This is a genomic window from Streptomyces sp. SAI-135 (genome assembly GCF_029893805.1).
Classification (GTDB): domain Bacteria; phylum Actinomycetota; class Actinomycetes; order Streptomycetales; family Streptomycetaceae; genus Streptomyces.
Genome location: NZ_JARXYP010000002.1, coordinates 2003811 through 2061481, shown reverse-complemented (window position 1 = coordinate 2061481; position 57671 = coordinate 2003811). Strand labels below are relative to the sequence as shown.

The window sequence follows — 57671 nt, the reverse complement described above, 5'->3', positions numbered from 1 at the left end:
GTGGTCCCGCTGATCGGCACCGGACGGGTGTGCGGGGTGTCACCGAGCAGAGCGCCCAGGATCACCACCAGTTCCACGCCCAGTTCGTGGGCGAAGCCCAGCAACTCGTTGCAGAACGAGCGCCATCGCATCGACGGTTCGATACCCCGGACGAGCACGAGATCGCGCGGCTTGTCACCGCCGACGCGGACCACCGACAACCTTGTCGTCGGCCACGTGATCTTGCGCACTCCGCCGTCCAGCCACACCGTGGGGCGGTTCACCTGGAAGTCGTAGTAGTCCTCGGCGTCCAGCGCCGCGAACACCTCGCCCTTCCACTCCTTGTCCAGATGCGCGACCGCGGTGGAGGCGGCGTCGCCGGCGTCGTTCCAGCCCTCGAACGCGGCCACCATGACCGGGTCGATCAGCTCGGGAACCCCCTCGAGCTCGATCACCCAGCGCCTCCTTCCGACGTGCCCTCGCTTAACGCACCAACCTTACGGCGTCCGGCGGGGGGGCGCCCGCAGCCCCCTTGCACGGGGGAGTGAACGATCACTGCCCCGTTCGCCACCCCTGAACACCCCGGCGTCCGGGCTCGCCGGCACCGCCGCCGAACCCCTCGTACCGGACGCCGTTCCCCCGCCCCCGCACGACAGAGCTCCGATGTCCCCCTGACCACACCGTTTCACCCACTCGTGTGGAGCGGCGCCCAACCGGCGTCCGCCGCCGCTGCCGTACGGAACTCTTCGTCGGGTGAGCCGAGTTGTCCCCAGGTCGCGCGTGCGGCGCGCCGGAATCGTCTATCTGACCCTGCTGACCGCGGGCACGCTGGGCGCGCTGCTGCTCGCCCCGCGTCTCGACGACCCGGCGACCGTGCTCGCCGCGCTGCTGCCGACCTGGGGCGGGGCCTATCTGGCGTGGAGCAGTTACCGGGCCGAGCGGACCGAGGCGGCCGCGGGACAGAGCCCGCACGACCTCGCCGACCGGCTCGCCGTCGCCGTACGGCACGAGTGGGAGCGGGAGGCGGAGGTACGCAGGCTGGCGGACCCGTATCCACTGCCCGTGGGCTGGCGGGACGCCGACCCCGACCTCGCCGAGGCCCCCGGGCCCGACGCGCACGGCGGCCGGGGTGACGTCGACGGAGTCCTCACCGGGGGAGCGCCCACCCGGCTGCTGGTGCTCGGCGACCCGGGCGCGGGCAAGACCCTGTTCCTCGTACGGCTCCTGCTCGCGCTGATCGAACGGCGGCGGGCCGGCGAGCCGGTGCCCGTGCTGTTCCCGCTCGCCTCCTGGGACCCGGCCGCGCTGGACCTGCGGGACTGGATGGAGCACCGGCTCGTGCAGGACCACGCGGACCTGGCCGGACCCGCCCCCGAACCGCACCGACGGCTCACCCTCGCCCGCCTGCTGCTGGACCGGCGGCTGATCCTGCCGGTGCTCGACGGCTTCGACGAGCTGCCCGCGGACCTCGCGGCCACGGCACTGCACCGCATCGCCCAGGCGCTGCCGCCGGGGTGCGGGGTGGTCCTGTCGAGCCGTCCCGCCGAGTACCGGGCGGCGCTGCGGCCGCGCACCGGCGTCCCCGCGCGGCTCGCGGGGCTGGCCGGCATCCACCTCGAACCCCTGGACCGCGCCGACGTCGCCGCCTACCTCCTGCACGACGCCGGCGGCCCGCACGCGCCTGCCGCGCGACGCTGGGCCCCGGTGGTGCGGGCGCTGCGGACGGACACCCCGGTGGCCCGGGCGCTCAGCAGCCCGCTGATGGTGTCCCTGGCACGCACCGCGTACAACCCACGGCCGGACGAGGGCCACGCCGTGCTGCCCGACCCGGCCGGACTGGTGTGGCTGCGCGACCGGACCGCCGTGGAGCACCACCTCCTGGACGCCTTCCTCGACGCCGCCTACCGTCCGCACCCGCGCCGGAGCGACCACTGGCCGACGGCGCGGGCCCGCCGCGCGCTCGTGTTCCTCGCCCGGCACCTGGAACGAGGGCTCGACGGCGCCGCGGAGGTCGCCTGGTGGAAGCTGCGCCACACCGTGCCGGCCATGCTGCCCAAGGCCCTGGCCGGTGTCCTGCTCGGCGTGGTGGCCTGGCTGTTCGAGGGCACGGTCATGGCGCTGACCCAGCAGTTCACCGGGCAGGGCGGGCCGGCCGACTGGGAGCAGCGCGGCGGCCTCGGCATCGTGGCGGCGGGCATCTGCGGCGGTCTGGTGTGCGGCCTCGCGGCCGGGGCGGCGATCACGCTGCTGTGCCTGCTCGCCGCCCCGCCGGGGGGCCTTGCCGAAGTCCTGTTCAGCCGGCTGGCGGACACCGGGGCCCTCGCCCTGGTCGGCCTGATCATCTCCGGGTTCGCCTTCGGTGTCCGGCCGCGGCTGCGACGCCCCTCGTGCTGGGACCGCCGCGCCCTGCTGACCGGCGCGCTCGCCGCGCTCTGTTACGTGGCCGCCTTCGGCAACGCGTGCGGCATCGCCGGCGCCCTCCTCTACGGCGTGACGGCCGCGGCGATGGGCACCGACGGGGTGCCCGCGGACGCGGCCCGCCCCGTCGCCCGGCTGCGCTGGCACTGGAGCCCCGCGGGGGTCGGCCGGGGGCTCCTCGTCGGGACCCTGCTGGGTGCGAGCATCGTCCTGGAGGGCCTGGTCGCGTACGCCCTCCTGGGGCCCGGGAGCGCGGAGAACATCGCGCCCGCCGACCCGGTCGCGGCCTGCTGGGCCGGCGCCCAGCTCGCGGCCGTGTTCGCCGTGTCCTGTCTGCTCGTGCACGGCCTGCGGGCCGTCCCCGTCGACCTCGCCGCCAGCACCGACGAACGCGCCCTGCTCGCCAACGACCGGCGCACCCTCGGCGTCTGCGTCCTCACCTCGGCTGTCGTCGGCGCCGTGGTGATCGGCGCCCAGGGCTGGTGCGCGGTGCTGTGGGGCTCGACCCGGGTGTGGGGCGCGCAGCCGACCGGCGGCTACCTGTGGATGTTCGTCGTGGGACTGATCCCCGCCCTGCTGACGGGGCTGGCGGTCGGCATCCGGCAGTCCGCCTGGGGCCACTACGCGGTCGCCCGCTGCTACCTGGCCCTGCGCCGGGGACTGCCGTACGACCTCATGGGCTTCCTCGCCGACGCGCACCACCGGGGCGTGCTGCGCCGGGTGGGCGCCGTCCACCAGTTCCGGCACGTCGCCCTGCAGCGGCGGCTGGCGGAGTCCGGGCCCGAGTGACTCACAGCGTGGAGCGCAGCCACTGCTCGACGCTCGCGATGTGCACCGTGGCCCAGGAGCGGGCCGCCTCGCCGTCCCGGTCCCGCAGGGCCGCCAGGATCGCGCGGTGCTCGTGCAGGGTGCGGCTGACCGCGTCCTCCTGGGTCAGGCCGCGCCAGATCCGGGCCCGGGTGGTGGGCCCGGACAGGCCGTCCAGGAGGGAGCAGAGCACGGAGTTGCCGGAGCTCTGCACGATCCCGCGGTGGAAGTCGAGATCGCAGGCGACCAGTTCCTCCACCGACGGGCTGTCGCCCAGCTTGTCCAACTGGGCGGTCAGCGCGTTCAGTTGCTGCTCGCTGATCCGGGAGGCGGCCATCGCGGTGGCGGCCGGCTCCAGGATGCGGCGCACCGCCAGGAACTCCAGGACCGTGTCGTCGCGGTGGAAGTCCACGACGAAGCTCAGCGCCTCCAGCAGGAGTTGGGGGTCCAGACTGGTGACGTACGTGCCGTCGCCCTGGCGCACGTCCAGGATGCGGATCAGGGACAGCGCCCGCACGGCCTCGCGCAGCGAGTTGCGGGACAGCCCCAGTTCGGAGGCGAGTTCGCTCTCCTTGGGGAGCCGGTCGCCGGGGCGCAGCGCGCCGGAGACGATCATGCCCTTGATCTTCTCGATCGCCTCGTCGGTGACAGCCATGTCCGGCCTCCTTCTCGCCCGCCCCGCGCTGAGACGTCGGATGTCTCAGCCACATTATGGAGGCTGCCCGGCACCGGCGATTCCCGCGCGGAACGCGGCATGCGCAAGGGGGCGGCTCCGTCGGCGGGGGCCGCCCCCTTGCGCAGGCCGGCCCCTCACAGGGGAGGAGAGGGGCCGTTCCCGGGACGCTGGTGCCGGTCGGGGAGGGACCGGGCCCGGGGCTACTTCTTGTCGAGGAGGTCCTGGACCTTGGCGCGGACCTCGTCGGTGGCCAGACCCCGGATCGTCAGCGTCGTACGGCGGCGCAGCACGTCGTCCGGCGTCTCGGCCCACTCGTGGTCCCGGGCGTACACGACCTGCGCCCAGATCTCCGGGGCGTCGGGGTGCACCCGCTCGCCCAGCTCCGGGTTGTCGTTCGCCAGGCGGGCGATGTCGAAGGCGAGGGAGCCGTAGTGGGTCGCCAGGTGCTTGGCGGTGTCGGCGGCCATGCGCGGGCCGGGCGCCGGGTTGTCCACCAGCAGGCGGTGCGCGACCGCGCGCGGGTTGGCGACACCGGGCAGCGGGAGCCGCTTCGGCAGGGAGGAGATGGGCTCGAAGTCGTCCCCGAGCGGGGCGCCCGGCAGCGACTCCAGCTTCTGCATGACCGTACGGCCGATGTGCCGGAAGGTCGTCCACTTGCCGCCCGCGACGGACAGCATGCCGCCCCGGCCCTCGGTGACCACGGTCTCCCGCTTGGCCTTGGCGGTGTCACCGGGGCCGCCCGGCAGCACCCGCAGTCCCGCGAAGGCGTAGGTGATCAGGTCGCGGGAGAGCTGCTGGTCGCGGACGGAGAACGCGGCCTCGTCGAGTATCTGGGCCGTGTCCTTCTCGGTGACCGTGACGTCCGCCGGGTCGCCCTCGAACTCCTCGTCCGTGGTGCCGAGGAGCAGCATGTCCTCCCACGGCAGCGCGAAGGTGATCCGGTACTTGTCGATCGGGGTCGCCAGGGCCGCCCGCCACGGCGCGGTCCGCTTCAGGACCAGGTGCGCGCCCTTGGACAGCCGGATGGACGGAGCCGCGTTCGGGTCCTCCATCCTGCGCAGGTGGTCGACCCACGGCCCGGTCGCGTTCAGCACGAGCCGGGCGTTGACGCCGAACTCGTCGCCGGACTGCCGGTCGCGCAGATCCGCACCGGTCACCCGGCCCCGGGTGAAGCGGAGCCCGGTCACCTCGGCGTGGTTGAGCACGACCGCGCCCGCCTCGACGGCCGCGCGGACCGTCATCAGCGCCATGCGCGCGTCGTTCATCTGGTCGTCGCCGTACACGGCCACGGCCTTGAGGTTGTCGGTGCGCAGCTCGGGCACGTCCTGCGCCGCCCTCGCGGGTGACAAGAGGTGGCCGACGCCGTCGCCGAACGCCGAGAGCGCGGAGTAGGCGAAGACGCCCGCCCCGAGCTTCGCGGCGCCGTGCGGGCCGCCCTTGTACACGGGGAGGTAGAAGGTGAGCGGGTTCGCCAGGTGGGGGGCCACCTGGCGGGAGACCGCACGGCGCTCGAAGTGGTTCTCCGCCACCAGCTTCACCGCGCCGGTCTGCAGGTAGCGCAGACCGCCGTGGAGCAGCTTGGAGGAGGCGGAGGAGGTGGCGCCGGCGAAGTCGCCGGCGTCGACCAGAGCCACCCTGAGGCCGGACTGCGCGGCGTGCCAGGCGGTGGAGATGCCCAGGATGCCGCCGCCGATCACGAGAAGGTCGTACGACGCCTTGGAGAGCTGCTCCCGGGTCTCGGCGCGGCTCGGAAGGGAGCCGGAGGCCGGGTGCGTACCGAGGGCAGGCACGGACTGCAGGGTGGTCTGACTGGTCATGTGGGGTTCTTACTCCTCATCAGAGCTGTTGAGGGGGTGTCTCTCAGCTCTCGTCCTCGAGCCAGCCCATGGTCCGCTCGACGGCCTTGAGCCAGCTCTTGTACTCACGGTCGCGGGTCTCCGCGTCCATGCGGGGGGTCCACTCGGCGGCCCGGCGCCAGTTGGCGCGCAGGTCGTCGGTGCTGGTCCAGAAGCCGACGGCGAGACCGGCGGCGTAGGCGGCGCCGAGGCAGGTGGTCTCGGCGACCATCGGGCGCACCACGGGGGCGTCCAGGAAGTCCGAGAGCGTCTGCATCAGCAGGTTGTTGGAGGTCATGCCGCCGTCGACCTTCAGGGCCGCGAGCTCGACGCCCGAGTCCTTGGTCATGGCGTCGGTGATCTCACGGGTCTGCCAGGCGGTGGCCTCCAGGACGGCACGCGCCAGGTGCGCCTTGGTGACGTACCGGGTCAGACCGGCGATCACACCACGGGCGTCGGAGCGCCAGTACGGGGCGAACAGACCGGAGAAGGCGGGCACGAAGTAGGCGCCGCCGTTGTCCTCGACGGAGAGCGCGAGCGTCTCGATCTCGGCGGCGGTGGAGATCAGGCCCATCTGGTCGCGCATCCACTGCACCAGCGAACCGGTGACCGCGATCGAGCCCTCGAGGGCGTAGACCGGCTTGTCGTCACCGATGCGGTAGCCGACGGTGGTGAGCAGACCGGAGTACGAGTTGATGATCTTCTCGCCGGTGTTCATCAGCATGAAGGTGCCGGTGCCGTACGTCGACTTGGCCTCGCCCTCGGCGAAACAGGTCTGCCCGAACAGCGCCGCCTGCTGGTCGCCGAGCGCCGAGGCGACCGGGATGCCGCCGAGCAGGTCGCCCAGCTTGCCGCCGCTGACCTCGCCGTAGACCTCGGCGGAGGAACGGATCTCCGGGAGCATGGAGAGCGGCACGCCGATGGACTCGGCGATCTTCTCGTCCCACTCCAGCGTGTGGAGGTTCATCAGCATGGTGCGGGAGGCGTTGGTGACGTCGGTGTAGTGCTTGCCGCCGTCGACACCACCGGTCAGGTTCCAGATGACCCAGGTGTCCATGGTGCCGAAGAGGATGTCGCCGCGCTCGGCGCGCTCGCGCAGGCCCTCGACGTTGTCGAGCAGCCAGCGGGCCTTGGGGCCGGCGAAGTAGGAGGCGAGGGGGAGACCCGTCTCGCGGCGGAAGCGGTCCTGGCCGACGTTGCGGCCGAGCTCCTTGCACAGGGCGTCGGTGCGGGTGTCCTGCCACACGATGGCGTTGTGGACGGGCTCACCGGTGTTCTTGTCCCACAGCAGCGTGGTCTCGCGCTGGTTGGTGATGCCGATGGCCTTGATGTCGTCGCGGGTGATGCCGGCCTTCTGGATGGCTCCGGCGACGACTTCCTGGACGTTGGTCCAGATCTCGTTGGCGTTGTGCTCGACCCAGCCCGGCTTCGGGAAGATCTGCTCGTGCTCCTTCTGGTCGACCGAGACGATACGGCCGTCACGGTCGAAGACGATGCAGCGGCTGGAGGTGGTGCCCTGGTCGATGGCGGCGATGAAGGGGCCGGCGGTGTGGGCGTCGGTCACTGTGTGCTCCTGGGGTTCCGTGAGTGAGGGACTGTCTACGACTGCTGCGCTCTGTGCCTGCTTGGATGTTCTAAGCGAAAGCGATGTTGTAGATGCCTGCGGCGATCGCGCCGCCGATCAGCGGACCGGCGATCGGGACCCAGGCGTAGCCCCAGTCGGAGCCGCCCTTGTTGGGCAGGGGCAGGAGGGCGTGCACGATACGCGGACCGAGGTCACGGGCCGGGTTGATCGCGTAGCCGGTCGGGCCGCCGAGGGACAGACCGATGGAGACGACGACGAGTGCGGTGATCAGGGCGCCCAGGGTGCCCAGGCCCTTGCCGTCGCCGTTAAGACCCTGCGTGAGGACGGCCAGCACCAGCACGATGGTGCCGATGACCTCCGTGGCGACGTTCTGCCAGGCGACCCGGACCTCGGGGCCGGTGGAGAAGACGCCGAGGACCGGTCCCGCGCCCTTCTCCTGCGCCTCGACGGCCTTGGCGGCCGTGGCCTGGGCGCCGGGAGCACCGACGATCTCCTTGTCGGTGAGGTGCGCGTGGAACTGCCCGTAGTAGGCGACCCAGACCAGCGCCGCGCCGATCATGGCGCCGAGCAGCTGCCCGCCCCAGTAGACCGGGACGTCGCCCCAGGAGATGCCGTCCTTCTTGAGCGCGAGCGCCAGTGTCACGGCCGGGTTGAGGTGGGCGCCGGAGAGCGGCGCCGAGGTGTAGACGGCCGTCAGCACGGCGAAGCCCCACCCGAAGGTGATGGCGAGCCAGCCGGCGTTACGGGCCTTGGAGGCCTTCAGCGTCACGGCGGCGCACACGCCACCGCCGAGCAGGATGAGTATGGCGGTACCGATGGTCTCGCCGATGAAGATGTCGGAGCTGGACACCCGCGACTCCTTTGTCCTTCGTCCAGGGGACCGAACCCCGGGTCCCTCCGGTGGTTCGAGCTGCTCTCGGGGGTGAGAGCGATGTCGGCCCTTGGCGTTGTCACACTCTAACGCGTATTGCCGGTAGGTGTTCGACAATGCCGACCGATGGACGGGAGTCTTGCTGCGGGGTTACATGCACGTCAAGAGTTCTGGAGTCGAAAATACGATCGTTATTGCTGACTGTGAGTCAACGATCTTGTTCTGGCGATTTGGGCGGTTGTGTCAGCGTACGACCGAGGGCCGGCACGTCACCGACGTACCGGCCCTCTTCCCGCGGACCTCAGAACCGGCCGGCGCCCAGATCCCGCGAGACCGCGCGGGCGCAGTCCCGCACCGCCGCGATCAGCTCGGGACGCAGCGCGCCCTCCTCGTCGGACCGGCACAGCCGCTCCACGGCGCCCGTGATGCCGACCGCGCCGACGGGCATGCGCCGCCGGTCATGGATGGGCGCGGCGATGGACGCGACGCCCTCCCAGGTCTCCTCCACGTCCGCCGCGTACCCACGCGCGCGTGTGACGTCGAGGATCTGCTCGAAGTCCTCCAGCTCGCACACGGTCCGGTCAGTGAACGGTTTGCGGTCGCTCTCCAGCGCCTCGCTGTGCGCCACCGGGTCGTAGGCCGAGAGCACCTTGCCGAGCGCCGTGCAGTGCAGGGGCTGCATGGCGCCGATCTCCAGCACCTGCCGGCTGTCGTCGGGCCGGAAGACGTGGTGCACGATCAGCACGCCCTGCTGGTGCAGCACGCCCAGATGGACGCTCTCGCCGCTGGAGCGGGCCAGGTCGTCCGTCCACACGAGCGCACGCGCGCGCAGCTCGTGCACGTCCAGGTAGGTGGTGCCCAGACGCAACAGCTCGGCGCCCAGCTGGTACCGCCCCGAGGCCTCGTCCTGCTCCACGAACCCCTCCGCCTGGAGGGTGCGCAGGATGCCGTGCGCGGTGCCCTTGGCCAGGTCCAGGGACGAGGCGATGTCCGACAGGCCGAGTCTCCGCTCGCCGCCCGCGAGGAGCCGCAGCATCGCGGCCGCCCGTTCGAGCGACTGGATGTTCCGTGCCATCGCCGTTCTGCCTCCGTCCCCTTCGACAGCCGAGAGTCACGGCGTCGCTGCCGCTGTTCGGCAATGTCGAACACTACCGGTCGATGTCGACCTCCCGCCAATGGTCGGACGGCATCTGTTGTGTCACTGGTATCCCGGCGGTGACCTGCCCGCCATCCTCGTCCGTCCCGTGGACGTGCCCACCATGCTCGCGGTGACCCGGCTACCCTGGCGTGGTGCGCCCGGCGTGGGACGACTCACGGGCGCCTGAAGCCGACAGCCGTCGCAACTGAGGGAGCCCCTTCATGGCCTCGTCGCCACAGTCCCCTTCCGCCGACAGCCGGACCCGTGTGTCCGCGCTCCGCGAGGCGCTCGCCACCAGAGTGGTGGTCGCCGACGGAGCGATGGGCACCATGCTGCAGGCCCAGGACCCCACGCTCGAGGACTTCGAGAACCTCGAAGGCTGCAACGAGATCCTCAACGTGACCCGCCCGGACATCGTCCGCTCGGTCCACGACGCCTACTTCGCGGTGGGCGTCGACTGCGTCGAGACCAACACGTTCGGGTCCAACCACACGGCCGCCTCCGAGTACGACATCGCCGACCGCGTGCACGAGCTGTCCGAGGCCGGTGCCCGGATCGCCCGCGAGGCGGCCGACGAGCACACCGCCCGCGACGGCCGCCAGCGCTGGGTCCTGGGCTCCGTCGGCCCCGGCACCAAGCTGCCCACCCTCGGCCACATCGACTACGCCACGATCCGCGACGGCTACCAGGCCAACGTCGAGGGACTGCTCGCCGGCGGCGCCGACGCCCTGATCGTCGAGACCACCCAGGACCTGCTCCAGACCAAGGCCTCCGTACTGGGCGCCCGCCGCGCGCTGGAGGCCACCGGCGCCGACGTGCCCCTCGTGGTCTCGATGGCGTTCGAGACCACCGGCACGATGCTGCTCGGCTCCGAGATCGGCGCCGCGCTGACCGCGCTGGAGCCGCTCGGCATCGACATGATCGGCCTGAACTGCTCGACCGGCCCGGCCGAGATGAGCGAGCACCTGCGCTACCTCGCCCGGCACTCCCGCATCCCGCTGCTGTGCATGCCGAACGCCGGCCTGCCCATCCTCACCAAGGACGGCGCGCACTTCCCGCTCGACCCCGAGGGCCTGGCCGACGCCCAGGAGAACTTCGTCCGCGACTACGGCCTCTCCCTGATCGGCGGCTGCTGCGGCACCACCCCCGAGCACCTGCGCCAGGTCGTCGAACGGGTCCGCGACCTCACGCCCACCGAGCGCCACCCGCAGCCCGAGCCCGGCGCCGCCTCCCTCTACCAGACGGTCCCCTTCCGCCAGGACACCTCCTACCTGGCGATCGGCGAGCGCACCAACGCCAACGGCTCGAAGAAGTTCCGCGAGGCCATGCTGGAGGCCCGCTGGGACGACTGCGTGGAGATGGCCCGCGAACAGATCCGCGAGGGCGCCCACATGCTGGACCTCTGCGTGGACTACGTGGGCCGGGACGGCGTCGCCGACATGAAGGAGCTCGCCGGCCGCTTCGCCACCGCCTCCACCCTGCCGATCGTCCTGGACTCCACCGAGGTCCCCGTCATCGAGGCCGGCCTGGAGAAGCTCGGCGGCCGCGCGGTCATCAACTCCGTCAACTACGAGGACGGCGACGGCCCCGAGTCCCGCTTCGCGAAGGTCACCAAGCTCGCCCAGGAGCACGGCGCCGCGCTGATCGCGCTGACCATCGACGAGGAGGGCCAGGCCCGCACCCCCGAGAAGAAGGTCGAGATCGCCGAACGGCTCATCGACGACCTGACCGGCAACTGGGGCATCCACGAGTCGGACATCCTCATCGACACCCTGACCTTCACCATCTGCACCGGTCAGGAGGAGTCCCGCAAGGACGGCCTCGCCACCATCGAGGCCATCCGCGAACTCAAGCGCCGCCACCCGGACGTCCAGACCACCCTGGGCCTGTCCAACATCTCCTTCGGCCTCAACCCGGCCGCCCGCATCCTGCTCAACTCCGTCTTCCTCGACGAGTGCGTCAAGGCGGGCCTGGACTCGGCGATCGTCCACGCGTCGAAGATCCTCCCCATCGCCCGCTTCAGCGAGGAAGAGGTGCAGACCGCCCTCGACCTGATCTACGACCGCCGTGCCGAGGGCTACGACCCCCTCCAGAAGCTGATGGCCCTGTTCGAGGGTGCCACCGCCAAGTCCCTCAAGGCCGGCAAGGCCGAGGAGCTGGCCGCGCTCCCGCTGGAGGAGCGCCTCAAGCGCCGGATCATCGACGGCGAGAAGAACGGCCTGGAGGCCGACCTGGACGCGGCCCTGACGGACCGCCCCGCCCTCGACATCGTCAACGACACCCTCCTGGACGGCATGAAGGTCGTCGGCGAGCTCTTCGGCTCCGGCCAGATGCAGCTGCCGTTCGTCCTCCAGTCCGCCGAGGTCATGAAGACCGCCGTCGCCTACCTCGAACCGCACATGGAGAAGGTCGAGGGCGACGAGGCCGGCAAGGGCACCATCGTGCTGGCCACCGTCCGCGGAGACGTCCACGACATCGGCAAGAACCTCGTCGACATCATCCTGTCCAACAACGGCTACAACGTGGTCAACCTCGGCATCAAGCAGCCGGTCTCCGCGATCCTGGAAGCCGCCGAGGAGCACCGCGCCGACGTCATCGGCATGTCGGGCCTCCTGGTCAAGTCCACGGTGATCATGAAGGAGAACCTGGAGGAGCTCAACCAGCGCGGACTTGCCGCCGACTTCCCGGTCATCCTCGGCGGAGCCGCGCTGACCAGGGCGTACGTCGAACAGGATCTGCACGAGATCTACGAGGGCGAAGTTCGCTACGCCCGCGACGCGTTCGAAGGACTGCGCCTCATGGACGCCCTCATCGGCGTCAAGCGCGGGGTGCCCGGCGCCAAGCTGCCCGAGCTCAAGCAGCGCCGGGTGCGCGCCAGTGCCGCGGTGGTGGAGGAGGAGCGGCCCGAGGAGGGGCACGTCCGCTCCGACGTGGCCACCGACAACCCGGTGCCCACCCCGCCGTTCTGGGACACCCGCGTCATCAAGGGCATCCAGCTCAAGGAGTACGCCTCCTGGCTCGACGAGGGGGCCCTCTTCAAGGGCCAGTGGGGGCTCAAGCAGGCCCGCACCGGTGAGGGACCGACCTACGAGGAGCTCGTCGAGACCGAGGGCCGGCCCCGGCTGCGTGGCCTCCTCGACCAGCTCCAGACCGAGAACCTCCTGGAAGCCGCCGTCGTCTACGGCTACTTCCCGTGCGTGTCCAAGGACGACGACCTGATCATCCTCGACGAGGAGGGCAACGAGCGCACCCGCTTCACCTTCCCGCGCCAGCGCCGCGGCCGCCGCCTGTGCCTCGCCGACTTCTTCCGCCCCGAGGAGTCGGGGGAGACCGACGTGGTCGGCCTCCAGGTCGTCACCGTCGGCTCGCGGATCGGCGAGCGGACCGCCCAGCTCTTCGAGTCCAACGCCTACCGCGACTACCTCGAACTGCACGGCCTGTCCGTCCAGCTGGCCGAGGCGCTCGCCGAGTACTGGCACGCGCGCGTGCGCTCCGAGCTCGGCTTCTCCGGCGAGGACCCGGCCGACGTCGAGGACATGTTCGCCCTGAAGTACCGGGGCGCCCGCTTCTCCCTCGGCTACGGAGCCTGCCCGAACCTGGAGGACCGCGCCAAGATCGCCGACCTGCTCCGGCCCGAGCGCATCGGCGTCCAGCTCAGCGAGGAGTTCCAGCTGCACCCCGAGCAGTCCACCGACGCGATCGTCATCCACCACCCGGAGGCGAAGTACTTCAATGCCCGCTGAGGTCTCTCACTCAGCACACTGATCGGATAAGTCGTACACTGGTCGGTCCACCGCAGGCCGGTTCCCCTCGTGGGAACCGGCCTGCTCGTCCCTCAAGGAGGTACGTGGATGACCAGCACGGTCCCCGCGCCATTGACCCGTACGGCAGACGGCTCCGCCCTCCAGGCCGTCCTCCTCGACATGGACGGCACCCTGGTGGACACCGAGGGCTTCTGGTGGGACGTCGAGGTCGAGGTCTTCGCCCGGCTCGGCCACACCCTCGACGACTCCTGGCGCCATGTCGTGGTCGGTGGCCCCATGACCCGCAGCGCGGGCTTCCTGATCGAGGCCACCGGCGCCGACATCACCCTCCCCGAGCTCACCGTCCTGCTCAACCAGGGCTTCGAGGACCGCATCGGCCACTCCCTGCCGCTGATGCCCGGCGCCACCCGGCTGCTGGCCGAACTGTCCGCGCACCGGATCCCCACCGCCCTGGTCTCCGCCTCGCACCGGCGCATCATCGACCGGGTCCTCGACACCCTCGGCCCCGCGCACTTCGGCCTGACGGTCGCAGGCGACGAGGTGCCGCGCACCAAGCCGCACCCCGACCCGTACCTGTTCGCGGCCGCCGGACTCGGCGCGGACCCGGTCAGATGCGCGGTGATCGAGGACACCGCGACCGGTGTCGCCGCCGCCGAGGCCGCAGGCTGCCAGGTCGTGGCCGTGCCCTCCGTCGCCCCCATCGCCCCGGCCCCCGGACGGACCGTCGTCGGCTCCCTCGAAGACGTCGACCTGCCATTCCTGCGCGGCCTGATCACCGTTCGATGACGAGAATGCGACGGGTGTTCACCCAGCGTGCAGCACGCATAACGCGGTAATTCCCCAGGGCCCTGTCGCAGGAATTCGCAGCGCGCCGGACGGCCGAATTCCACTCCGTGGGCGCCATCGCGCGGGTGTGACGTTCCCCCACTCGACGAACCCTCGACAGACGGCCCGAGCTGTGCCGGACACCCCGCTTCGGGGGGTGCGCACGCGCCCATGTGTCCCGATTGGTGAAACCCTGCACCAAAACTTCCCCCGGCGGCCTTTCGGTGCGTCCGCGCCCGGTTTCACTGCGTGATGGAAGCCCAACTCCGGTGACTGCGAACCCTCCTGCGGGTCCGGACTAATCTCCTGCTGAGAACATCGCCCTAACCCCGTGATCCGCCGCGCCACCCCTGCATGCCGGATACACGGACTGAACAGCTGTGGAGAAACTCGAGCATGAACCGCAAGACTTTGGTGCTGCCGGCCGTCATAGGTCTGCTCGCGCCGGTGCTCGCCGCCTGCGGCGGGTCCGACAGCGGCAGCGGCGGGGGCGATGCGATCGGCGTCGGCACCACGGACCGGTTCACCGCCACGAAGGAAGCTCCCGCCCCGCTCGACCCCGCCTACGCCTACGACGTCGGCACCTGGAACGTCCTGCGTCAGACCGTGCAGACCCTGATGATCCAGCCCAAGGGCGAGGGCGACCCCGTGCCCGAGGCCGCCCAGTCCTGCGGCTTCAGCGACAGCGGCAACGAACGCTACGTCTGCACCCTGCGCGACGGCCTGAAGTTCGCGAACGGCGACGCCATCACCGCGGCCGACGTGAAGTACTCCATCGACCGCGCCCGCGCCCTCAAGGCCGACTCCGGCGTCTTCGCCCTGCTGTCCACCATCGACACCGTCGAGACCAAGGGCGACCGCGAGGTCATCTTCCACCTCAAGACCGCCGACGCCACCTTCCCGTACAAGCTGTCGACCCCGGTCGCCGGCATCGTCAACCCCGACGACTACGAGAAGAACAAGCTCCGCGACGGCTTCGACGTCGACGGCTCCGGGCCGTACACCATGAAGGCCGACGTCAAGGACGACGAGCTCGTCGACGCCGTGTTCACCAAGAACCCCAACTACAAGGGGTCGTTGACGGTGAACAACGACAAGGTCGAGCTGCGCTCCTTCGAGGACGCCGACGCCATGGGCACCGCCCTCGAGAAGGGCGACATCGACCTCATCACCCGCACCATGTCGCCCCAGCAGATCCAGAAGCTGTCGAACGAGTCCGGCGGCGACGTCGACCTCGTCGAGATGGCCGGCCTGGAGATCCGCTACCTCGCCTTCAACACCGACGCCCCGACCGTGAAGTCCCGTGCGGTACGCCAGGCGATGGCCCAGCTCATCAACCGCAGCGAACTCGTCTCCAAGGTCTACGGCACCCAGGCCGAGCCGCTGTTCTCGCTGGTCCCGGCCACCATCACCGGCCACTCCAACTCGTTCTTCAACAAGTACGGCGACCCGAGCGTCTCCAAGGCCAAGTCCCGGCTGACCCAGGCCGGCATCACCACCCCGGTGAAGCTGACCCTCCACTACACGACCGACCACTACGGTCCGGCCACCAAGGAGGAGTTCGAGGACCTGCAGAAGCAGCTCAACGACAGCGGGCTCTTCGACGTCAGCATCCAGGGCACCCCCTGGGACACCTTCCGCCCGGCCGAGCAGAAGGGCAAGTACGACGTCTACGGCATGGGCTGGTTCCCGGACTTCCCCGACGCCGACAACTACCTCGCGCCCTTCCTCGACAAGGACAACTTCCTCGGCTCGCCCTACGCCAACAGCGAGATCCGCAACACCCTGATCCCCGACTCCCGCCGAGAGGCCGACCGTCTCTCCGCGGCCGGAAGCCTGACCGAGATCCAGGACATCGTCGCCAAGGACGTCCCCGTGCTGCCGCTGTGGCAGGGCAAGCAGTACGTCGCCGCACGCGACGACGTCACGGGCACCGCCTACGCGCTCAACTCCTCGTCGACGCTGCAGCTCTGGGAACTCGGCAAGGGCGTGGGCGGCTGACCTGCCGTCCGACGCGGACGTCAGCGGCTGACCACCGTCCGACGCCTCCTTCACCCGGGCCCAGGCGGACGGGCCCGGGATTCCACAAGAATCGACGACAAGGCACTCGCACGTGAACAAGCGCATCCAGTGGCAGGTCCTGCCGATCGTGGCAGGGCTGGCCTCCGGTCTGCTGACCGGCTGCGGCACGGAGTCGGGGGGCTCCGGTGCCGAAGGCTCCTCCGTGGTCATGGGGATGTCCGACGACGTCCTCGCCACCGACCCGGCCTCCGGCTACGACCCCGGCTCCTGGCTGTTGTTCAACAATGTCTTCCAGTCGCTGCTCAGCTTCCCCAAGGGCGGCACGGACCCGGAGCCGGACGCCGCCCAGAGCTGCGAGTTCACGGACACCAGGACGCAGGTGTACGAGTGCACCCTCAAGGACGGCCTCAAGTTCAGCAACGGTGACCCGCTCACCTCCGAGGACGTCAAGTTCTCCTTCGACCGCATGCTGAAGATCAACGACGACGCCGGTCCCGCGATCATGTTCCCGATGCTCGACAAGGTCGAGACGCCGGACGAGAAGACCGTCGTGTTCCGGCTCAACACCGCCGACGCGACCTTCCCGAGCAAGCTCGCCTCCGGCGCCGGATCCATCGTCGACCACACGCAGTACGACGCCGACGGCCTCCGCGAGGACGGCAAGGCGGTCGGCTCCGGCCCCTACCAGCTCGACTCCTTCGGCGACGACGAAGCCGTGTTCTCCGTCAACGAGAACTACCAGGGCACCGCCGACCCCCAGAACTCCGGCGTCACGCTGAAGTTCTTCCACGGCGACCAGGCCGCCCTGAAGACCGCCCTGACCGAGGACAAGGTCGACCTCGCCTACCGCGGACTGAGCGCGGGCGACATCGCCGACATCGAGAAGGCCTCGCCCGACTCCGGCGTCGAGGTCGTCGAGGGCACCAGCGCCGAGGTCCAGCACCTCGTCTTCAACATGGACGACCCGGTCGCCGGACAGCTCGGCGTCCGCAAGGCGATCGCCTACCTGCTCGACCGCGAAGCCCTCATCCACGACGTCTACCAGGGCACCGCGACCCCGCTCTACTCGATCGTCCCGGCCGGCATCGCGGGCCACAACACGGCCTTCTTCGACACCTACGGCGCCCAGCCCTCCAGGACCAAGGCCGCCGCCGCCCTCGCCGACGAGGGCATCACCGGCAAGGTGAAGCTGACCCTGTGGTCGACGCCGTCCCGCTACGGCCCGGCCACCGACCAGGAACTCAAGACGATCGCCCGGCAGCTCAACGCCAGCGGGCTGTTCGACGCCGACGTGAAGTCGGTGGCCTTCGACCAGTACGAGAAGGACATCGCGGCCGGCAAGTACGGCGTGTACGTCAAGGGCTGGGTGCCCGACTACCCGGACGCCGACAACTTCACGGCCCCCTTCTTCGGCAAGGGCAACGTGCTGGACAACAACTACAGCAACACCAAGATCACCGGCTCGCTCATCCCCCAGACCGCCGCCCAGCCCGACCGCTCCGCGACGGACGACCCCTACGGCACGCTCCAGGACCTCGTCGCCGAGGACGTCCCCGTCCTGCCGGTCTGGCAGGCCAAGCAGTACGCCGTCGTGCGCGACAACGTCTACGGCCTGGAGTACTGCCTCGACGCCTCCACGGTGTTCCGCTTCTGGGAGCTCAGCAAGGGCTGATCACCCCACGGACACGAAGAGGGCGCCCCCGGTCAGGAAAGGGGCGCCCTCTTCGTCCTGCCACCGTCCGCTACTGCGCGCCCGGACGGACCAGACCGCTCTCGTACGCGTACACCGCGGCCTGCACCCGGTCCCGCAGCCCCAGCTTGGTCAGCACATGGCCCACATGCGTCTTCACGGTGGTCTCGCTGACGAACAGGTCCGCGGCGATCTCCGCGTTGGACAGCCCGCGCGCCACCAGCTTGAGCACCTCGACCTCGCGGTCGGTGAGCGTGTGCAGGGTGTCCGGCACCGGCTCGTCACCCGAGGGCAGATGCGTGGCGTACTTGTCGAGCAGCCGGCGCGTGATGCTCGGCGCGAGCATCGCCTCGCCCGCGGCCACCACCCGGATTGCCTGCACCAGTTCGTTGGCCGGGGCGTCCTTGAGTAGGAAGCCGCTGGCCCCCGCCCGCAGCGCCTCCACCACGTACTCGTCGAGGTCGAAGGTGGTCAGCACCAGCACCTTGGCCGGGCCGTCCCGCCCGGGACCGGTGATCTGCCGGGTCGCCTCCACACCGTCCATCCGCGGCATACGGATGTCCATCAGGACCACGTCGGGCTGCAGCGCCCGCACCTGGTCGAGGGCCTGAAGACCGTCTCCGGCCTCGCCCACGACCGCGATGTCCTGCTCGGCCTCCAGAATCATCCGGAACCCGGTACGCAGCAGCGGCTGGTCGTCGACCAGTAGGACGCGGATGGCCACGTGTGTCTCCTTCGCTAGTCCGGCCCCATTCTGCCCTGCTCGCCGGGCGCGGCCTCCACCGGCAGCGGGTAGGGCGGGGGAGTGCCGCCGAACTCCGGGCAGTGCTCCTGGTGATCGCACCAGCCGCACAGCTTCGTGGGACGCGGCCGCCAGTCGCCCGTCCGCGTGGCCTGCCGGATCGCCTCCCACAGCGCCAGCAGCTTGCGCTCGACCCGCTCCAGGTCGGCGAGGACCGGGTCGTAGGTCAACACGTCACCGCTGCCGAGGTAGACGAGCTGGAGGCGGCGCGGGATCACCTTCTTCAGCCGCCACACCACCAGCGCGTAGAACTTCATCTGGAACAGCGCGCCCTCGGCGTACTCGGGCCGGGGCGCCTTGCCGGTCTTGTAGTCGACGATCCGCACCTCACCGGTCGGCGCCACGTCGACCCGGTCGATGATCCCGCGCAGCCGCAGTCCCGAGTCCAGCTCCGCCTCGACGAACAACTCCCGCTCGGCGGGCTCCAGTCGCGTCGGGTCCTCCAGCGTGAACCACCGCTCGACCAGTCGCTCCGCCTCGGAGAGCCACGTCGCCAGCCGCTCGCCGTCCGGATCGTCGGCGAACAGCTCCAGCACCTCCGGCCGGCTCTCCCGGAGCCGGTCCCACTGGCCCGGGATCAGCGACTTGGCCGCGGGCGCGGTCCGCTCCCCGGCCGGGGCGTCGAACAGCCGCTCCAGCACCGAGTGCACCAGGGTCCCCCGGGTCGCCGCCGCGCTCGGCTTCTCCGGCAGCCGGTCGATCACCCGGAACCGGTACAGCAGCGGGCACTGCATGAAGTCATTGGCCCGAGAGGGAGACAGAGAAGCAGGCGCGGCAGAACCCACACGGCCCGCCCGAGCCACCGCAACACCCGCGTCCGGTCCCTCCTGCCCGACGGCGACCGCTCCAGGCCCACCCTCGTCCGCCGCCCCGGGGACATCGGCGGTGGTGCCCCCACCCTGCCGACCAGCCGCCGGTGCGAGGCCGGTCGCCTCCGGTCCCTCGACCGTCCCGCCCCGGACCGCGTCCGCCGCCCGTGCGTCGTCCACGGCCGTGTCCCCGCCCAGGGGGCCGCCGGTCCCGGGGCTGGTCGCGGCCGGTGCCTCATTCGTCCGGGGCTTGGCCGCGTCAGCCGCCCTCAGGCCCTCCACGGCGTCCCCCCTATGTCGACCAGCCGCCGGTGCGGAGCCGGTCGTGTCCGTCGCCCGTGCGCCGTCCACGGCCGTGTCCCCGCCCAGAGGGCCGCCGGTCCCGGGACCAGGCGTGTCCCGTTCCTCGGCCTTGCCCGTCGGGGCCGTGTCCGCCGCCCCAGGGGCATCGACGGCCGTGTCCCCGTGCCGTCGGGTGCCCTCGGCAGCCGACGGCGTGACCTCGGCGTCGGCCGGTGCCCCTCCCGGCTGCGCCGTCACCGACTCGTCCGCTGCTCGCGGGGTGTCGGCGGTGGCCTCCGTGCTCGTCTCCATGACCACAGACCATACGGCCCGCCACTGACAGTGACCCATTCCCGGCCGTGACCACTGTGGCTCCTGAGGAAACACGGGGGGTGCCGGGGCGGAACGCGGCGCGACCGCCGCATACCATCGACCCGAGACCCTTCCGCACGGCAGCGCGGAAGACGCTTCGAACGAGGGGACATCGTGGACGAGAGCGGCGGGAGCGGGAGCGGGCAGCCGCGGTCCGGCACGGACCGGCCGGCCGAGCCCCACGCAGGGCCCACGGCCCCGACCACCGACCCCACGGCCCCCGACCCGCACGAGCACGGGACCCGGGCCGTCGCCCCGTCCACCGAGCGCGAGTCCCCGCACGCCGACGCCGCGCCCGAGGACTCCGACGCCGCACGGCAGCCCGCCACGGACGGCCACGCCGACGCCCCGGCCGCGGAGAGCGAGACCGGCCCCGGGGACGCCGAGCACCCGCCCACCCCCGGTGAAACCGCCGACCTGCGGAAACCCACCGTGCCCCGCGACCCCCGCACCGCCGACGACCACCGCACCCTGGCCCACTCCGGCGCCCCCAGGAACCCCCCGCCCCCGTCCCCCCAGCCGCGCGGCGGCCTGCTGATGGGCCGCCCCTTCGGCGTGCCCGTCTACGTCGCCCCCAGCTGGTTCCTCGTCGCCGCGCTCATCACCTGGGTGTTCGGCGGCCAACTGGAGCGCGTGCTGCCCGAACTCGGCGCCGCCCGCTACCTCGTCTCCCTCTTCTTCGCGGTCGCCTTCTACGCCTCCGTCCTCGTCCACGAACTGGCCCACACCGTCGCGGCCCTGCGCTTCAAACTCCCCGTACGCCGCATCCAGCTCCAGTTCTTCGGCGGCGTCTCCGAGATCGAGAAGGAAGCCGAGACCCCCGGCCGGGAGTTCGTGCTGGCCTTCGTCGGCCCGCTGCTCTCCCTGGTCCTCGCCGGCCTCTTCTACCTCGCCATGCAACCCGTGGAACCCGGCACCGTCCCCGGCGTCCTGCTCGCCGGCCTGATGGTCTCCAACCTCATCGTGGCCGCCTTCAACCTCCTGCCGGGCCTCCCGCTCGACGGCGGCCGCATGCTCCGCGCCGTCGTCTGGAAGATCACCGGCAAGCCCATGAGCGGCACCATCGCCGCCGCCTGGGTCGGCCGCGCCCTCGCCGTCTGCGTCCTCATCGGCCTCCCGCTGCTCACCCAGTCCGGCGCCCTCGGCTCCTCCGCAGAGGACAACGTCGGCATGGACACCGTGATGGACGCCCTGCTCGCCGCCATCCTCGCCGCGATCATCTGGACCGGCGCCGGCAACAGCCTCCGCATGGCCCGGCTCAGGGAACACCTCCCCGAACTGCGCGCCCGCACCCTCACCCGCCGCGCGGTCCCCGTCGAGACCGACACCCCCCTCTCCGAGGCCCTGCGCCGCGCCAACGACGCCGGCGCCCGCGCCCTGGTCGTCGTCGACGCCGAGGGCACCCCGCTCTCCCTCGTCCGCGAGGCCGCCATCGTCGGCGTACCGGAACACCGCCGCCCCTGGGTCGCCGTCAGCGGCCTCGCCCAGGACCTCACCGACGGCATGCGGGTCTCCGCCGAGCTCGCGGGCGAGGACCTGCTGGACACCCTCCGCGCCACCCCCGCCACCGAATACCTCGTCGTAGAAGAGACCGGGGAGATCTACGGCGTCCTGTCCGCCGCCGACGTCGAGCGCGCCTTCGTGAAGGCCATGGCCAGACCCTCCTAGTGGTCGGCGGCCCCTCCGCGGACCGGTAGGCTGTTCACATGTCCGAACCGACCGGTGCCGCCCGCAGGCGCGGGCCCTTCAAGGTCGGGGACCAGGTTCAGCTGACCGACCCCAAGGGCCGCCACTACACGTTCACGCTCGAAGAGGGAAAGAACTTCCACACCCACAAGGGTTCCTTCCCGCACGACGAGCTGATCGGCGCACCCGAGGGCAGCGTTGTCCGCACCACCGGTAACGTCGCCTACCTCGCGCTGCGCCCCCTGCTCCCCGACTACGTCCTGTCCATGCCCCGCGGCGCCGCCGTGGTTTACCCCAAGGACGCGGGGCAGATCCTCGCCTTCGCCGACATCTTCCCCGGCGCCCGCGTCGTCGAGGCAGGCGTCGGCTCCGGCTCCCTCAGCAGCTTCCTGCTGCGCGCCATCGGCGACCAGGGCATGCTGCACAGCTACGAGCGCCGCGAGGACTTCGCCGACATCGCGAAGCAGAACGTGGAGCGCTACTTCGGCGGCCCGCACCCCGCCTGGCAGCTCACCGTCGGCGACCTCCAGGACAACCTGTCCGACGCCGACGTCGACCGCGTCATCCTCGACATGCTCGCCCCCTGGGAATGCCTGGAGGCCGTCTCCAAGGCCCTCGTCCCCGGCGGCATCCTGTGCTGCTACGTCGCCACCACCACCCAGCTCGCCCGGACCGTGGAGTCCATCCGCGAGATCGGCTGCTTCAACGAGCCGACCGCCTGGGAGACGATGATCCGCAACTGGCACATCGAGGGCCTGGCCGTCCGCCCCGACCACCGGATGATCGGCCACACCGGCTTCCTCCTCACCGCCCGCCGCCTCGCCGACGGCGTCGAGCCCCCCATGCGCCGCCGCCGCCCCGCCAAGGGCGCCTACGGCGAGGACTACGCCGGCCCCAACGCCGACGGAGGCTCCGGCCGCTGAGGCGGCCCCGTGCCGCAGTCAACGTACAGCCGCCGGGGTGGAGTTCCCGCAGACCACGGGAACTCCACCCCGGCGCCGCCATGTTGGGGGAGCGGCAGAGACCGCCGCGGGAAAACCTGCACGAGTACCCACCCCGCCGTTCCCCCCATCTGTGACGTGTGGCACCATGCTGGCCACCCCCCCACCGGCACAGCCCTCACAGGAGACGCTCCTAGTGCAGCAATCCGCCGTCCCGGAACTGGCACACACGCACACCCGCCCGATCCACTGGGTCGCCACCGCCACGGCCGTGGCGGGAGTCGTGGCCCTCTCCTCGGTCCTGCAGCCCAACCCCGCCACCGCGGCCCAGGCGGCCGGCCCCAAGGGCAGAACCGCCCCGGTGGTCACGACGGCCCCCGACCCCGCCGACGTCCACTTCCCGATCGACTGCGGCCCGGTCAAGGCGAAGGTGCAGAAACGGGTCTCCGGAGACCTCGACGGCGACGGACGGCCGGAAACAGTCGTCGTGGTGCACTGCGACGCCCCCATGGGCACCCCGCCCGACGCCGTCTACGTCATCACACACGCGAAGGACACCGGCGAACCCCGCGTCGTCGCCACCCTGCTGAGCCCGAAGACCCGCAACACCGTCACCGACTTCACGCTGCGCGACGGCGCCGTCCTCGCGACCCTGCTCGGCTACTCCACGTCCGGCGTACCCAGTTGCTGCCCGGACGTGAAGGACGAGGCGAAATGGCAGTGGAAGGACGGCGCGTTCGTCCGCTCGACCCCCGCGGGCACGCACAGCGTCTGACCGAAGCGATCACATCTGTGAGAAATCAGACAGTGGTCACGCAGGGTGCCTTTCCGGTCACTCTGCGTCCGGTCCGTAGATCTCGACGCTGTCCGAAACCCGACGTACATGAATGCACTCGCCCGGACACTCCTTCGCCGAGTCCACCACATCGGTGAGAAGCGGCAGCGGCACGGGCGTTGTGGCGCCCTTGTCCTGCAGCAGCTCGTCGTTGGCACCCTTGACGTAGGCCAGACCGTCGATGTCCAGCTCGAACACCTCCGGCGCGTACTGCGCGCAGATGCCGTCACCGGTACAGAGGTCCTGATCGATCCAGACCTCCAGGGTCTCGCCGCCGGCCCCGACCTCCTGCTGCACTCTCATCTCTCCTGCCGTTTATGCGTCGAGCCGAACGGGAATCCGGCCAGCTCTGACGGGTGTTGAACACTTCGACCCTACCTTCGGCAGCTTTCCAATCTTGTTCGGTGGGTATTCCCCTGGCGTGAGGGAGAGCGCAAGGGTGAAGATCGGACACACCTCGACAGTCTTTGTGATCTAGGGGTTTCAATCGACACCCACCCAGGTAGGGTCTGGAAGCGTCCAGCTCCCCTTGGAGGAGGTGAGGACCGTGGCAGCCCACGACGACGACATGAACCGCGGCATCCGCCCGGGACGAGGGTCCGACGACCCGTCCGGGCAGATTGCCTACCTTGAGCAGGAGATCGCCGTCCTGCGACGCAAGCTCGCCGACTCTCCGCGACACACGAGGATTCTCGAAGAGCGGATCGTCGAGCTGCAGACCAACCTGGCCGGCGTGTCCGCCCAGAACGAGCGACTCGCCAACACGCTCCGTGAGGCCCGCGACCAGATCGTGGCCCTCAAGGAGGAGGTCGACCGGCTCGCACAGCCCCCGGCCGGCTTCGGCGTCTTCCTCGAAGCCAACGAGGACGGCACCGCCGACATCTTCACCGGCGGCCGCAAACTGCGGGTGAACGTCAGCCCCAGCGTCGAACTCGAAGAGCTCCGGCGTGGCCAGGAAGTGATGCTCAACGAAGCGCTCAACGTGGTCGAAGCCATGGAGTTCGAGCGCGTCGGGGACATCGTCACCCTCAAGGAGATCCTCGAGGACGGCGAACGCGCCCTGGTGCTCGGGCACACCGACGAGGAACGGGTGGTACGGCTCGCCGAGCCGCTGCTGGACGTCACCATCCGCCCCGGCGACGCCCTGCTGCTCGAACCCCGATCCGGCTACGTCTACGAGATCGTTCCCAAGAGCGAGGTCGAGGAACTCGTCCTCGAAGAGGTCCCCGACATCGGCTACGAGCAGATCGGCGGACTCGGAGGCCAGATCGAGGCCATCCGGGACGCCGTCGAGCTCCCGTACCTCTACCCCGACCTGTTCAAGGAGCACGAACTGCGCCCGCCCAAGGGCGTCCTGCTCTACGGACCCCCCGGATGCGGAAAGACGCTCATCGCCAAGGCCGTCGCCAACTCGCTGGCCAAGAAGGTCGCCGAGGTCACCGGCCAGGCCACCGGCAAGAGCTTCTTCCTCAACATCAAGGGCCCCGAGCTCCTCAACAAGTACGTCGGCGAGACCGAGCGGCAGATCCGCCTCGTCTTCCAGCGTGCCCGTGAGAAGGCCAGCGAGGGCACCCCCGTCATCGTCTTCTTCGACGAGATGGAATCCCTCTTCCGCACCCGCGGCTCCGGCGTCAGCTCGGACGTGGAGAACACCATCGTCCCGCAGCTCCTCGCCGAGATCGACGGCGTCGAAGGCCTGCAGAACGTGGTCGTCATCGGCGCCTCCAACCGCGAGGACATGATCGACCCCGCCATCCTGCGCCCCGGCCGACTCGACGTGAAGATCAAGATCGAGCGTCCCGACGCCGAGGCCGCCAAGGACATCTTCGGCAAGTACCTCACCGAGCGCCTCCCCCTGCACTCCGACGACCTCGGAGAGCACGGCGGCAGCAAGGCCACCACCGTCGCCAGCATGATCCAGACGGCCGTGGAACACATGTACGCCGAATCCGAGGAAAACCGCTTCCTGGAAGTCACCTACGCCAACGGAGACAAGGAAGTCCTCTATTTCAAGGACTTCAACTCCGGCGCCATGATCGAGAACATCGTCGGCCGCGCCAAGAAAATGGCGATCAAGGACTTCCTCGACCACAACCAGAAGGGCCTCCGCGTCTCCCACCTCCTCCAGGCATGCGTGGACGAGTTCAAGGAGAACGAGGACCTGCCCAACACCACCAACCCGGACGACTGGGCCCGCATCTCCGGAAAGAAGGGCGAGCGGATCGTCTACATCCGCACCCTCATCACCGGAAAGCAGGGCGCCGACACCGGACGCTCCATCGACACGGTGGCGAACACCGGTCAGTACCTGTAAACACAGGGCGGCTGCGGGTGCCCGAACCGGGGTACCCGCAGCCGACTGTTTTCCAGGCAACGAACCGGACCAAAGGCGAGCAAGGCAATGACGCAAATGATCTCCCCACCAGCGCAGAGCCGTTCTAGGCTCTTCGGTACCGCCGAGTCGCGCAGTGCGGGGACGGGCACCGCACACGCACCGGAGCGCCAGCGGTACTTGAGCGCCGCCCCCGACCGAGGGCGCCGCCGGGCAAGGAGGGCCGCATGACCGTACGGCGAGTAATGGGCATCGAGACGGAGTACGGGATCTCCGTCCCCGGCCACCCCAACGCCAATGCCATGCTCACCTCATCCCAGATCGTCAACGCCTACGCGGCGGCGATGCACCGGGCCCGCCGGGCCCGCTGGGACTTCGAGGAGGAGAATCCGCTGCGCGACGCGCGGGGCTTCGACCTCGCCCGCGAAGCCGCCGACTCCAGCCAGCTCACCGACGAGGACATCGGCCTCGCCAACGTCATCCTCACCAACGGCGCCAGGCTCTACGTCGACCACGCACACCCCGAATACAGCGCCCCCGAGGTCACCAACCCCCGCGACGCCGTCCTCTGGGACAAAGCCGGCGAACGCATCATGGCCGAGGCCGCGGAACGCGCCGCCCAGCTCCCCGGCGCCCAGCCCATCCACCTCTACAAGAACAACACCGACAACAAGGGCGCCTCCTACGGCACACACGAGAACTACCTGATGAAGCGGGAAACCGCCTTCTCGGACATCGTGCGCCACCTCACGCCCTTCTTCGTCTCCCGCCAGGTCGTCACCGGCGCCGGCCGCGTCGGCATCGGCCAGGACGGCCACGAACACGGCTTCCAGCTCAGCCAGCGCGCCGACTACTTCGAGGTCGAGGTAGGCCTCGAGACCACCCTCAAGCGCCCCATCATCAACACCCGCGACGAACCCCACGCCGACGCCGAGAAGTACCGCCGCCTCCACGTGATCATCGGCGACGCCAACCTCTCCGAGATCTCCACCTACCTCAAGCTCGGCACCACGGCCCTCGTCCTCTCGATGATCGAGGACGGCTTCATCGCCGTCGACCTCGCCGTGGACCAACCCGTCCGCACCCTCCACCAGGTCTCCCACGACCCGACCCTCCAACGCCTGGTCACCCTCCGCAGCGGCCGCACACTCACCGCGGTCCAGCTCCAGATGGAGTACTACGAACTCGCCCGCAAGTACGTCGAGGAGCGGTACGGCGCGGACGCCGACGACCAGACCAAGGACGTCCTCACCCGCTGGGAGGACACCCTCAACCGCCTGGAGCACGACCCCATGAGCCTCGCCGGCGAACTCGACTGGGTCGCCAAGCGAGAGCTCATGGAGGGCTACCGGCGCCGTGACGGCCTCGACTGGGACGCAGCCAAGCTGCACCTCCTCGACCTCCAGTACGCGGACGTACGGGCCGACAAGGGCCTCTACAACCGCCTCGCGGCCCGCGGCCGCATCAAGCGGCTCCTCGACGAGAACGAGGTCGAGCGGGCCCGCACCAAGCCCCCGGAGGACACCCGCGCCTACTTCCGCGGCCGCTGCCTGGAGCAGTACGCCGACGACGTCGCCGCGGCCTCCTGGGACTCGGTGATCTTCGACCTCCCGGGCCGGGACTCCCTCCAGCGGGTCCCAACCCTCGAACCGCTTCGCGGAACGCGAAATCACGTCAAGGAGCTCCTGGACCGCTGCCGCACGGCAGAAGACCTGGTCAGGGTGTTGTCGGGCAACTGAACGGATACCCGGGCCGGGTCCTGCCGCAGGGTGGAAAACCCGGCCAGAGGGAATCATCGAGATGGCCCCCGTACGTTGTAGGAACTGCGGGGCCGATGTCAGACCCTGCTTGTAGGGTCTGATCAAGAACGTCGAACCGAGCGGGGTGAGGGGTTATGGCGACCAAGGACACCGGCGGCGGACAGCAGAAGGCCACCCGCAACACCGAGGAGGTCGAGGAGCAGACTGCGGAGACGCAGGGTTCCGAGGACCTCAAGGAACGCCAGGAGAAGCTGAGCGACGACGTGGACTCCGTCCTGGACGAGATCGACGATGTCTTGGAGGAGAACGCCGAGGATTTCGTTCGATCATTCGTTCAGAAAGGTGGCGAGTAACCTTCAAATCGAAGGTTGCGGGGGGCTGCGGAGTTGGCAAGTGAAGAGAGCGGGAAGTGCTGCGTGCGGTGCGGCGAGATCAAGCCGCACGCAGCGTTCGCCCGCAGGCGGTCCAATCTGGACGGCCTGCAGCGGCATTGCCGCGACTGTGCATCGGATTACCACCGGACACGTCAGCAGGCCCTGGGTCGAAAGGTCCGCCCGAAGGCTGAGGTCCCTCAGGGGCACAAACTCTGTCTCAAGTGCGGCGAGGTAAAGCCGTGGAGCGAGTGGCATCGCAATGCGACTGCCTCGGACGGGTTGTCGACGCGCTGCAAGGCGTGTCGGGCGGCCGAGGGCCGAGCGAACCACTTGAAGCGCAACTACGGCATCACCGAAACCCAGCGGGACGAGATGGTCGCCTCTCAGATGGGGCTGTGTGTGATCTGTCTGGAGGCTCCGGCCGTGCATGTGGATCATTGCCACAAGACGGGTAGGGTCCGAGGCGTACTGTGCTTCAACTGCAATTCGGCCATCGGCAAGTTGGGAGATGACCCCGACGCCGTCCGCCGGGCCGCCGCTTACTTGGAAGGAATCGCGTGGAAGCCAACACTCGTAGCACCGGGCGTCTACCAGCTGCCTTCCTGACGCCTGGGTCGTCGTCCTTCATGGACTTCCTGTCCGAGCATCAGCCGGAGATGCTGCCGGGGAACCGGCAACTGCCGCCCACGCAGGGCGTGATCGAGGCGCCGCATGGGACGACCATCGTCGCCGTCACGTTCCCCGGGGGTGTCGTGCTCGCCGGTGACCGTCGGGCGACCATGGGGAACGTCATCGCCCAGCGGGACATCGAGAAGGTGTTCCCGGCCGACGAGTACTCGGCCGTCGGGATCGCCGGCACCGCCGGTCTCGCCGTGGAGATGGTGAAGCTGTTCCAGCTGGAGCTGGAGCACTTCGAGAAGGTCGAGGGCGCCCAGCTGTCGCTGGAGGGCAAGGCGAACCGGCTGTCCACGATGATCCGTTCCAATCTGGGCATGGCGATGCAGGGGCTGGCCGTGGTGCCGCTGTTCGCGGGGTACGACGTGGACCGGGAGAAGGGGCGGATCTTCTCCTACGACGTCACCGGCGGTCGCAGCGAGGAGCACAACTTCGCCGCGACCGGCTCGGGCTCGATCTTCGCGCGCGGTGCCATGAAGAAGCTCTTCCGCAGCGACCTGACCGAGGAAGAGGCCACCACCCTCGTGGTGCAGGCGCTGTACGACGCGGCTGACGACGACTCGGCGACCGGTGGTCCCGATGTCGCGCGCCGGATCTACCCGATCGTCACCGTGATCACCGAGGACGGCTTCCGTCGGCTCACCGACGAGGAGTCCTCCGAGATCGCCCGTTCGATCCTGGAGCGGCGTCTGGAGCAGCCTGACGGCCCGCGGGCCGCGCTGCTGTAGGCGTCTGTCGTCTTGTTCGAGGTGATCGCAGTGACTTCCACAGAAAGGGACGGATAACCGGTGTCGACGCCGTTCTATGTCTCCCCCCAGCAGGCGATGGCCGACCGGGCGGAGTACGCCCGTAAGGGCATCGCCCGTGGTCGCAGCCTGGTCGTGCTGCAGTATGCCGACGGCATTGTGTTCGTCGGTGAGAATCCGTCCCGTGCGCTGCACAAGTTCAGCGAGATCTACGACCGGATCGGCTTCGCGGCCGCCGGCAAGTACAACGAGTACGAGAACCTGCGGATCGGCGGCGTCCGGTACGCCGACCTCCGTGGCTACACCTACGACCGTGACGACGTGACCGCCCGCGGTCTCGCCAATGTGTACGCCCAGACGCTGGGCACGATCTTCTCCTCGGCCGGCGAGAAGCCGTACGAGGTGGAGTTGGTCGTGGCGGAGGTGGGTGAGACGCCGGACGGGGACCAGATCTACCGGTTGCCGCACGACGGTTCCATCGTGGACGAGCACGGCTCGGTGGCGGTGGGCGGCAATGCGGAGCAGATCAGCAGTTACCTGGATCAGCGTCATCAGGACGGGATGAGTCTTGCGGAGGCGCTGAAGCTGGCTGTGCAGGCGTTGTCCCGTGACACCAACGGCAGTGAGCGGGAGATTCCCGCGGAGCGGCTGGAGGTGGCGGTGCTGGACCGTACGCGTCCGCAGCAGCGCAAGTTCAAGCGGATCGTGGGGCGTCAGCTGGGTCGGCTGCTGGAGGCCGGCGGTGCGTCCACCGAGGCGGAGAGCGCGGACGAGGCGGAGGGTTCCGCGGAGGAGTAGTCCGTCTGTCGTGTTGTGATCTTCACCCTTTCAGTGCCCCGGCCGATTCTCAGGCCGGGGCACTGGGCGTTCAGGGGGTGCTGGGGGGCGCTGTGGAGCCTCGTACGACCAGTTGGACAGGGATGTCGCCCGCGTCGGGTGTACGGCCTTCCAGGACGGCCAGGAGGGCTTGCATGCCGCGTTCGCCGAAGAGCTCGGCGTCGAGGCGGACGGTTGTGAGTTCTGGGTCGATGGCGGTGGCGAGGGCGAGGTCGTCGAGGCCGGTGACGGAGATGTCGTCGGGGATGCGCAGGCCGAGCCGTCGTACGGCCTTGTAGGCGCCGGCGGCGAGTTTGTCGTCGTCGCAGACCAGGGCGGTGGGGCGGGGGCCCGGGGTGGCGAGGGCGGCTTCGGCGGCGGTCAGGGCGCCGTCGATGGAGATGGGGGCGCGGGCCGTGCGGACGGAGGTGCCGGGGACCGTGGCGAGTCGTGCGGCGAGTTCGTGGGCGCGTACGTCGAAGGTCCAGGAGGGTACGTCGGCGGCGAGGTGGAGGAAGCGGCGGTGGCCGAGGTCGAGGAGGTGGGTGGCGACCTGGCGGACGCCGTCGGCGATGTCGAGGTTGACGGTGGCGGCGCCGAGGCTGCCGGAGGGGTCGCTGTCGAGCATGACGAGGGGGAGCTGGTCGCCGCGGATGGCGGTGAGGGCGTCTGCGGCCATGGAGGAGGCGATGACGCCGTCGAGGGCGGCCTGGGCGGAGGCGAAGGGGTCGCGGGCGGGGCCGATGCCTTCGGGGGAGGGGTAGAGGACGACGCCGAAGCCGTGGTCGGCGGCGACGCGTGCGGCGCCGGTGTAGACGCCGGCGAAGAACTCGGTGGTGAGGGCGGGGACGACGAGGAGGACGGTGCGGGTGTGGCCGAGGCGGAGGTTGCGGGCGGCGAGGTTGGGGCGGTAGCCGAGGTCGCGGGCGGCTTCGCGGACGCGTTGGGCGGTGGTCTCGGAGACGCGGCCGCGCCATTTGTCGCCGAGGACGAGTGAGACGGCGGCCTGGGACACGCCGGCCGCCTGTGCGACGTCGCGGCTGGTCGGTCGCGTGCTGCTGCGTGCCACCGTGGGTCCGCTCCTTCGTCTGGACGTCCGAACAGCGGACATGGTACGTATGGGAGTCGAGGTTATACGTATTACTTGGAGGCGGGACATGGCCGCGGGATACCTGGAGATCCTCAGGGCGAGGCATGCGGCGCGCCTGCTGACGGGGACGCTGGTGGGCCGGCTGCCGAATGCCACCGCGGCGATCGCGATCGTGCTGTTCGTGCGCGCGGAGGGGGGCACGTACAGCCTCGCCGGGGCCCTCGCGGCCGTCTACGGGGTCGCCAACGCCGTGGGGCAGCCGGTGCTGGGGCGGCTCGTCGACCTCCATGGTCAGCCTCGGGTGCAGCTGCCGTCCGCCGTTCTGGCGGCCCTCGCGATGACCCTGTTCGCCTTCACCGGCACCGACCCGCTTCCGCTCGCCTATGCGGCGGTGGGGGCCGCGGGGCTCTTCACGCCGCCGCTGGAGGGTGGCCTGCGGGCCCTGTGGCCGAGCGTGCTGCGCCGGGAGGACCAGGTGCACACGGCGTACGCGATGGACGCGGTGGCGCAGGAAGTCATGTTCACGGTGGGGCCGTTGCTGGTGACGCTGTGCGTGTCGCTGTGGTCGGCGCAGGCGGCGCTGGTGCTGCTCAACGTCGTCGGGGTCCTCGGTGCCCTGTCGGTCGTGGTGTCGCCGCCCTCGCGCGCGTGGCGTTCCGGGCCGCGCGAGGCGCACTGGCTCGGTGCCCTGCGCTCGGCCGGGCTCCTGGCGCTGCTCGGCGCGTTCCTGTTCGTCGGGATCGCGCTCGGGTCCATCACGGTCGCCTCGGTGCCGTACGCGGACGAGCACGGCGGGGACGCGGTGTACGGCTGGCTGATGGCCGGGATCGGGCTGGGGGCCCTGCTGGGCGGCACGGTGTACGGGGCGCGCCAGTGGGCCGGTGAGCCCGCGCGGCGACTGCAGGTGCTGGTGGGCTTCCTGGCGGTGTGTTACCTGCCGCTGACTCTGATGCCGGGCGCGGTTGCCATGACGCTGCTGATGGTGCTCGCGGGTGTGTTCCTGGCGCCGGTGATCGCCTGTGCCTTCGTCCTGGTGGACCGGCACGCGCCGGCCGGGACGGTGACGGAGGCCTTCTCGTGGATCGTGACGACGTTCACCGTGGGCGCGTCGGTCGGAACGGGGCTCGCGGGCCCGGTCGTCGAGGGGGGCGGGGCGCTGTGGGGCTTCGCCGTGCCGGCGGTCGCCGGGGGCGTGTCGCTGGTGGTCCTGCTGGCCACCGGGCGGGTCCTCGCAGCTCCCGCCCGGCGGGGGGTCGTTGCGGCTTCATCGGAAAATGATCCAAACCGTGCGGCCGAACCCCGTTTCAGCTCGGGGGATCGGGCGTAATGTTCAGTCATGGACCGCCGCATTTTCGGGCTGGAGAACGAGTACGGCGTCACGTGTACGTTCAGGGGACAGCGCCGCCTGTCTCCCGACGAGGTGGCGCGGTACCTCTTCCGCCGTGTCGTGTCATGGGGCCGCAGCAGTAATGTCTTTCTGCGAAACGGCGCACGCCTCTATCTCGACGTGGGCTCACATCCGGAATACGCGACACCCGAATGTGACAACGTGACCGAACTGGTCACCCACGACAAAGCGGGCGAGCGCATTCTCGAAGGACTCCTGGTGGACGCCGAACGACGCCTGCACGAGGAAGGAATCGCGGGCGACGTCTACCTCTTCAAGAACAACACGGACTCGGCCGGCAACTCCTACGGCTGCCACGAGAACTATCTCGTCGCCCGCCACGGGGAGTTCTCCCGGCTCGCGGACATTCTCATTCCGTTCCTGGTCACCAGGCAGCTTCTGTGTGGTGCCGGCAAGGTGCTGCAGACCCCGCGGGGCGCGGTGTACTGCGTCAGTCAGCGGGCCGAGCACATCTGGGAGGGCGTCTCCTCGGCCACGACGCGTTCCCGGCCCATCATCAACACCCGGGACGAACCGCACGCCGACGCCGAGCGCTACCGCCGCCTGCACGTGATCGTGGGCGACTCGAACATGTCCGAGACGACCATGCTGCTGAAGGTCGGCGCCACCGACCTCGTGCTGCGCATGATCGAGGCGGGCACCGTGATGCGTGACCTGACCTTGGAGAACCCGATCCGGGCGATCCGCGAGGTCAGCCACGACATCACCGGCCGGCGCAAGGTGCGCCTGGCCAGCGGCCGTGAGGCCTCCGCGCTGGAGGTGCAGCGCGAGTACTACGAGAAGGCCGTGGACTTCTGCGAGCGCCGGGGCATCCGCACCGGGACCGTGGAGCAGGTCCTGGAGCTGTGGGGCCGCACGCTGGACGCGATCGAGGCGGAGGACCTCGACCGGATCGGCACCGAGATCGACTGGGTCATGAAGTACAAGCTCATCGAGCGGTACCGGGCCAAGCACAACATGACCATGTCCCACCCGCGGGTCGCGCAGATAGACCTCGCGTATCACGACATCCACCGCCGTCGTGGGCTCTACTACCTTCTGGAGAAGAAGGGCCAAGCCGCCCGTATCTGCAACGACTTGAAGATCTTCGAGGGCAAGTCCGTTCCGCCGCAGACCACTCGGGCCCGGCTGCGCGGTGACTTCATCCGCAGGGCCCAGGAACAGCGCCGGGACTTCACCGTCGACTGGGTCCACCTCAAGCTCAACGACCAGGCGCAGCGCACGGTGTTGTGCAAGGACCCGTTCCGGTCGGTCGACGACCGGGTCGAGAAACTGATCGCCGGAATGTGAGCGAAGCGTTCCGGGTCGGTGCCGGAACGCAACACGGGCGCCGTACGTTTCCCGTACGGCGCCCTTCGCACGCCGTAGAGTTGCGCGCACGCCATCAACAAGATCGACCGATTACGAGGCCCCCACCGTGCGCCGACGCTCCCTTCTCATCGCCGTTCCCGCAGGACTGGCCACACTCGCCGCATGCGGTGACGACAAGTCCGACTCGAGCAAGGCGAGCGACAGCGCGTCACCCTCGTCGTCCTCGGCCTCCCAGGCGCCGCCGCCGAAGATCGTCGCCGGTCCGCTGCCGGCGATCACGGCGGGCGCGAAGTTCGGTGAGAAGCCGACGGTCGCCAAGGGCAGCGGCGATCCGTCGAAGGACCTCGCGGTCAAGACGCTCATCGCGGGCGGCGGCACCACCATCGCCGAGGGCGACTACGTCCAGGCCCACTACCTGGGGCAGATCTGGAGCACGGCGAAGGTCTTCGACAACTCCTACGACCGTAAGACGGCGCTGGTCATCCAGCTCGCGCAGAACAGCATCATCGACGGCTGGCGGTACGCCCTGACGGGCAAGAAGGCCGGCAGCCGGGTCCAGTTCTCGGTGCCGCCCACCTGGGGTTACGGCAAGGAGGGCAACGCGCAGGCGGGTATCAAGGGCACCGACACGCTGGTGTTCGTCGTCGACGTGCAGGACACGTTCAACGCGAAGAGCTCCGCCAAGGGCAAGGACGTCGCGCAGAGCGACGCCAAGCTGCCCAAGGTGGGCACCAACACCGACGGCAAGGCTCCCTCGATCGAGATCCCCGAGGTGGACGCGCCGACCAAGCTGGTGTCGGAGTACGTCATCGAGGGCGACGGCGACGAGGTCGCGGCCGACAGCACGCTGCTCGTGCAGTACAAGGGCGTGGTGTGGGACGGCGGCAAGGAGTTCGACTCGACGTACAGCCGCAAGCAGCTGGCGTCGTTCTCGCTCCAGCAGGTCGTCAAGGGGTGGGCGCAGGGTCTGACCGGCAAGAAGGTCGGCAGCAGGGTGCTGATCTCCATTCCGCCGAAGCTGGGTTACGGCGACAACCCGCCGGCCGGCAGCGGGATCGAGAAGGACTCCACGCTGGTCTTCACCGTGGACATCCTCGCGAAGATGTGACGCACGGGGGACATGCGTGAAGGTCCCGGCGGCGGGGATGTAAGACTGGTCCCTGTTGCCTTTCCGTGAACAAGCAGGAGCGAGTGACGTGAGCATCGACAAGCCCGAGATCGACTTCCCGGGCGGCGAGCCCCCGGCGGACCTGGAGATCAAGGACATCTGGGAGGGCGACGGCGAGGTTGCGCAGGCCGGCCAGACCGTCACCGTCCACTACGTGGGCGTGGCCTTCAGCACCGGTGAGGAGTTCGACGCCAGCTGGAACCGTGGTCAGCCGTTCCGCTTCCCGCTGGGCGGCGGCCGGGTCATCAAGGGCTGGGACCAGGGTGTGCAGGGCATGAAGGTCGGCGGCCGCCGCCAGCTGACCATTCCCGCGCACCTGGCCTACGGCAACCAGAGCCCCACCCCGGCGATCAAGCCCGGTGAGACCCTGATCTTCGTGGTCGACCTCCTCGGCGTCTGATCGTCGTACCGGAGTCACCGCGGGAGTCGTAAAAGATAGTGTCAGGGTCTGATCGCCGTACGGCATCCGACCGGACCTGATCGAGCAGGGCCCATGCCTGTCCGGGCATGGGCCCTCGGCTTTTGCCTTGCTCCTTCGGGGCGGTACGGTCATCGTCCGTAAGCACCATAGGGAGGCGAAGGGCGTCGATGGCCATTGCCAAGGCCGAGCGGCTGATGAACCTGGCGCTGTGTCTGCTCGGGACGCGACGGCCGCTGAGCAAGCGCGAGCTCAGGGAGTCCATCGAGGCCTACCTGGAAGCCAATTCCGACGACTCCTTCAACCGGATGTTCGAGCGCGACAAGGACGATCTGCGCGAACTCGGGCTCGTGATCGAGACCGTGGAGAACCTCGACGGCGAAGTCGGCTATCTCGCCCGCCGGGACAGCAACCGGCTGCCGCCCATCACCCTCGATGCCGAGGAGGCCGCCGCCCTGGGGCTGGCCGCCAAGGTGTGGCAGCAGGCCCGGCTCGCCGGCGCCGCCAGCGGCGCGCTGCAGAAACTTCGCGCGGCGGGGCTGCCCGAGGACGTCGACCCGTACGAGGCGCACGGTGCGCTGGAGCCGCGGATCCCGGTGCACGAGGCCTCCTTCGAGCCGCTGATGCTGGCCTGCCGCGACCGCCGCCCGGTCGTCTTCGACTACCGCAAGGCCACCGCCGCCCGGCCCGAACCGCGCCATGTCGAGCCGTGGGCGCTGGAGTGCTGGCGCGGCCACTGGTACCTGGCCGGGTTCGACCGGGACCGCGGTGCCGAGCGGGTCTTCAGGCTCTCCCGGATCACCGGCAGGGTGCGCTCGCGCGGGGCGCAGTTCACGGCCCCGGTCCCCGATGTCGTCACCGTCCGCGAGACCGTGGCGAGCTGGGCGGGGGAGACCGCCGACCGCAGCGCGCTGATCCGGCTGCGCACCGGCGCCGGGTACCCCTTGCGGGCGAAGGCCACCTCGGTGCGGGAACTGGGCGACGGCTGGGACGAGTTGGAGATCCCGTACGGCCACGGACTGGACGCGTGGCTGGTGGAGTTCGGTCCCGACGTGGTGGTCCTGGAGCCCGCCGAGCTGCGGGCCGACGTGGTGGACCGGCTGCGTGCCGTGGCCAAGGGCTGAGGGGGAGCGGAAGAGAACTGTGGCAGGCAAACCGGTCAGGCCCACGAACGCCATCGACCAGACCCGGCGGATGCTCTCGCTGGTGACCTATCTGAAGGAGCGTCCCGGAGCGCGCGTCGAGGACGTGGCCCGCGCCTTCGGGATCACCGAGGACGAGCTGGTCTCCGACCTCGATGTGCTGCCCATGTGCGGCACCAGCTTCCGCGGCGGCGATCTGCTCGACATCGACACCGACGGCGAGCGCATCTGGTGGCACAACCCGGCCGCCCTCGGCGAGGAGACCGCCGAGCCGCTCCGGCTCGCCGCCGACGAGGCGACCGCGCTGCTGGTGGCCGCCCGCGCGGTCGCCACGCTGCCCGGTCTCAGGGAGGGCGACCGGCAGGCGCTGCTGCGGGCCACCGCCAAGGTGGAGACCGCGGCCGGTGAGGCAGCCGGTGCCAGCGCGCGGCTGTCGGTGACCTTCGAGTCGGAGGGCGGCGTCTTCGCGGACGTCGACCGCGCCATCGCCGAGCGCCGGCGCCTGTGGATCCGCTACTACTCGCCGGCCCGTGACGAGCTCACCGAGCGTGAGATCGACCCGATCCGCCTGGTCAGCGTCGGCCACACCTATGTGGAGGCGTGGTGCCGCCGCTCCGAGGCGCGGCGCACCTTCCGGCTCGACCGGGTTGCCGAGATCAAGATCCTCGACGAGCCGTCCGCGCCGCCCGAGGTGGAGCTCAGGGACCTGTCGGAGGGGCTGGTGCAGCCCGCGGCCGAGGACCCCGAGGTGGTCGTCGAGGTCGGTCCCGGCGGCCGCTGGGTCGCGGAGTACTACCCGCACGACAGTGCGGATGAGCTTTCCGACGGCGGGCTGCGTATTACCCTGCGCACCCCCGACCCGGCGTCGCTGCGCAGGCTGGCGCTCCGGCTCGGCCGCGACGGCCGCATCGTCGCGCCGCGCGACCTCGCCGACAGCGCCCGCGAGGCGGCCCGCGAGGCGCTCGCGGCCTACGACGGGGTCGAGGCGCAGGGCGCGCACCCGGTGGACGCGGGGCGCGACAGGCAGGACGACGGGCAGTACGACAGGCAGGAGCAGGGGCTTTGAGCGAGTCGGCGACGTCCGGTGCGGGCATCACGGTGGCTGCCGCCTTCGCGGGGATGAGAAGTGCGGCTCCGGTGACCTTCAAAGCGGGCTGCCCGGACTGCCGGGAACGCTTCGAGCTGGCCGCCAGCGCGTTCCGCCTCGCCATCGGCGCGACCAGCCGCACCACCTTCTACTCCTTCACCTGCCCCGAGTGCGGTGCGGCCGTCCGCAAGCCCGCGGGGGAGCGGATCGTGGAGCTGCTGACCGGCGGCGGCGTGCGCACACTGCGGCTGCACTCCACCCTCTAGACCCTCGGGACCCACTAGGCTCGGTGTCATGTTCTGGCCGATGTTCGCGGTAGCTGTGGGTTTCGTGGGTCTCGCCGTGCTCGGTGTGCTCGCCGTCCGGGTCTTCCTGGAGGCGCAGCGGCTCGGGCGCCAGGTCGCGGACTCCGCACAGCGCATCAGCCGGGCGGCGGAGGACCTGGAGCGGGCGGCGGTGAGCACGGCCCGTTCTGTGGACTCGCTGTGAGTACGGCTGAGAGTTGGGTGTGAGTCGAGCGGCGCATGCGTTTTGGGCCACTTCGACCTGTCACCGTGGCAGGGTCGGCAGGTACGCTGCTGGTCGCGGTCCGGATAACGAGGCTCGGCCGCGAACCGGGAGTACGCACAGGGATTGCCAGGCGTTCACCCCTGAGCGTTACGATCGCTGCCAGCACGACTGATCGGACACTTGTCCGACCGGTCGGACAGCACCCCACAAGCCGCCTCGGTGAGAAGGTAAAGACTTATGTTCGGAAGGCTCGGCGCCCCCGAGATCATTCTCATCCTCGTCGTCATCATCCTGCTGTTCGGCGCGAAGAAGCTTCCCGACATGGCGCGCTCGCTCGGCAAGTCCGCCCGCATCCTCAAGAGCGAGGCCAAGGCGATGAAGGAGGAGGGCGGCAGCAACACGGCCACCCCGGCCGGCCCGCCCAGCACCGACGAGCAGAACCCGGCTCAGCGCACCATCCAGGCCGCCCCCGGCGACGTGACGAGCTCGCGCCCGGTCACCGAGCCGACGGACACGACCAAGCGCTGACGCGGGGCCGGTGACCACCGGCCCGCCCGCACGAGATGGGAACGTGGGTTGCTCAAGTCTGCCCGCAAAGAGGAGAGGGATCCCGAGGGGCGGATGCCTCTCGCGGATCACCTTCGTGAGCTCCGCAACCGGCTCGCGAAGGCGATGCTGGCCATCGTCCTTGTCACGGTCGTCGCCGCCTTCTTCTACAACGACATCATCAACTTCCTGACGAAGCCGATCCTGGACTCGATCGGGTGCAGCAAGACCTTCGAGGAACTGGCCAAGGCGTCGTCGGACGACAGCACGCAGAAGTGTGCCCGGATCACCATCAACGGCCTTCTCGCGCCGTTCACGCTGGCCCTCCAGGTCTCGCTGACCGCGGGTGTCGTCCTGGCCTCGCCGATCTGGCTGTACCAGCTCTGGGCGTTCGTGGCCCCGGGTCTGCACCGGCACGAGAAGAAGTACGCGTACGCGTTCGTGTTCACCGGTGCCCCGCTGTTCATCGGCGGCGCCTACTTCGCGTACTCGGTGCTCCCCACCACCGCCAAGGTGCTGATCGACTTCACGCCGAGCGGCAGCATCGACAACCTGCTCCCGCTCGACGATCTGCTGCAGCTCGTCACCCGCATGGTGATCGTCTTCGGTCTCTCCTTCGAGTTGCCGCTGCTGCTGGTCATGCTCAATCTCACCGGCCTGATCACCGGCAAGCGAATGCTCGGCTGGTGGCGGGGCATGATCATGGGCATCACCGTGTTCGCCGCCGTCGCGACCCCGAGCACGGACCCGCTGAGCATGCTCGCGCTGGCCGGCCCCATCTGGGTGCTGTACTTCTTCGCGGTGATGTTCTCCCTGCTCAACGACCGCCGCAGGCGCCGCCGCGAGGCCGAGGGACCCGCCGACGACGAGGCATCCGACCTGGACCTGACCCCCGAGGCCATCGGCGAGGTCGAGGCCGTCTCGGCGAGCCGGGCGCTGCCCGAGCAGTCGGCCACGGACCGGGTCAACGGTTATGACGACGTGACCTGACGACCGGCGAGCGGCTCGTAAGGTCACTTCCGTGACCAGCGAGATCACCCTCTTCGTCAACCCCACCGCGGGCCGCGGCCGGGGCGCCCACGCGGCGCAGCCGGCCGCTTCCGCGTTGCGGGCCGCGGGCTTCGCCGTGCGGACCGTCCTCGGCGAGGACGCCACCGACGCCCTCGCACGCGCGCGTGCCGCCGTCCGGGACGGCACCGGAGCCCTCATCGCGGTCGGCGGCGACGGCATGGCGAACCTCGCCCTGCAGGCCGTGGCCGGCACCCGCACCCCCTTCGGCCTGGTGGCGGCAGGCACCGGCAACGACTTCGCCCGGGCTCTCGGGCTGCCGGTGCGCGACCCCGCCGCCGCGGGCCGGCTGATCGCCGAGGCCCTCAAGGAGGGCCGCGTCCACGACACCGACCTGGGCCGGATCGGCGACCACTGGTTCGGCACCGTCCTCGCCTCCGGATTCGACTCCCGCGTCAACGACCGCGGCAACCGCATGAGATGGCCCGCCGGCCGCCTCAAGTACGACCTCGCGATGCTCGCCGAACTGGCCGCCTTCCGGCCCCTCCCGTACCGGATCACCCTCGACGACGGCCGGGTCCGTGAGGTCGAGGCGACCCTGGTGGCCGTCGGCAACGGATCGTCGTACGGCGGCGGCATGCGGATCTGCCCGGGGGCGGACCTCACCGACGGACTGTTCGACATCACCGTGGTCGGCGACTGCACCCGCAGCACCCTGCTGCGGGTGTTCCCGAGCGTGTACCGGGGCACCCACGTCGACCATCCCAAGGTCACCGTGGTGCGGGCCGCGAAGGTAGGGATCGCCGCGGCGGGCGTCACGGGGTACGCGGACGGCGAGCCCCTTGGACCCCTGCCGCTGAGCGCGCGCTGCGTCCGCGGCGCGGTGTCCGTGGTGGGCCCGTGAACTGGGCGAAGGGCAGGTTTGGCGGACCTGGATCCGGATAATGATCGTCCTGTTGTCAGTGGTGCCGGGTACGCTCGAAAGCACGATGACAGAGGACCTCTCACCGGCCGAGCGGTACGCGGCAGCCCGCCTGCGGGCAGCCGAGCAGGCCACCGCGCTCGCGGGCTTCCGCGAGATGTACGACTTCGGTCTCGACCCCTTCCAGATCGAGGCCTGCAAGGCTCTCGAGGCCGGCAAGGGCGTGCTGGTGGCCGCCCCCACCGGATCCGGCAAGACGATCGTCGGCGAGTTCGCCGTCCACCTCGCCCTGAAGCAGGGCAAGAAGTGCTTCTACACCACGCCCATCAAGGCGCTGTCCAACCAGAAGTACGCGGACCTGAGCCGCCGTTACGGCGCGGACAAGGTCGGCCTGCTCACCGGCGACAACAGCGTCAACTCCGACGCCCCCGTGGTCGTGATGACCACCGAGGTGCTGCGGAACATGCTGTACGCGGGCTCGCAGACCCTCCTCGGCCTCGGCTACGTGGTCATGGACGAGGTGCACTACCTCTCCGACCGCTTCCGGGGCGCCGTGTGGGAGGAGGTCATCATCCACCTTCCCGAGTCGGTGACCCTGGTGTCGCTGTCGGCGACCGTGTCCAACGCCGAGGAGTTCGGCGACTGGCTCGACACCGTCCGCGGCGACACCCAGGTGATCGTCTCCGAGCACCGGCCCGTCCCGCTGTTCCAGCACGTGCTCGCCGGGCGGCGGATGTACGACCTGTTCGAGGAGGGCGAGGGCAACAAGAAGGCCGTCAACCCCGACCTCGTGCGGCTGGCCCGGATGGAGGCTCAGCGGCCCTCGTACCAGGACCGCAGGCGCGGCCGGGCGATGCGCGAGGCCGACCGGGAGCGCGAGCGGCGCCAGCGGTCGCGGGTGTGGACGCCGAGCCGGCCGGAGGTCATCGAGCGGCTGGACGCCGAGGGGCTGCTGCCCGCCATCACGTTCATCTTCAGCCGCGCCGCCTGCGAGGCGGCCGTGCAGCAGTGCCTGTACGCGGGACTGCGGCTGAACGACGACGAGGCGCGGGGCCGGGTGCGCGACCTCGTCGAGGAGCGCACCGCGTCGATTCCGCACGAGGACCTGCACGTCCTCGGGTACTACGAGTGGCTGGAGGGCCTGGAGCGCGGTATCGCGGCCCACCACGCCGGCATGCTGCCGACCTTCAAGGAGGTCGTCGAGGAGCTGTTCGTACGCGGCCTGGTCAAGGCCGTGTTCGCGACCGAGACGCTCGCGCTGGGCATCAACATGCCCGCACGCTCGGTGGTGCTGGAGAAGCTCGTCAAGTGGAACGGCGAACAGCACGCCGACATCACGCCCGGCGAGTACACCCAGCTGACGGGGCGTGCGGGGCGGCGCGGCATCGATGTCGAGGGCCACGCGGTGGTGCTGTGGCAGCGCGGCAGCAGCCCCGAGCACCTGGCGGGACTCGCGGGCACGCGCACGTACCCGCTGCGCTCCAGCTTCAAACCGTCGTACAACATGGCGGTCAACCTCGTGGAGCAGTTCGGGCGGCACCGCTCGCGCGAGCTCCTGGAGACGTCGTTCGCGCAGTTCCAGGCCGACAAGTCGGTCGTCGGGATCTCCCGGCAGGTCCAGCGCAACGAGGAGGGGCTCGACGGCTACAAGGCCTCCATGACCTGCCACCTCGGCGACTTCGAGGAGTACGCGCGGCTGCGCCGCGAGCTCAAGGACCGGGAGACGGAGCTGGCCCGGCAGGGAGTCGCCCAGCGGCGCGCCGAGGCGGCCGTCGCACTGGAGAAGCTCAAGCCGGGCGATGTCATCCACGTGCCGACCGGCAAGTACGCCGGTCTCGCGCTGGTCCTGGACCCGGGCCTGCCCGCCGGCCGGTCCAACGGCCACCGGGGCTTCGACCACCACGACGGCCCGCGGCCGCTGGTGCTGACCGCCGAGCGGCAGGTCAAGCGGCTCGCGTCGATGGACTTCCCGGTTCCGGTCGAGGCGTTGGAGCGGATGCGGATCCCCAAGTCCTTCAACCCGCGCTCGCCGCAGTCCCGTCGGGACCTGGCCTCCGCGCTGCGGACGAAGGCCGGGCACATCCCGCCGGAGCGGGCGCGCAAGCAGCGCTCGCAGGCCGCCGACGACCGCGAGATCGCGCGGCTGCGCACGGCGATCCGGGCGCACCCCTGCCATGGGTGCAACGACCGCGAGGACCACGCCCGCTGGGCCGAGCGCTACCACCGGCTGCTGCGCGACACCTCGCAGCTGGAGCGGCGCATCGAGGGGCGCACGAACACGATCGCGCGGACCTTCGACCGGATCGTGGCCCTGCTGACCGAGCTGGACTACCTGCGCGGCGACGAGGTCACCGAGCACGGCAAGCGGCTGGCCCGGTTGTACGGCGAGCTCGATCTGTTGGCCAGTGAATGCCTGCGGGAAGGGGTCTGGGAGGGCCTCGGCCCCGCCGAACTGGCCGCGTGCGTCTCGGCGTTGGTGTACGAGGCCCGGGTCGGCGACGACGCGATGGCGCCGAAGCTGCCGTCCGGGAAGGCCAAGGCGGCGCTCGGTGAGATGGTGCGGATCTGGGGGCGGCTGGACGCGCTCGAAGAGGACTTCCGGATCAACCAGACCGAGGGGGTGGGCCAGCGCGAGCCCGACCTCGGGTTCGCCTGGGCCGCCTATATGTGGGCCTCGGGGAAGGGGCTGGACGAGGTGCTGCGGGAGGCGGAGATGCCGGCCGGGGACTTCGTGCGGTGGTGCAAGCAGGTGATCGACGTGCTGGGGCAGATCTCGGCGGCGGCGCCGGTTTCCGGGGGCGGGGGTTCCACGGTCGCGAAGAACGCGCGCAAGGCCGTTGATCTGCTGCTGCGGGGGGTTGTGGCCTACTCGTCGGTGGGGTGATGTCGCGTCGGCGGGCGCGGGCTGGCTGTGGCTTGTCGCGCAGTTCCCCGCGCCCCCAGGTGGGCTGCGCTACTCGGCGTTCAGATAGGGCCGCCAGCCTCCGTGCTCCGTGATGTCCTCGGCGTTCTCGAGAGCGCCGGGTTCGCACAGGAATCCGGGGACGTGGGTGCCGTCCGACAGTTCCACCCTGCCCAGCGTCATCGGGCGGGGGAGGGCCGACAGGAGACGCCCCAGGCCCTCCGCCGGGAGGCGCCACACCTCCGCCTCGATCTCCGCGCCGCCCTCGCCCACGTGGACCAGGCCCGGCTTGGGCGGGTCCGTTTTCAGGGCGTGCAGGCGGTAGACCGGGGCCGTGGTCGTCGTACGGTCGTAGCGCGCGCCCAAGGACAGCAGTTGGGGGTTCAGCGGCTGGCCCGTCAGGTGGGCGCCGACCACCGCGAGGCGGGTCTCCGGCCGGAGCAGGCTCGCGATCCTGGCCAAGCGGTCGTCGGTGTGCGCCGGGCCGATCAGCATGACGCCGAACGGGAGGCCGTTCACCTCGCCCGCCGGGACGGCGGCAGCGGCCAGGTCGAAGAGATTCGTGGAGTTGGTGAAGCGGCCCAGGCGGGCGTTGGCGCCCAGCGGGTCGGCGGCGACCTCGGCGAGGGTGGGATGGCCGGGGGCGGTGGGCAGGAGAAGGGCGTCCGCGTCGGCCAGCTCCTCCAGGGCTCGGGCCCGCAGGGTGCCCAAGTGGTCCATGTCCGCGTAGAGCCGGTGGGCCGGGAGGTCTCGGGCCCCGGTGATGATGGCCGCGACCGTGGGGTCCAGGGACGCGTCGTCCGCTGCTGTCGCCTTGTCGACAAAGGCTCCCACCGCTGTGTAGCGCTCGGCCACGAACGCGCCCTCGTAGAGCATCGCCGCCGCCTCCGTGAAGGGCGTGAGGTCGAGTGTGCGCACGGACGCGCCGGCCGTGATCAGCTGGTCCACCGCCGCCTCGTACGCCGTTGCCCAGCCCTCGTCCAGCTCACCGAGCTGCTCGCGCGCGGGGACGGCGATCCGCCAGGGGCCGGGGCGACGGCCGGGCTGCGGCGGGGCGATGCCGGTCGCCATGTGGGACAGCACCTGCTCGGCCTCCGGGAGGGTGCGGGCGAACACCGTCACGCAGTCGATCGAGGCACAGGCCGGCACGACCCCGGCCGTGGATACCAGGCCACGGGTGGGCTTGAGGCCGACGATGCCGTTGAAGGCGGCCGGGACCCGGCCCGAGCCCGCCGTGTCGGTGCCCAGGGCGAAGTCGACGACGCCCAGCGCCACGGCCACCGCCGAGCCCGAGCTGGAACCGCCGCTCACCCTCGCGGGGTCGTGGGCGTTGCGGACCGCGCCGTACGGGGAGCGGGTGCCGACCAGGCCCGTCGCGAACTGGTCCAGGTTCGTCGTGCCGAGGACGATCGCGCCCGCCGCGCGCAGCCGGGCGACCACCGGGGCGTCGGCTTCCGGGCGGTAGGCGTACGACGGGCAGCCCGCGGTGGTGGGCAGTCCGGCCACGTCGATGTTGCCCTTCGCGGCGAACAGGCGGCCCGCGAGGGGGAGCCGCTCGCCCCGCGCGAGCCGTTCGTCGACAGCCCGGGCCTCCTCCTCGACCTCCTCCCGCGGGCGCAGATCGATCCAGATCTCGGGGCGGTCCACGGCCTCGACGCGGTCGTAGGCGGCACGGACCCGGGTGACGGTGCTGGACATGGCTCGCTCCTCTTTCACTGTGCGGGCGGGGCCAGGACGAGCAGTGCCGTCCCCGCCTCCACCTGGTCGCCGGGCCGGGCCAGGATCCGGGCGACCACACCGGCCGCCGGCGCGTGCACCCTGGACTCCATCTTCATCGCCTCCAGGGCGAGGAGCGGCTGTCCGGCCGTCACCTCGTCGCCCGGCTCGACGTTCAACTGCCATACGGAGGCGGCGAACTCGGCCTCGATCAGCCGGCCGCCCGCAGGGACCGCGATGTCGGCGACGGCAGCCGCGGGCGAGGACACCGACTCGGCCCGCGCGAACTCGCCCGCCGCCTCCCACGCGTCCCGCTCCCCGGCGAAGGCCGCCTGCTGGCGGGCCCTGAACTCCGCAATGGACTCGGCGTGTTCGGCGAGGAAGGCCTGGTACTCGGCGAGCGAGAAGGTGCCCTCCTCGATGCGGGGCACGAAGCGGCCGGACGTGATGTCGGCCCGCAGCTCCAGGAGTTCGTCCGCGTCCACCGGATACCACTTGATGCGGTCGAAGAAGCGCAGCAGCCAGGGTGAGCCCGGCTCGAACGCGCCGCGCTGCTGCCAGGGCGACCACACCTGCGTCGTACGGCCCACGAACTGGTAACCGCCGGGGCCCTCCATCCCGTAGACGCACAGGTACGCCCCGCCGATGCCGACCGAGTTCTCGGCCGTCCAGGTGCGCGCCGGGTTGTACTTCGTGGTCACCAGGCGGTGGCGCGGATCGAGGGGGGTGGCCACCGGGGCGCCGAGGTAGACGTCGCCCAGGCCCAGGACGAGGTACTCCGCGTCGAAGACCGTGCGGTGGACGTCGGCCACCGTGTCCAGGCCGTTGACGCGGCGGATGAACTCGATGTTCCACGGGCACCAGGGGGCGTCGTCGCGCACGCCCGCCATGTAGCGGGCGATCGCCTCACGGGTGGCCGGGTCGTCCCAGGAGAGCGGGAGGTGGACCGTGCGGGACGGGACGACCAGTTCGTCCGACGGGGGCAGGGACGCGGTGATCTCCCGTACGGCCGCCAGGAGTTCGTCCTGGGGCAGCCGGTTCGGGTCCGTCCGGATCTGGAGGGAGCGGATGCCGGGGGTCAGGTCGGTGACGCCGTCCGGGCCCTGTGCGGCGACCGCCTCCATCAGCGCGTGGACGCGCATGCGCAGCGCGAGGTCCAGCTGCATGGGGCCGAACTCGACCAGCAGGTTGTCGTCGCCGCTGCGGCGGAAGGTCACGTCGCCGTCGCGGGCGAGGATGCCGCCGTCCACGATCGCCGGGCGCGCCGAGCCGTCGGTGTCCACCGGGACGAAGCGGACCGTGTCACCGGGGCGCAGCTGCCCCAGCTTCCAGCGCTCGGTGCTGATGACGGTCGCCGGACACACGAACCCGCCCAGCGAGGGCCCGTCCGGGCCCAGCAGCACCGGCATGTCACCCGTGTAGTCGACCGCTCCGACCGAGTACGGGGTGTCGTGGATGTTGGACGGATGCAGGCCGGCCTCGCCGCCGTCGGCGCGGGCCCAGCGGGGCTTGGGGCCGACCAGGCGGACCCCGGTGCGCGCCGAGTTGAAGTGGACCTTCCAGTCGGCGGCGTAGAAGTCCCTGATGTCGTCCTCGGTGAAGAACTCCGGGGCGGCGTGCGGGCCTTCGACCGCGGCGATGTGCCAGGTGGAGGGGAAGGAGGGGCGGTCCCCGACGGGTGTGCCGGCGGCCCGGCCTCCCTCGTGCGGTGTGTCGCTCGTCCGTGGCGTCCGGTGGCTCTCGCGCGGTGTGTCGCTCGTCCGTGGCGTCCGGTGGCTCTCGTGCAGAACGTCACCCGTGCGCAGCGCCCGGCCGCCGTGTCCGCCGAAGCGGCCCAGCGTGAAGGTGCTCGCGCTGCCGAGGAAGGCGGGGACGTCGAGGCCGCCCGCGAACAGGACGTAGGTCCGCAGGCCGTGCTCGGCGGGCGCGCCGACCTCCAGGACCCCGCCCGCGGGCACGGTCACCGGCTCCCACTGCGCCACCGGCGTGCCGTCGACGGTGACCGGGGCCGGAGCGCCCGTCACACAGACGGTCGTGGAGTGCGTGAACCGCAACGACGGTCCCTGCAAGGTGCATTCGAGACCCGGCGCCCCCTCCGGGTTGCCCAGTGCCTGGTTGCCGAGCCGGAAGGAACGGTCGTCCATCGGGCCGCTCGGCGGGACGCCGACCTGCCAGTAGCCGGTGCGGCCGGGCCAGTCCTGGACCGTGGTCAGGGTGCCCGCGGCCACGACCTCGACGCGCGGGGTCGGGTCCTGGATCCCGGAGAGGGTCGCCGTGCTGTGGGCGGACCTCCTGAAGCCGCTGTCGGCCAGCGCCGCACGGACCAGGCCCAGGTTGGTCTCGATGCCGTCGACGCGGGTGCGCTCCAGAGCCTCGTCCAGCCGCCGGAGCGCATGGGCGCGGTCCGGGCCGTACGCGATGATCTTCGCGAGCATCGGGTCGTACGACGTCGTCACCTCGGTGCCGGTCTCCACCCAGCCGTCGACGCGGACCCCGGTGGGGAACTCCACCCGCGTCAACAGGCCCGCGCTGGGCCGGTGTTCGCGGGAGGGGTCCTCGGCGTAGACGCGGGCCTCGACGGCGTGGCCGCGCGGGGGCCCCGGTGCGCGGACGACGTCCCGCTCGCCCCGGGCCAGGCGGAGCATCCAGGCGACCAGGTCGACGCCGTAGATCTCCTCGGTGACCGGATGTTCCACCTGGAGACGGGTGTTGACCTCCAGGAAGTAGGCCTCTTCCCGGGCGGCGTCGTAGACGAACTCGACGGTGCCCGCGGAGCGGTAGTCGACGCAGGCGCACAAGTCGCGTGCGCTTGCGGCAAGTTGTTCGCGGACGTGGGCGGGGAGCCCGGGTGCGGGAGCCTCCTCCACGACCTTCTGGTTGCGGCGCTGGAGGGAGCAGTCGCGGTCCCCGAAGGTGACGACCGTGCCGGCGCCGTCACCGAAGACCTGCACCTCGACATGGCGGGCGCGCTCGACGAGCCGTTCCAGGAAGACGCCGGCGGAGGAGAAGGAGGCGGCGGCCACGCGCTGCACCCGGTCCCAGGCGTCGGTCAGTTCGGCGGCGGAACGGCAGGCCGACATGCCGATGCCGCCGCCTCCACCGGTGGCCTTCAGCATGACGGGGTATCCGATGGCCCCGGCGGCGTCGAGGGCTTCGTCGAGCGAGGACAGCAGGCCCGTTCCCGGCGCCAGCGGCACCCCGGCCGCCTGCGCCGCGGCCCGTGCCGTGTGCTTCGCGCCGAACAGCTCCAGTTGGGCAGGGGTCGGTCCGACGAACACGATCCCCGCGTCCTCGCAGCGGCGGGCGAAGGCGGCGTCCTCGGACAGGAAGCCGTAGCCGGGGTGGATCGCGCCGGCGCCGGTGTCCTTGGCCGCCTTCAGCACCAGGTCGGGGTCGAGGTACGACTCCTTCGCGGGCGCGGGGCCCAGTCGTACGGCCTGGTCGGCGAGCCGGACGTGGGGTGCGGCTCGGTCGGCGTCGGAGTACACGGCGACGGTGCGCAGGCCCAGTTCGCGGGCCGTGCGGAGGATGCGGACCGCTATTTCGCCCCGGTTGGCGACGAGGAGGGTGTCGAAGGTCATGCGTCGGCTCCGGGTGTCTCTGTGGCCGTGGCCGTGCGACCGGTCGTGGCCGTGGGGCCGGTCGTGGCCGTGGGGCCGGTCGCGGTTTCCGTGGTCCCGATCGTCATCGCGACGGGAGTCGGGTCGAAGCCGTTGCAGGGGTTGTTGATCTGGGGGCAGTTGGAGACGAGGACGAGGACGTCGCGTGCGGCGCGCAGGGTGAGGGAGAGGCCGGGAGCGGAGATGCCGTCGACGATGCCGAGGGTGCCGTCCTTCTCGACCGGGACGTTCATGTACCAGTTGATGTTGGAGACGAGGTCGCGCTTGCCGAGTCCGTGTTTCGCGCCCTCGGCGAGGAAGTTGTCCACACACGCGTGCTGCGACCAGGTGTGATGGCCGTAGCGCAGGGTGTTCGACTCCTTGGAGCAGGCGCCGCCGACCGTGTCGTGGCGGCCCACGTCGTCGGCGGTGACCGTCATGAGCGCGGTGTGCTCGTTGGACATCAGCACACTGCCCGTGGTGAGGAAGATCCCGCCCTGCGCCTGGATGGTGTCGGGGGCGCTGTACCGGACCGCCGTGTCGTGGGCGTCGTAGACGAGGAAGTCGACGGCCTGGTTGCCGCGCAGGTCGGTGACGGTGAGCGTCTCGCCCTCGCGGACGACGCAGGACCAGGCGGCGCGTGCCGGAACCACGGTCTTCATGCGCGTCCCTTCGAGGCGAGGAATTCGGCGGTGTTGAGGAAGGCGCGGCGGCCTTCGGGGGAGGCGTCCCAGAGGGTGTCGCCGGGGCGGGTGGGCTCGGCATGCCAGGCGAGCACTTCGAGGGGGGTGCTGACGTATTCCGGGCGCGGGTCCGCGGGATGGGGCACGTTCGCGATCAGTACGGTCACGTCCTGCTCGGCGCGGAGGGTGACGCTGCCGCCGGGGCCCGCGGAGCCGGTGAAGTCGAGCGTGCCGTCCTCCTGGATCAGGACGCCCTGGAAGAAGGAGAGGGAGGGCGGGAGATCGCGGGGTTCGAGGCCGTTCTTCGCGGCCGCCAGCTTGAAGAGCTCGCGGCCGGCGGGGGAGGGGCTGTGGGCGGTGCCGTCGCCGTAGCGCTCGGTGTTGCGGACCAGGGTGGAGGTGCCGCACAGGGCGTCGTGGCGGCCGGAGGTGTCGGCTACGACGCTCGCGAGGACGCGGCCCTGGTCGGACAGGAGGAGCTGGCCCTCGCCGAGGTAGGCGTTCCACTGGACCTTGACGGTGTCGGCGACGTTCAGGCGCTCCCAGGGGCGGCCGTCCGCGTACAGCAGGAGGTGGGCGCAGGCGTCTCCGTGGAGGTCGGTGAGGCGGAGTTCGGTGCCGCGGGCGAGGACGCGGTGGGTGTAGTTGCCGCCCGCGACGGTCTCCGCCCACACCAGGGGGCCCGCCGCGGGGGGTGGGTCCGGCCAGTCGCCGGCCGGCACGACGGGCATGGCCTCGGCGCGGGTGCCCTCCTGGGCGCGGGCGTGGTCTCGGGCTCCGTACGTGGTCTCTGTGGCCATGCGGACCTCCGGCTCCGGGGGGTGTTTCTGTCGCTTGACAGAAATTAGGGGTGGGGTTGGTCGGGGGGATTGCTCGGGTGTTGCGGGGGAGTTACCGGGCGCTCACGGGGGGGCAGAGGGTCGGGGGGGGGGCTTCGTCGGGTGCGGGTTGGTGGGGGCTGGTCGCGCAGTTCCCCGCGCCCCTGGGTGGGTTGGGGTGTGCCGGGGTTCGGTGCTCGCCGTGGGTGCTGCGGCCCTGCGTGCTCTGGCGCCGAGTGCTCGGGCGCCGGGTGGTCGGGCGTCGACTGCTTGGGCGCGGAGTGCATGCGCGCAGAGTGCTTCGGCGTCGAGTGCTCGGGCCCCGTGTGCGAGGATCGAACGCATGGGTACGACAGGTGGCGCGGAGTCCGGTCGGCGGGTCGGGCGGCCGCGGGCGGCGCGGCGGCCGGACAGTGGGCTCGCCCCCCGTGAGGAACTCCTCGTCGCCGCGGCCGAGTTGTTCACCACCCTGGGCTATGCGGCCACCAGCACCCGGGCCGTCGCCGAGCGGGCCGGTATGCGCCAGGCATCCATGTACCACTACGTCTCCGGCAAGGAGGAGCTCCTCGCCGAGCTCCTGGAGTCCACCGTCACGCCTTCACTGACGTACGCCCGTGAATTGCTCGCCGACGACACGGCACCGGCCGAGAAGCGGCTGTGGGAGCTGTGCCGCGCGGACGTCGAGGTGCTGTGCGGTGGGCCGCACAACCTCGGCGGGCTCTATCTGCTGCCCGAGGTGCGGGCCGAGCGGTTCGCGGGCTTTCATGCCGTGCGGGCCGAACTCAAGGATGCCTATCGGCAGTTGCTCGCCGCGACGACGGCCGGCGGCACCCTGGCCAAGAGCGAGCTGGAGCTCCGTACGGACCTGTTGTTCGGTCTGATCGAGGGCGTGATCCTCGTCCACCGTTCCGACCCCGAGCGCCCGGTCTCGGTGTTCGCGGAGGCCACCGCGGACGCTGCACTGCGCATCGCCGGAATCTGAGGGGTTGCGGGTCGGCTCCGGCCGAAAAGCATTCTTCACCTGTCACAGTGAGTGAAATTCGCATGCGTGTGCGCCGTGACGCACGGTGTTCGAAACAATCCCCAGCGTGTAAATGGACCGAGAGTACTCCGATCGCAATGCCCGTTTCAGGCGCTTGCGGAATATGACACGGCGATGATCCGGTCGGACTAAGCTCGCCCGCAGCGCACCGAGTTGATGTGTATTCGTGCGCTTGTTCCCTATATGTACGACTCCACGTCGATACGTCTCAGAGGGCCCACATGGTGAGTGTTCAATCCCCCCCAGGACGCCGTGAACTTCCCTATGCGCGCGTACTGTTGCTGCCCGCCATAGTCATGGCCGCGGCGACCGGGGCCAGCGTCGCGCTGGTGCAGCAGCCCGCCAGGGCCGCCGTCGGCTGGTGCGGTGCCATCGCCACGCTGCTGGTGATCGCAGTGGCCGCCGAAGCCGTCCGGCGCGGTCGCGAACTGCGTGAGCAGCGACTCGAGCACATCCGTGACACGGCTCATCTGAAGCAGCGCATCGCCGACAACGACCAGGCCATGGTCCGGTTCGCCAAGGAGATCGCGCCCACCGCACTGGACTGGCTCCGCCGCGGAAGTTCCCCCGGAGAGGTGATTCGCCGACTCGGTGAATACGACCCCGCGTGGGCTGACCTGCCCGAGCCGCAGATTCGGCTGCTGAAGACGGTGCTCACCATCGTCGACACCGAGGAGATCATGCGTGACGCCGCGCAGCGCTCCTTCGTGAACATCGCCCGCCGCGTCCAGGCCATCGTCCACCAGCAGGCCAACGAACTGCGGGAGATGGAGGAGGACCACGGCCGCAACCCCGAGGTCTTCGACGACCTCCTGCGCATCGACCACGGCACCGCGCTGATCGGCCGGCTCGCAGACTCCATCTCCGTGCTCGGCGGCGGCCGCCCCGGTCGGCAGTGGCCCGAACCCGTCGCGCTGTACAGCGTGCTGCGCGGCGCCATGTCCCGGATCCTGGAGTACCGGCGCATCGACCTCTCCTCGATCGCCAAGGTCAACGTCAAGGGCACCGCCGTCGAACCGGTCATCCATGCCGCGGCCGAACTCCTCGACAACGCCACGCGCTACTCCCCGCCGCAGAGCAAGGTGCACGTCACCGCCACCGAGGTGCAGACCGGCGTCTGCATCGAGATCGAGGACGCCGGCGTCAGCCTCAGCGAGGAGGCCCGCCTGCGGGCCGAGGGCATGCTGGAGCGGGCCAAGGCCGGCGTGGACTTCCAGGACCTCGGTGAGTCGCCGCGCCTCGGCCTCGCCGTCGTGGGCCGGCTCTGTCAGGCGTACGACATGCAGGTCTCGCTGCGTGCCTCCGCGTACGGCGGCGTCCGCGCCATCCTCGTCGTGCCCAGCGACATGCTCACCGACGAGCCCGGCGTCGGACTCGCCCACGGCATCGGCGCCACCGCCGTGCCCAAAGCCGAACTCGGCGCCCTGCCCGGCCCCAAGCGCACGATCAAGAAGCGGCGGCCCACCAGCCCCAAGTTCACGACACCGGTGTCCATGGAGGACGACGTCCCCGAGGTCACCGAGTGGACGGCCAACGGGCTGCCGCAGCGCCGCAGCCGGGTCAAGACCTCGCTCACCCAGCGCTACGCCGAGCAGGCCGAGATCGAACGAGCCGAACGCGAGGGCCGGCCGACGATCTGGTCGACGGCCCGCCGTGAACCCGAACCCGAGCCGAAGCCGGACGACACACCGCCGGGCCTGTGGGTCCAGGCGTTCATGGACGGCCTCAAGCGCCCCACCGCTTCCACAGCCAGTCAGCCGACCGACGAACCGGCCCGTACCGAGGCCGAAGACGAGGGGAACCTCAAGTGATCCAGCAGCGAGGCAACTTCGACTGGATGCTCCAGGACCTCGCCAAAGGCGTACCGGGCATCCAGATGATCGTGGTGCTCTCCGCCGACGGCCTGCGCATCGCCCGTCACGGCGGTGATCCGGACACCGCCGACCGCGTCGCCGCGGCCTGCGCGGGCCTGCAGAGCCTGGCAGGCGCGGTCGCCGGGGAGATCCCCGGCAGCGACGGCAAGATGAAGATGGTCCTGATCGAGATCCACGGCGGCTACTTCTACCTGATGGCCGCGGGCCCCAACGCCTATCTCGCGGTGCTCTCCGACATCATCACCGAACCCGGCCACATGAGCGCCCGCATGAGCGATCTGGTCGTCCGCATCGGCGCGCACCTCACGAGTCCGCCCCGACGCAACGGGCAGACCGTATGACTCCTCCGCAACGCCGACGGCGATTCTCCAAGGCCAGCCCGGAACCGACCCCACAACCCCCGCAGGAGGGCCAGGGCCCACCCGAGGGACCGAAGAAGAACCCCGAGCGGCTCTACGTCATCACCGGCCCCGACGGAGCCGAGCGCTCGGAGCTCGACCTGGTCACCTTAATCGTGGCGCACGCCGACCCACCGCCCTCCGCCACGCCCGAGCAGGCGGCGCTGCTCCGGCTCTGCACGGCCCCCCTGTCCGTGGCCGAGCTGTCGGCCTATCTCAGCCTGCCGTTCAGCGTGGTGACCGTCCTGCTCACCGAGCTGCTGACGGCCGAACTGGTGACGGCGCGCGCCCCGGTGATCCGCCAGGCGCTCGCCGACCGTTCCCTCCTCGAAGCGGTGATGCATGGACTTCAAAGGCTCTGACACCATCCCCGGTCCGCGCACCGAGGACCACCTGCCCCACACGGCCCAGGCGGCGGTGAAGATCGTCATCGTCGGCGGCTTCGGCGTCGGCAAGACGACCATGGTCGGCTCGGTCAGCGAGATCAAACCGCTGACCACCGAGGAGACCATGACCCAGGCCGGCATCGGGGTCGACGACGACTACGGCTCCGAGACCAAGACCGCCACCACCGTGGCCATGGACTTCGGCCGCATCAGCATCACCGAGCAACTGGTGCTGTACCTCTTCGGAACCCCCGGCCAGGAGCGCTTCTGGTTCCTGTGGAACGGCCTGTTCGAAGGCGCACTCGGTGCGGTGGTCCTGGTGGACACCCGACGCCTCGAAGTCAGCTTCGACGTCATGGACCGCCTGGAGGAACGGGGCGTTCCCTTCGTCGTCGCCGTCAACACCTTCCCGGACGGCCCCCGCCACGCGATCGAGGACCTGCGCGCCGCGCTCGACCTCAGCGAGGACATCCCCATCGTCGAGTGCGACGCCCGCCGACGGGCGTCCAGCCGGGACGTGCTGATGACCCTGATGCGGTTCCTGCACTCGCTGGCGGTGGAGAAGGCTCCTGTGTGAGCCCGAGACGCACGACTTCCCCGACGCTCCCGGCCGCACTCGAACCGTTCGGGCCGGGGCAGCCCACGACTTTCCTCAGACCAGATCGACCTCAGCTCCGGAGCGACCATCGTGACGCCTGAATCCTTTTCCCCGGCCGGTATTGATCACCCCACGGCCACGCCGCCGCCCGGCTGTCCCGCGCACGGCGTCGGCCCCGGTGGACTGCGTCGGTTGTACGGCCCCGGGGCGGAGAACCTGGAGGCCGTGTACGAGGAACTGCGTGCCGAGCACGGGACCGTGGCTCCCGCTCTGGTGCACGATGACGTGCCGATCTGGGTGGTGCTCGGTCACAGCGAGAACATGCACCTGGTGCGTACCCCCTCGCACTTCAGCCGTGACACCCGGTTGTGGGGCCCCATGCAGGACGGCACCGTCAAGCCGGATCACCCGCTCATGCCGCACCTTGCCTGGCAGCCGCTGTGCTGCCACGCCGAGGGCGACGAGCATCTGAGGCTCCGTGGCGCGGTCAACGGCGCCATCTCGACCATCGACCACCGTGGGGTCCGCCGCCACATCAACCGCGCGACCCAGCACCTCGTCAACAAGTTCTGTGAGCGGGGCAGCGCCGACCTGGTCAGCCAGTTCGCCGAGCGCCTGCCGATGATGGTGATGTGCGAGATCCTCGGCATGCCCGACGAGTACAACGACCGGATCGTCGAGGCCGCTCGCGACCTGCCCAAAGGTACCGAGACAGCCATCGCCAGCAACGAGTACATCATGGGCGTCCTGATGCGGCTGACGGCCCGCCGCCGGGCCGAACCCGAGGACGACTTCACCAGCCACCTCATCAATCACCCCGCCCGGCTCACCGATCAGGAGGTCAGCCAACACCTGCGGCTCGTCCTGATCATCGCGTACGAGAGCACCGCCAACCTGCTGGCCAACGTACTGAGGGTGGTGCTCACCGACCCGCGGTTCCGTGCCCAGTTGAACGGCGGGCAGATGACGGTGCCGCAAGCGGTGGAGCAGTCCATGTGGGACGAACCGCCGTTCAGCACCATCCTTGGATACTTCGCCAAGCAGGACGCCGAGTTGGGTGGTCAGCGTATTCGCAAGGGCGACGGCCTGATCCTGGGTATCGCTCCGGGCAACGTCGATCCGCGTGTCCGTCCCGACACCAAGGCCCACATGCACGGCAACCGTTCCCACCTCGCCTTCAGCGGAGGCCCCCACGAGTGCCCGGGCCAGGACATCGGCCGTGCCATCGCCGATGTCGGCGTCGACGCGCTGCTGACCCGGCTTCCCGACGCGGAACTCGCCTGCGACGAGGACGAGCTGGAGTGGGAGGAGACCATCTCCAACCGGCACCTGGTGGCCTTGCCGGTGAAGTTCGCGCCGAAGCCGCAGCAGGACGTCATGGCCCGCCCCGCCCACCCGGCCCCGTCCCAGCGCCGCACCGACTGGCAGGTCAGCACACCGCAGCGGGAGCCGGAGGCCCCGGTGGCCACCGCTCCGGCGCCGGTGCCCGAACAGCCTGTACGGCTTGGGGCGTTGCAGCGTCTGCTGCGCTGGTGGCGTGGCGAGTGAGCCGAGGGGACCGGAGCTACCCGGCCGCCCATTCCTCGTACGACGACCAGGCCCGCAGCACCCGCGGGCTGACGAACCGGTGCTCGCGTCCCGTGACCGGATCCGTGAACGTCAGTACGCGCGCGAGCAGTTGGAGGGGACGACGGAAGTCGCCGGGTGGCACGGGGGCGGTGACCACCGGGTAGAGGGGGTCGCCGAGGATCGGGACACCCAGAGCGCTCATGTGCACCCTCAGCTGGTGCGTCTGCCCGGTACCCGGCGTCAGCCGGTACCGGGCCAGCTCGCCACGGTGTTCCAGCAACTCGATCCGGCTGACGGCGTTGGGCTCGCCCTCGACCTCCCGGGCCGCCAGGATGCCGCGCTCCTTGACGATGCGACTGCGCACGGTGCGGGGCAGGGCGAGCGCGGGGTCGTACGGGGCCACGGCTTCGTACTCCTTCGCCACGAGCCTGTCCCGGAACAGCGACTGATAGGCGCCACGCTCCTCGGGTCGCACGGTGAACATCACCAGGCCGGCTGTCAGCCGGTCCAGCCGGTGCGCGGCGCCCAGCGTGGGAATGGCCAGCTCCCGGCGCAGCCGTGCCAGGGCCGTCTCGGCGACATGGCTGCCGCGCGGGGTGGTGGCGAGGAAGTGCGGCTTGTCGGCGACCACCAGGTGTTCGTCCCGGTAGATGACGTCGATGGGGAACGGGACCCGCTCCTCGTCCGGCATCTCCCGGTGGAACCACACGGACATGCCCGGCACGTACGCCGAGTCACGTGTCACCGGGCGTCCGGTGGCATCCACGATGTGGCCGGCCTCCAGCATCCCGTCGATCACCTCGGCCCCGGCCGCGAGCCGCGCCACGAGATGGTCTCGCACGGTCGCCCAGGAGTCGCCGGGCGGCAGCCGCACCCGCACCGGATCGACCCCGTCGCGCTGGGGCAGGGGAGGGGGCGGGGCTGGAGTACGGCGTCTCATCACGATCAAGCGTACGAGGCGGAGCCGACAACCGAGACGCTGGCGGACGGGGATGCGAGGTGAGGACGGGAACCGGCTCTGGCTGTCAGGACCCAAGCCTGCTGGAGGGGCTTTGCCCGGGGGCCGGCGCCTCATACCGCGTGGCGCTGTCCTGCCAGACGTGAAAGCCGGTGAGGTGGTCACGCATCGCCTTCAACACGGAGGACACCTGCTCGCGGCCCTCGCTGCCCAGCCGCAGCTGCTCGCAGAGCTCCGGCAGCTGAGTGGTCTCCAGGTGCTCGTACTCCGACAGCCTGGCCGTACGCAGCCGCGCGAAACCGAGGCCGCGGCCTCGTCGATGGTGAGTTCCAGGAACCTGGCGAACACGAGGACGGAATTGCATGTCTCGTCCTCGTCCTCGACCTCGCGGCGATACGAGCGGATGTCGTTGTGGAGCGCCTGGATGTCCGTCCAGGCATCCATGAGTGCCCGAAACGGCCGAGAGCGGCGCACCTGC

The 57671-nt window shown here is 70.4% G+C and carries 48 protein-coding genes (2 of these 48 cut by a window edge); 32 read left to right on the top strand and 16 right to left on the bottom strand.

Annotation, left to right across the window (positions count from 1 at the left end):
* Nucleotides 1–434, bottom strand: partial view of a PAC2 family protein gene (locus M2163_RS13740; RefSeq protein ID WP_280852507.1) — the 5' portion only. The gene continues 583 nt to the left of window position 1, outside the view; the window shows 434 of its 1017 coding nt (coding positions 1–434); its start codon is at nucleotides 432–434; the stop codon falls past the left edge of the window.
* 298 nt (nucleotides 435–732) lie between these two features.
* Here M2163_RS13740 and M2163_RS13735 point away from each other — a divergent pair, with 298 nt between their 5' ends.
* Nucleotides 733–3186: an NACHT domain-containing protein gene (locus M2163_RS13735; protein ID WP_280894084.1), complete on the top strand. Its 2454-nt coding sequence runs from the start codon at nucleotides 733–735 to the stop codon at nucleotides 3184–3186.
* A 1-nt stretch (nucleotide 3187) separates the two neighbouring features.
* Here the strand turns inward: M2163_RS13735 and M2163_RS13730 are convergent, their stop codons facing one another.
* The 5 genes from M2163_RS13730 to M2163_RS13710 form a co-directional block, all read right to left on the bottom strand.
* The gene (locus M2163_RS13730; protein WP_280852509.1) at nucleotides 3188–3859 is read right to left on the bottom strand and encodes a FadR/GntR family transcriptional regulator; all 672 of its coding nucleotides are present in this window, start codon (nucleotides 3857–3859) and stop codon (nucleotides 3188–3190) included.
* A 221-nt stretch (nucleotides 3860–4080) separates the two neighbouring features.
* Nucleotides 4081–5697: a glycerol-3-phosphate dehydrogenase/oxidase gene (locus M2163_RS13725; protein ID WP_280852510.1), complete on the bottom strand. Its 1617-nt coding sequence runs from the start codon at nucleotides 5695–5697 to the stop codon at nucleotides 4081–4083.
* A 43-nt stretch (nucleotides 5698–5740) separates the two neighbouring features.
* Nucleotides 5741–7279, bottom strand: a complete 1539-nt coding sequence (gene glpK / locus M2163_RS13720; RefSeq protein WP_280852511.1) for a glycerol kinase GlpK — start codon at nucleotides 7277–7279, stop codon at nucleotides 5741–5743.
* Between the two features lie 70 nt (nucleotides 7280–7349).
* On the bottom strand, nucleotides 7350–8150 hold the full coding sequence (locus M2163_RS13715) for an MIP/aquaporin family protein (protein ID WP_280852512.1): 801 nt from the start codon (nucleotides 8148–8150) through the stop codon (nucleotides 7350–7352).
* A gap of 322 nt (nucleotides 8151–8472) precedes the next feature.
* On the bottom strand, nucleotides 8473–9246 hold the full coding sequence (locus M2163_RS13710; protein WP_280894083.1) for an IclR family transcriptional regulator: 774 nt from the start codon (nucleotides 9244–9246) through the stop codon (nucleotides 8473–8475).
* 284 nt (nucleotides 9247–9530) lie between these two features.
* Here M2163_RS13710 and metH point away from each other — a divergent pair, with 284 nt between their 5' ends.
* The 4 genes from metH to M2163_RS13690 all read left to right on the top strand — a co-directional run bounded on the left by metH (nucleotide 9531) and on the right by M2163_RS13690 (nucleotide 17592).
* On the top strand, nucleotides 9531–13052 hold the full coding sequence (gene metH, locus M2163_RS13705) for a methionine synthase (RefSeq protein ID WP_280852514.1): 3522 nt from the start codon (nucleotides 9531–9533) through the stop codon (nucleotides 13050–13052).
* 108 nt (nucleotides 13053–13160) lie between these two features.
* A complete protein-coding gene (locus tag M2163_RS13700; protein ID WP_280852515.1) occupies nucleotides 13161–13859 on the top strand; it encodes an HAD family phosphatase in 699 nt (232 codons plus the stop codon).
* Nucleotides 13860–14294: 435 nt separating this feature from the next.
* Nucleotides 14295–15899 carry an ABC transporter substrate-binding protein gene (locus M2163_RS13695; protein WP_280894082.1) on the top strand — a complete coding sequence of 535 codons (1605 nt, stop codon included), beginning with the start codon at nucleotides 14295–14297 and terminating at the stop codon, nucleotides 15897–15899.
* 112 nt (nucleotides 15900–16011) lie between these two features.
* Nucleotides 16012–17592 carry an ABC transporter substrate-binding protein gene (locus M2163_RS13690; protein ID WP_280894081.1) on the top strand — a complete coding sequence of 527 codons (1581 nt, stop codon included), beginning with the start codon at nucleotides 16012–16014 and terminating at the stop codon, nucleotides 17590–17592.
* 70 nt (nucleotides 17593–17662) lie between these two features.
* Here the strand turns inward: M2163_RS13690 and M2163_RS13685 are convergent, their stop codons facing one another.
* Together M2163_RS13685 and M2163_RS13680 are read right to left on the bottom strand one after the other, a co-directional pair.
* Nucleotides 17663–18334 (bottom strand): response regulator transcription factor, encoded by a 672-nt coding sequence (locus M2163_RS13685; RefSeq protein WP_020141342.1) that lies wholly within the window; start codon nucleotides 18332–18334, stop codon nucleotides 17663–17665.
* A gap of 14 nt (nucleotides 18335–18348) precedes the next feature.
* Entirely contained in the window at nucleotides 18349–19215 is an 867-nt protein-coding gene (locus M2163_RS13680; protein ID WP_280854244.1) for a RecB family exonuclease, read from the bottom strand.
* Between the two features lie 774 nt (nucleotides 19216–19989).
* Here M2163_RS13680 and M2163_RS13675 point away from each other — a divergent pair.
* The 3 genes from M2163_RS13675 (at nucleotide 19990) to M2163_RS13665 (ending at nucleotide 23277) form a co-directional block, all read left to right on the top strand.
* A complete protein-coding gene (locus M2163_RS13675) occupies nucleotides 19990–21543 on the top strand; it encodes a site-2 protease family protein (protein ID WP_280894080.1) in 1554 nt (517 codons plus the stop codon).
* 38 nt (nucleotides 21544–21581) lie between these two features.
* Entirely contained in the window at nucleotides 21582–22484 is a 903-nt protein-coding gene (locus tag M2163_RS13670; protein WP_280852519.1) for a tRNA (adenine-N1)-methyltransferase, read from the top strand.
* Between the two features lie 214 nt (nucleotides 22485–22698).
* Complete coding sequence (locus M2163_RS13665) at nucleotides 22699–23277, top strand: hypothetical protein (RefSeq protein WP_280894079.1); 579 nt, start codon at nucleotides 22699–22701, stop codon at nucleotides 23275–23277.
* 57 nt (nucleotides 23278–23334) lie between these two features.
* Here M2163_RS13665 and M2163_RS13660 read toward each other — a convergent pair whose 3' ends face one another.
* The gene (locus M2163_RS13660) at nucleotides 23335–23640 is read right to left on the bottom strand and encodes a ferredoxin (protein ID WP_280852521.1); all 306 of its coding nucleotides are present in this window, start codon (nucleotides 23638–23640) and stop codon (nucleotides 23335–23337) included.
* A 244-nt stretch (nucleotides 23641–23884) separates the two neighbouring features.
* On the opposite strand from M2163_RS13660, the gene arc reads away from it, so the two are divergent.
* The 6 genes from arc (at nucleotide 23885) to prcA (ending at nucleotide 30022) form a co-directional block, all read left to right on the top strand.
* Nucleotides 23885–25651 (top strand): proteasome ATPase, encoded by a 1767-nt coding sequence (gene arc / locus M2163_RS13655; protein ID WP_280852522.1) that lies wholly within the window; start codon nucleotides 23885–23887, stop codon nucleotides 25649–25651.
* Between the two features lie 245 nt (nucleotides 25652–25896).
* Nucleotides 25897–27408, top strand: coding sequence for a depupylase/deamidase Dop (gene dop, locus M2163_RS13650; protein ID WP_280852523.1), 1512 nt, complete (start codon nucleotides 25897–25899; stop codon nucleotides 27406–27408).
* A gap of 155 nt (nucleotides 27409–27563) precedes the next feature.
* Entirely contained in the window at nucleotides 27564–27782 is a 219-nt protein-coding gene (locus M2163_RS13645) for a ubiquitin-like protein Pup (protein WP_007380863.1), read from the top strand.
* A 33-nt stretch (nucleotides 27783–27815) separates the two neighbouring features.
* A complete protein-coding gene (locus M2163_RS13640) occupies nucleotides 27816–28409 on the top strand; it encodes an endonuclease VII domain-containing protein (protein ID WP_280852524.1) in 594 nt (197 codons plus the stop codon).
* Nucleotides 28361–29206 (top strand): proteasome subunit beta, encoded by an 846-nt coding sequence (gene prcB, locus M2163_RS13635; RefSeq protein WP_280852525.1) that lies wholly within the window; start codon nucleotides 28361–28363, stop codon nucleotides 29204–29206. Before M2163_RS13640 ends, prcB begins: the two co-directional genes overlap by 49 nt.
* A 60-nt stretch (nucleotides 29207–29266) precedes the next feature.
* On the top strand, nucleotides 29267–30022 hold the full coding sequence (gene prcA / locus M2163_RS13630; protein ID WP_280894078.1) for a proteasome subunit alpha: 756 nt from the start codon (nucleotides 29267–29269) through the stop codon (nucleotides 30020–30022).
* Between the two features lie 70 nt (nucleotides 30023–30092).
* On the opposite strand, the gene M2163_RS13625 is transcribed toward prcA, so the two are convergent.
* Nucleotides 30093–31109 (bottom strand): LacI family DNA-binding transcriptional regulator, encoded by a 1017-nt coding sequence (locus M2163_RS13625; protein ID WP_280852527.1) that lies wholly within the window; start codon nucleotides 31107–31109, stop codon nucleotides 30093–30095.
* A gap of 88 nt (nucleotides 31110–31197) precedes the next feature.
* Between M2163_RS13625 and M2163_RS13620 the strand changes: the two genes are divergently transcribed.
* From M2163_RS13620 to M2163_RS13565, 12 genes are all read left to right on the top strand, one after another.
* Complete coding sequence (locus tag M2163_RS13620) at nucleotides 31198–32457, top strand: MFS transporter (protein WP_280852528.1); 1260 nt, start codon at nucleotides 31198–31200, stop codon at nucleotides 32455–32457.
* A gap of 9 nt (nucleotides 32458–32466) precedes the next feature.
* Nucleotides 32467–33828 carry a Pup--protein ligase gene (pafA, locus tag M2163_RS13615; protein ID WP_028801611.1) on the top strand — a complete coding sequence of 454 codons (1362 nt, stop codon included), beginning with the start codon at nucleotides 32467–32469 and terminating at the stop codon, nucleotides 33826–33828.
* Nucleotides 33829–33955: 127 nt separating this feature from the next.
* On the top strand, nucleotides 33956–34957 hold the full coding sequence (locus tag M2163_RS13610) for an FKBP-type peptidyl-prolyl cis-trans isomerase (protein ID WP_280852529.1): 1002 nt from the start codon (nucleotides 33956–33958) through the stop codon (nucleotides 34955–34957).
* A gap of 88 nt (nucleotides 34958–35045) precedes the next feature.
* On the top strand, nucleotides 35046–35417 hold the full coding sequence (locus tag M2163_RS13605) for an FKBP-type peptidyl-prolyl cis-trans isomerase (RefSeq protein WP_020117713.1): 372 nt from the start codon (nucleotides 35046–35048) through the stop codon (nucleotides 35415–35417).
* 188 nt (nucleotides 35418–35605) lie between these two features.
* Nucleotides 35606–36559, top strand: coding sequence for a WYL domain-containing protein (locus tag M2163_RS13600; protein ID WP_280852530.1), 954 nt, complete (start codon nucleotides 35606–35608; stop codon nucleotides 36557–36559).
* A 19-nt stretch (nucleotides 36560–36578) separates the two neighbouring features.
* Nucleotides 36579–37643, top strand: coding sequence for a WYL domain-containing protein (locus tag M2163_RS13595; protein ID WP_280852531.1), 1065 nt, complete (start codon nucleotides 36579–36581; stop codon nucleotides 37641–37643).
* A complete protein-coding gene (locus M2163_RS13590) occupies nucleotides 37640–37930 on the top strand; it encodes a hypothetical protein (RefSeq protein ID WP_280852532.1) in 291 nt (96 codons plus the stop codon). The genes M2163_RS13595 and M2163_RS13590 overlap by 4 nt, the downstream gene beginning before the upstream one ends.
* Before the next feature lie 28 nt (nucleotides 37931–37958).
* Nucleotides 37959–38153, top strand: coding sequence for a hypothetical protein (locus M2163_RS13585; RefSeq protein ID WP_280852533.1), 195 nt, complete (start codon nucleotides 37959–37961; stop codon nucleotides 38151–38153).
* Nucleotides 38154–38411: 258 nt separating this feature from the next.
* Nucleotides 38412–38702, top strand: coding sequence for a Sec-independent protein translocase subunit TatA (gene tatA, locus M2163_RS13580; protein WP_053850562.1), 291 nt, complete (start codon nucleotides 38412–38414; stop codon nucleotides 38700–38702).
* A 48-nt stretch (nucleotides 38703–38750) separates the two neighbouring features.
* Entirely contained in the window at nucleotides 38751–39710 is a 960-nt protein-coding gene (gene tatC, locus M2163_RS13575; RefSeq protein WP_280852534.1) for a twin-arginine translocase subunit TatC, read from the top strand.
* 31 nt (nucleotides 39711–39741) lie between these two features.
* On the top strand, nucleotides 39742–40632 hold the full coding sequence (locus tag M2163_RS13570; protein ID WP_280852535.1) for a diacylglycerol kinase: 891 nt from the start codon (nucleotides 39742–39744) through the stop codon (nucleotides 40630–40632).
* 40 nt (nucleotides 40633–40672) lie between these two features.
* Complete coding sequence (locus M2163_RS13565; protein ID WP_280852536.1) at nucleotides 40673–43534, top strand: DEAD/DEAH box helicase; 2862 nt, start codon at nucleotides 40673–40675, stop codon at nucleotides 43532–43534.
* Between the two features lie 69 nt (nucleotides 43535–43603).
* Here the strand turns inward: M2163_RS13565 and atzF are convergent, their stop codons facing one another.
* The 4 genes from atzF to M2163_RS13545 are packed head-to-tail and all read right to left on the bottom strand — an operon-like array spanning nucleotide 43604 to nucleotide 50350.
* The gene (atzF, locus tag M2163_RS13560; protein ID WP_280852537.1) at nucleotides 43604–45250 is read right to left on the bottom strand and encodes an allophanate hydrolase; all 1647 of its coding nucleotides are present in this window, start codon (nucleotides 45248–45250) and stop codon (nucleotides 43604–43606) included.
* Nucleotides 45251–45264: 14 nt separating this feature from the next.
* The gene (locus tag M2163_RS13555; RefSeq protein WP_280894077.1) at nucleotides 45265–48849 is read right to left on the bottom strand and encodes a 5-oxoprolinase/urea amidolyase family protein; all 3585 of its coding nucleotides are present in this window, start codon (nucleotides 48847–48849) and stop codon (nucleotides 45265–45267) included.
* Nucleotides 48846–49529, bottom strand: coding sequence for an urea amidolyase associated protein UAAP2 (locus M2163_RS13550; protein ID WP_280894076.1), 684 nt, complete (start codon nucleotides 49527–49529; stop codon nucleotides 48846–48848). The genes M2163_RS13555 and M2163_RS13550 overlap by 4 nt, the downstream gene beginning before the upstream one ends.
* On the bottom strand, nucleotides 49526–50350 hold the full coding sequence (locus M2163_RS13545; protein WP_280894075.1) for an urea amidolyase associated protein UAAP1: 825 nt from the start codon (nucleotides 50348–50350) through the stop codon (nucleotides 49526–49528). The genes M2163_RS13550 and M2163_RS13545 overlap by 4 nt, the downstream gene beginning before the upstream one ends.
* 361 nt (nucleotides 50351–50711) lie before the next feature.
* Here M2163_RS13545 and M2163_RS13540 point away from each other — a divergent pair, with 361 nt between their 5' ends.
* The 6 genes from M2163_RS13540 to M2163_RS13515 all read left to right on the top strand — a co-directional run bounded on the left by M2163_RS13540 (nucleotide 50712) and on the right by M2163_RS13515 (nucleotide 56214).
* On the top strand, nucleotides 50712–51350 hold the full coding sequence (locus M2163_RS13540) for a TetR/AcrR family transcriptional regulator (RefSeq protein ID WP_280894074.1): 639 nt from the start codon (nucleotides 50712–50714) through the stop codon (nucleotides 51348–51350).
* Nucleotides 51351–51631: 281 nt separating this feature from the next.
* Complete coding sequence (locus tag M2163_RS13535; protein ID WP_280894073.1) at nucleotides 51632–53221, top strand: ATP-binding protein; 1590 nt, start codon at nucleotides 51632–51634, stop codon at nucleotides 53219–53221.
* Entirely contained in the window at nucleotides 53218–53625 is a 408-nt protein-coding gene (locus M2163_RS13530) for a roadblock/LC7 domain-containing protein (RefSeq protein WP_007380839.1), read from the top strand. Before M2163_RS13535 ends, M2163_RS13530 begins: the two co-directional genes overlap by 4 nt.
* Complete coding sequence (locus tag M2163_RS13525; protein WP_280894072.1) at nucleotides 53622–54044, top strand: DUF742 domain-containing protein; 423 nt, start codon at nucleotides 53622–53624, stop codon at nucleotides 54042–54044. Before M2163_RS13530 ends, M2163_RS13525 begins: the two co-directional genes overlap by 4 nt.
* Entirely contained in the window at nucleotides 54025–54645 is a 621-nt protein-coding gene (locus tag M2163_RS13520) for an ATP/GTP-binding protein (protein ID WP_280894071.1), read from the top strand. Before M2163_RS13525 ends, M2163_RS13520 begins: the two co-directional genes overlap by 20 nt.
* 111 nt (nucleotides 54646–54756) lie before the next feature.
* The gene (locus tag M2163_RS13515; protein WP_280894070.1) at nucleotides 54757–56214 is read left to right on the top strand and encodes a cytochrome P450; all 1458 of its coding nucleotides are present in this window, start codon (nucleotides 54757–54759) and stop codon (nucleotides 56212–56214) included.
* Between the two features lie 16 nt (nucleotides 56215–56230).
* Here M2163_RS13515 and M2163_RS13510 read toward each other — a convergent pair whose 3' ends face one another.
* Together M2163_RS13510 and M2163_RS13505 are read right to left on the bottom strand one after the other, a co-directional pair.
* Nucleotides 56231–57175: an RluA family pseudouridine synthase gene (locus M2163_RS13510; RefSeq protein ID WP_280894069.1), complete on the bottom strand. Its 945-nt coding sequence runs from the start codon at nucleotides 57173–57175 to the stop codon at nucleotides 56231–56233.
* Nucleotides 57176–57367: 192 nt separating this feature from the next.
* Nucleotides 57368–57671, bottom strand: the end of a protein-coding gene (locus M2163_RS13505; RefSeq protein ID WP_280894068.1) for a terpene synthase family protein. Its footprint extends 401 nt past the window's final position; 304 of the gene's 705 nt are visible here — the last part of the coding sequence; its start codon lies beyond the right edge, outside the window; its stop codon occupies nucleotides 57368–57370.

Excerpts from the sequence above, each read along its gene's own strand:
- M2163_RS13730 (WP_280852509.1), bottom strand. The coding sequence starts at position 3,859 with ATGGCTGTCACCGACGAGGCGATCGAGAAGATCAAGGGCATGATCGTC.
- M2163_RS13725 (WP_280852510.1), bottom strand. The coding sequence starts at position 5,697 with ATGACCAGTCAGACCACCCTGCAGTCCGTGCCTGCCCTCGGTACGCAC.
- M2163_RS13710 (WP_280894083.1), bottom strand. The coding sequence starts at position 9,246 with ATGGCACGGAACATCCAGTCGCTCGAACGGGCGGCCGCGATGCTGCGG.
- metH (WP_280852514.1), top strand. The coding sequence starts at position 9,531 with ATGGCCTCGTCGCCACAGTCCCCTTCCGCCGACAGCCGGACCCGTGTG.
- M2163_RS13700 (WP_280852515.1), top strand. The coding sequence starts at position 13,161 with ATGACCAGCACGGTCCCCGCGCCATTGACCCGTACGGCAGACGGCTCC.
- M2163_RS13695 (WP_280894082.1), top strand. The coding sequence starts at position 14,295 with ATGAACCGCAAGACTTTGGTGCTGCCGGCCGTCATAGGTCTGCTCGCG.
- M2163_RS13670 (WP_280852519.1), top strand. The coding sequence starts at position 21,582 with ATGTCCGAACCGACCGGTGCCGCCCGCAGGCGCGGGCCCTTCAAGGTC.
- M2163_RS13660 (WP_280852521.1), bottom strand. The coding sequence starts at position 23,640 with ATGAGAGTGCAGCAGGAGGTCGGGGCCGGCGGCGAGACCCTGGAGGTC.
- dop (WP_280852523.1), top strand. The coding sequence starts at position 25,897 with ATGACCGTACGGCGAGTAATGGGCATCGAGACGGAGTACGGGATCTCC.
- M2163_RS13645 (WP_007380863.1), top strand. The coding sequence starts at position 27,564 with ATGGCGACCAAGGACACCGGCGGCGGACAGCAGAAGGCCACCCGCAAC.
- M2163_RS13620 (WP_280852528.1), top strand. The coding sequence starts at position 31,198 with ATGGCCGCGGGATACCTGGAGATCCTCAGGGCGAGGCATGCGGCGCGC.
- pafA (WP_028801611.1), top strand. The coding sequence starts at position 32,467 with ATGGACCGCCGCATTTTCGGGCTGGAGAACGAGTACGGCGTCACGTGT.
- M2163_RS13600 (WP_280852530.1), top strand. The coding sequence starts at position 35,606 with ATGGCCATTGCCAAGGCCGAGCGGCTGATGAACCTGGCGCTGTGTCTG.
- M2163_RS13585 (WP_280852533.1), top strand. The coding sequence starts at position 37,959 with ATGTTCTGGCCGATGTTCGCGGTAGCTGTGGGTTTCGTGGGTCTCGCC.
- tatA (WP_053850562.1), top strand. The coding sequence starts at position 38,412 with ATGTTCGGAAGGCTCGGCGCCCCCGAGATCATTCTCATCCTCGTCGTC.
- M2163_RS13565 (WP_280852536.1), top strand. The coding sequence starts at position 40,673 with ATGATCGTCCTGTTGTCAGTGGTGCCGGGTACGCTCGAAAGCACGATG.
- atzF (WP_280852537.1), bottom strand. The coding sequence starts at position 45,250 with ATGTCCAGCACCGTCACCCGGGTCCGTGCCGCCTACGACCGCGTCGAG.
- M2163_RS13555 (WP_280894077.1), bottom strand. The coding sequence starts at position 48,849 with ATGACCTTCGACACCCTCCTCGTCGCCAACCGGGGCGAAATAGCGGTC.
- M2163_RS13550 (WP_280894076.1), bottom strand. The coding sequence starts at position 49,529 with ATGAAGACCGTGGTTCCGGCACGCGCCGCCTGGTCCTGCGTCGTCCGC.
- M2163_RS13545 (WP_280894075.1), bottom strand. The coding sequence starts at position 50,350 with ATGGCCACAGAGACCACGTACGGAGCCCGAGACCACGCCCGCGCCCAG.
- M2163_RS13540 (WP_280894074.1), top strand. The coding sequence starts at position 50,712 with ATGGGTACGACAGGTGGCGCGGAGTCCGGTCGGCGGGTCGGGCGGCCG.
- M2163_RS13535 (WP_280894073.1), top strand. The coding sequence starts at position 51,632 with ATGGTGAGTGTTCAATCCCCCCCAGGACGCCGTGAACTTCCCTATGCG.
- M2163_RS13525 (WP_280894072.1), top strand. The coding sequence starts at position 53,622 with ATGACTCCTCCGCAACGCCGACGGCGATTCTCCAAGGCCAGCCCGGAA.
- M2163_RS13520 (WP_280894071.1), top strand. The coding sequence starts at position 54,025 with ATGGACTTCAAAGGCTCTGACACCATCCCCGGTCCGCGCACCGAGGAC.
- M2163_RS13510 (WP_280894069.1), bottom strand. The coding sequence starts at position 57,175 with ATGAGACGCCGTACTCCAGCCCCGCCCCCTCCCCTGCCCCAGCGCGAC.